We start from the raw sequence: 55690 nt of genomic DNA on the forward strand, positions 1-55690 counted from the left end.
CGACTGCATCCTGGTAGCGCGCGACCGCAGCGGCCAGACCATCGACGCCGTGACCGGTCGCGGCGCCTTGAAGGTAGCCCAACTGGTCAAGCACTTACTGCCAAAACTCGATCCCCAGGCGCTGCTGGTCACCGATGCCAACGCCGCCTATCCCGCCTTTGCCCGCGCCCATGGCGTCGCGCACCAGGCCGTCAACCTCAGTGCCGGCGAGCGCGTCCGCAACGGGGCCGAGGGCGCCATCCATGTGCAAAATGTGAACGCCTATCACCGGCGCTTCAAGGAATGGCTGGCGCGCTTCCATGGCGTGGCGTCGCGCTGGCTCACCAACTATCTGGGCTGGCATTGGGCGCTCGATGGCGGGAGAGTCTCTTCTGTCGTGCAATTGCTGCGTATTGCATTCGGGGTCATCAACAGGTAACGATGACAGCGCCAAACAAGAAAGCGTCCCGGCCCGGCAGGCCGGAACGCTGGCAACGATGTCAGGCCGCGGGACGACCCGGACGCGGCTGCGGCGCCATCGGCGGCACCGTGATCTGTTCGTTCAGGCGCAGGAACTTGAAGCCGGCCAGCGCCTGGCCGCGCTTGCCCGCGCGCGCATTGCGCTCCTGGCGCTCGAGCGTGCGCCCGATATACGATTCGAACGTCTCCTCGCGCACCTGCGGTTCGGCCGAATGCAGGAAGTGGCGCTCGCCGTTCGGCCCCAGCACCACCAGGCCCACGTGCGAGGCCCAGTATTCGCCGTCGCGGGTCGAGATCACGTTGACGAAATCCCCCTCCTGCAACTGGCTGGCGATGGCCGCCACCTGCTCCTTCGGCACATAGGCCTGGCGGCTGGTCTCGACCGGGATCTCGCGCACCGTGTTGTGGCGGGTGGCCAGGAAGCGCGCGCGGTCGACCTTCATGTCGTACGCAGGGCCGCCGGCGCCGGCCAGTTGGGCGCTGACGTCGGTCACCAGCCAGCGGTTGGCCACGTTCCAGTCCATCTCGGTGTAGTGGTTGCGCGTGGCCACGCCGATCACGCCGTCGCGGTAGCGGATCCGCTGCAGCATCCAGAAGAATTCTTCCCACGTGCCGGACAAGGCCATCGCATAGGTATGCTCGGCGAACACCACGCAATCGCTCTGCGCCAGGCTATATAGAGGCAGGCTGTCGTGGATCTCGTAGGGGAACTCGCCCAGCAGGTGCAGCGAGTAGGGCTGGCCGATGTTCTGGCGGCCGATCGCGGCGATGCGCTTCTTCAGGTCCGGCTCGGCGCCCTGCATGTGGGCGATGTACTGGCCGGCCTCGAAAGGCGTCATCTGGTAGACCTGCTTTTGCAGCAGGGCGGACAGCGGCGTCGGTGGCGGCGGCGCGCCCGGGATGGATTTGGTGGCGGGCGCGGTCGCGCACCCGGTCAGGACGGCGCTGGCAAGCAGCAGGCAGGTAAGGCGCATGGCGTTCATCAATGTGGGGAAAAAACGTCAAGCTAATCTGGTGCGCCTGGCTTGGGTAATGAAATTTCTTCGCACATCCATAACCGCAGGAAGGGCGACTTTATGTACATTCCTTCAAGTTATATAGAAGCGAACACAAGTGATTATTCACAGGTGAAATGAACATGAATACTCGGAGCATGGCAGCCTTCAGTCTGCCTTAAGCAATAACGATAGCACTATTCCCAGGAGAGAGATGATGTTCAAGCAGAAGCCGCTCGCAGCGGCCGTATCGATGGCAGTCTGGAGCCTTGCAGCCCTGCCGGTCATGGCCCAGGACGCACCGGCCGACACCCCGATGCAAACGGTCGAAGTGACCGGTATCCGCGCCTCGATGGCCAAGTCGCTGGCGGTCAAGCGCGATGCCTCGGCCAACGTCGAGGTGATCACCGCCGAAGACGTGGGCAAGATGCCGGACAAGAACCTGGCCGACTCCCTGCAGCGCCTGGCCGGCGTGGCCGTGCGTACCGATTACGACGAGGCCGAGAAGGTCTCGATGCGCGGCACCAACCCGGACATGTCGCTGATCGTCTTCAACGGCCACACCGTCAGCAGCGCCGACTGGTACGTCGCGGACCAGGCCTCGAGCTCGCGTTCGACCAGCCTGTCGCTGATGCCGTCGCACGTGCTGAACCAGGCCGTGGTCTACAAGACCTCGCAGGCCAACATCATCGATGGCGGCCTGGCCGGCACCATCAACGTCTCGACCCGCAAGCCCCTGTCGCAGAAAGAGCGCTTCTCGGGCGTGGTCAGCGTCGGCGCCAGCTACGCCGACCTGCCGGGCCGCTACGCGCCCGACATGAACGGTTCGGTCACCTGGAAGAACGAAGAGGGCACCTTCGGCGTGCTGGCCTCGCTGTTCTCCGAAAAACGCTATGTGCGGCGCGACTCGGTGTCGCGCTTCGCCTACGGCACCAATAGCGGCTGGGACGTAATCAACACCTCGACCATGCTGGGCATCACCGATGCATCGCTGGCCGGCACCGGCCTCAAGGCCTCGGACCTGAACGGCGTGCGCCTGCCGGGTTCGATGAGCTCGGAATTCGTGGAATCGGTGCGCGACCGCAAGGGCGGCATGCTGTCGCTGCAGTTCAAGCCGAACCGCGACCTGGACGTCAGCCTCACGGGCTTTCACTCGTCGATGGACGCCGACAACCATGGCCGCCTGACCTCGAGTGCGATCTACTCGATGCTGCTTGGTAAAAACCATCCGCTCGGTTCGACCGCTGCCGCCGCCGTCAACACCAACTCCAACGGCCAGCGCGTCTACGCCCAGATCCGCAACCCGATGATCGTCGACGAGACCACTGTCTATGGCCACCCGCTGAAAGTGCTGAAGTCGGCCGACATCATGTATGCGGACGGCACCAGCCCGCAATACGTCGGCAACTCGGAAGGCTTCTTCCGTGAAGGCGCCAAGGCCGAAAGTTCATTCCTGGACCTCGACGCCAAGTACCGCGTCAACGACGACCTGACGGTCAAGACCCTGCTGTCGGCCACGCGTGGCGTCGGCTCCACCGAGCTCGATCAGGGCCTGACCCTGGCGCGTTACGGCACCGGCATCTCGTATGCCCTGGGCGGCCTGCACGATGCGCCGTATGTCCAGTACCACGGCGCCGGCGCCAACCAGCCGGGCCTGAACGCCGACGGCAGCGGCTACCGCGTGGTCGATCGCGCCGCCTCGGGCGTGCGCACCGTCGACAAGGAATGGAGCGCCCAGTTCGACGCCGAATACCGCGTCGACCGCGGCATCTTCCAGTCGCTGGAAAGCGGTGTGCGCTTCTCGGACCACGAGCGCACCAGCGGCCGCCGCGGCCCGGCCTTCCGCGCCAACCTGACCGTGCCCGGTACCGGCGCGCTGGTCGGCAATCCGGCCACCCCGACCACCGGCTGGCAGCCGTATCCGGGTGATTTCGGCGATGGCCTGGGTGGCAACGGCTGGGACAATACCGGCTTCACCTATACCAAGGACGGCACCATCGACTACATCTCGGGCGCCACCAAGGAAACCTCGGAAGCGTGGGAACGCCGGGTCAGCTCCGAGATCGACATGAAGGAGCGCCAGAGCGCCGCCTACATGATGGCCAACCTGGAGGGCGAACGCTGGTCGGGCAACCTCGGCCTGCGTTTCACGCGCACCGAAGTCAAGGCCAATATCGCGACCCCGATCCCGACCGGCGCCTGCGACCGTTCGGCGCCGGGCCAGCCGGCCACCGTCTGCGCCGGCTATCCGGGCGCAATCACCGATGCCGGCGACGCCACCCCGATCCCGGACGGCCAGCCGTTCGATCCGAAGGCCGGCACCATGTATTACAAGACGCCGACCAAGCGCACCTTCGACAACTGGCTGCCAAGCTTCAACCTGCGCTATGAGCTGAACCGCGACATGATCGCGCGCTTCGGCGCCAGCCGCACCATCGGCCGCCAGAACTACAATCTGCTGGGCAGCGGCTTCGTCGGCCCGACCTGCGACGCCAACGGCTGCCGCGTGACGGGTCCGAATCCAGACCTGCGCCCGCTCACTTCGGACAATATCGACATCGCCTGGTCGTGGTACTTCGCGCCGCGCTCGCTGGTTGGCGTGTCGGTGTTCCATTCGAAGATCGACGGCTACGTGAAGACCGGCGCCACCGGCTCGTCGACGGTCGACCTGGTCGACCCGCGCGACAACACGGTCAAGGCCTTCGCGATCAACAGCTCCTCGCAGCAGGGCGCCAAGATCCACGGCATCGAAGTGCAGTACGAGCAGCCGTTCGGCAGCACGAACTTCGGCTTCACCTCGAACGTCAGCCGCGCCAAGACCCGCGTCGACGATGGCCGTCCGATGGTCGGCGCGTCTGAATGGGCCGGCAACCTGGGCCTGTACTACGAGGACGACAAGATCTCGTCGCGCCTGGTGGCCAACTACCGCGGCGAGTACGTGAACAGCACCACCGCGCCGTCGCCGACCGCCAACAGCCAGGGCCTGTCGGTGATCAACGGTATCGCGATGCCGACTGCACCGACCTATGCCGACGCCGTGACCACGCTGGCCTTCTCGGCCAGCTACAACCTGGCCAAGAACCTGGTGCTGACGTTCGACGCGACCAACCTGACCAACGCCAAGCGCGCCCAGTATCGCTACAGCGAAGAAGAGCAGCAGAAGCTGGACGTCAGCGGCCGCCAGTACTATCTGAACCTGAAGTACAAGTTCTGATCCGGCCGGGCTTCACCAGCCACCGTCGTCCCCGTGCAGGCGGGGACCCAGGTTCTGCGCAGTCCACTTGCTTCACCGTGGGTGGCTGCGCTGGCACAATTGGGTCCCCGCCTTCGCGGGGACGACGATTTTTGCCGGTGGCAGGAACGACGTTTTTCGGCAGGCGAAAGAGGAGAGCTGCAAGCCTGCTCATCTGTATTGACGCGCGAAGTGTGCGTCACCTAACGGTGCAATGGCGCAGGTTTCGATAAGATGCAGCTGTCTGAGTGAGGAACGCGCGATTCGATTCGCTGCCATCCGAAACCTCAACAGGTTAGCCGGTCGCCTCGAGGATCGGCACCAATTTCAGGGCCGCGCCCACAGCAGTCAGGCGCGGCCCATAACGGAAGCGGAGGTTGCCATGTACGATGTCAAGCATCCAACCAAGCACCTGGTGCGCGCCTATCTCGAACGTCGCTCGCGCGACCCGAAACCGCCGCCGACCCCGGAAGAAATCCGGCGCCAGCTTGGCTGGGGCATGCTGATGCCGGCCGACCTCAAGATGGGCACCAACCGCTCCTGAGCTTCGCTTCACTCTTTTCGCGCCGACGTCCCGCGAGGACGCGGCGCCCAGCCCACCACAGGAGACATCCATGACCAGCAAGATCGGCAGCAAACACATCGCCCAGCACCGCGGCAAGAAGGAACGCCTCGAGATCAAGCGCACCAATGTGGCGCGCGAAGCGGTGCGCCAGGCCGAAGCCCGCGCCAAGTACCGCAACCAGCCGAAAGGCCAGGCCCAGCGCGAGCAAGCGCAGACGGCTGCCTGATTTACCCCATACGCTGCACAAAGCCCGCCTGCGAAGCGGGCTTTTTTACGTCCATCCTGCCCGATCTTCTCCATTCGCCGCCTTCCAGCCGCCATTCACCGAATAGCGCTTTCGCGATTGCCTTCCCGTTTGCTATCGTGTATCCAGTTCGATAACGAGAGGAGTCACGCAATGGAGTCCGAAGATGCCTATCGCTGGCGCAAGCAGGTGCTGTGGGGCCTGCTCCTGATCGTCGTCGGCGCGGTGGTGCTGCTCGACCGCCTGCACTATATCGATGCCCAGGATTACTGGCATTACGCCCCCTTGCTGCTGGTCGTGGTCGGCATCGGCCAGACCATCGGCTACCCGAGCCCGAAGGAATTCGGCAACGGGCTGTGGACCGTGTTCACCGGCCTGTGGCTGTTTGCCGTGCTGGAGAATGCTTTTGGCCTCACCTTTCGCAACAGCTGGCCGCTGTTCATCCTGATGTGGGGCGTTAAGCTGGTGCTGGATCCATTCATCGCGCGCCGCTTCGCCAACAATCAACGGAGCCGCCATGAAAAATGATCCGCATGCAAAAGGCGTGACCAGCCAGGTCGTGCTCGGCCTGCTCGTGATCGGGATGGGGCTGCTGTTCCTGCTCGATAACCTGGGCCTGGTCGACATGCACCGCGCCTTCTCGTTCTGGCCGATGTTGTTCGTCATCGTCGGCACCGTCAAGCTGTGCGACACCCGCACCCAGGGCGGCACCCTGCTCGGGGCCGGGCTGGTCGGCGTCGGCATCCTGTTGATGCTGGACCGGATGGACATCATCGACTTCAGCTGGCGCACCATCTGGCCGCTGGTCCTGATCGGCCTCGGCGGCTTCCTGGTGGCGAAGGCGCTGCGCGGCAAGCGCGCGCTGGAACACGGGGTGGCGATGGTCGACGGCGCGCCGGTGGACGTGGGCATGGGCGAGGTGCTGGACATCACCGCCATCCTGGGCGGCTACGAGCGCCGCGTCACGAGCCAGAACTTCCGCGGCGGCGAAATCACGGCGGTGATGGGTGGCTGCGAACTCGATATGCGCGGGGCCTCGATCCAGGGCGAGGCGGTGGTCAATGTGTTCGCCTTCTGGGGCGGCGTGACCATCAAGTGCCCGCCCGACTGGGCCATCGTCCTGCATGGCACGCCGATCCTGGGCGGCTTCGAGGAAAAGACCATCGCGCCGCCGGACAATAGCAAGCGGCTGGTCATCCGCGGCTACGCGATCATGGGTGGCGTGGAAATCCGCAACTGATGGGCGGCGGATTCTGGGCGCGGCGCAGCGCCGCGCTATACCTGGCGGCCTGGCTGATGCTGGGACTGATGCTGGCCGGGCTGCTGTCCGCCACCGGCGGCTCCGGCCTGGCGGCCAGCCTGCTGTTCGCGCTGCCGCTGGTGCTGGTCTATGCCGCCGTGTGCGGCTTCTCGGCCTATTACCTGTGCCGCGCCTATCCGCTCGGGCGCAAGTCGACGCCGGCGGTGCTGGGCGTGTTCTTTCTCACCGCCGTATGCGCGGCCCTGCTGTGGTGCGCCGCGGCGTCCGGCTGGGCCGCGTGGTGGCAGTGGCTGGCGCCGCAGGGGCAAGGGCAGGCCGTCGCAATGTCGCGCCCCCTGACGGCGGTGATGTTCGGTGTCGGCGTACTGCTGTACGGGATGACCGCCTGCGCCCATTACCTGGCGCTCGAGTTCGAACGCGCGCGCGGCCTGGAGCGGCGCGAGCTGGAACTGAAGCTCCTGGCCCAGGACGCCGAACTGCGCATGCTGCGCACCCAGGTCGATCCGCACTTCCTGTTCAACAGCCTCAATTCGATCAGCGCCCTGACCGCGATCGACGCCGGCGCGGCGCGCGACATGACCTTGCAGCTGGCGGGCTTCTTTCGCCAGACGCTGGGACTGGAGGCGCACCGCAAGGTGACGGTGGCCCAGGAAGTGGAACTGGTCGAGCGTTTCGTGGCCATCGAACAGGTGCGCTTCGGGCCGCGCCTGGGAACGGAGCGCCATGTGGACAAACAGGCCGAGGCTTGCCTGCTGCCGCCCATGATCCTGCAGCCGCTGGTCGAGAACGCGGTCAAGCACGGCATCGGCCAGCTGCTCGATGGCGGCATGGTGCGCGTGCACGTCGAGCGGGCCGGTTCGCAGCTCAGGCTGCGGGTGGAGAACGACGTCGATCCGGATGGCTCCGGTGGGGCCGCGGGCGGCGGCATCGGCCTGGCCAATGTGCGGGCGCGCCTGCTGGCGGAGTACGGCACCCAAGCAAGCGTACATGCGGCGCGCGTGGAGAATATTTTCAGGGTGGAGCTGGTGCTGCCCGCCGACACTGGAGAGTAAGGGATGCGAACCCTGATCGTGGACGACGAACACCTGGCGCGAGCGCTGCTGCGCGAATACCTGGCGGCGCATCCCGACGTCGAGATCGTGGGCGAATGCGCCAACGGTTTCGAGGCGGTGAAGGCGATTGCCGAGCACGATCCCGACCTGGTCTTCCTGGACATCCAGATGCCCAAGCTGGACGGCTTCGAAGTGGTGGAGCTGGCCGGCGCCAAGCCGCACTATATCTTCGCCACCGCCTACGACCGGTTCGCGCTGCGCGCCTTCGAGGTGCATGCGCTCGACTACCTGCTCAAGCCATTCTCGCGCGAGCGCCTGGCCGAGGCATTGAATCAGGCGCGCCTGCGTTCCCCGCAGCCGACCCGGATCGAGGCCGTGGTGAAGGAGGCGCAGGCACGCCAGCAGCCGCTCGAACGGATACTGATCAGGGATGGCGCCCGCGTGCACGTGGTTGCCGCCAACAGCATCGACTACATCGAGGCCCAGGACGACTATGTGCGGATATGCGCCGACGGCAAGGCTTACCTGAAGCACCAGCGCCTGTCCGAACTCGAAGCGCAGCTCGATGGCGCCATGTTCGTGCGCATTCACCGCTCCTATATCGTCAATGTCGGCGCGGTCGAGCGCATCGAGCCAGTCAGCAAGGACAATTATTGCGCCGTGCTCAGGGACGGCGTCAAGCTGCCGATCAGCCGCAGCGGCTACCAGAAGATACGCGAACTACTGGCGTAAGTTCTACTGTGACCCGAGCTCCCACCAAGCCGGCATCAAGGTCCTGATGCCCGGCTGGGCAAAGCGGTCGTCGATCAGCCACACGACGCCGCGATCCTGCTCGGTGCGGATCACGCGGCCGGCCGCCTGCACCACCTTCTGGATGCCGGGATACAGATAGGTGTAGTCGTAGCCGGCGCCGAACAGCGCCTGCATCCGCTCGCGCAGCTGCTCGTTGACGGGATTGACCTGGGGCAGTCCGAGGGTGGCGACGAAGGCGCCGATCAGGCGCTCGCCCGGCAGGTCGACCCCTTCGCCGAAGGCGCCGCCCAGCACCGCAAAGCCCACCCCTGAACCGCCAACGGCGAAGCGGTCGATGAAGCCCTGGCGATCGTGCTCGCTCATGCGGCGCTCCTGGCGCCAGGCCGGGATGGTCGGGTCCAGCCGCTCCAGCGCGTTCGCCACCTTGTCGAGATAGTCGAAGCTGCTGAAGAAGGCCAGGTAGTTGCCGGGACGGTCGCGGTACTGGCGCGCGATCAGTTCGGCGATCGGCTGGACCGAGGCCGCGCGCACCTGGTAGCGGGTCGAGATGCCGCGCGCGATGTGGACCTCGAGCTGGCTTGCCTTGAACGGCGATTCGACTTCGACCCAGGCCGTGTCTTCCGGCATGCCGAGGGTATCGAGGCAGTAGTGCCAGGGCCCGAGCGTGGCCGAGAACAGGGTACTCGAATGCGTGGCGGAAAAGCGCGGGCCGAGGAAGGGCGCCGGCACCACGTTGCGGATGCAGATCGTCGAGTCGCGCAGGGTGGGGCGATCGGCGTCCCGGCTCAGGTCGCACAGCGAGTGCGGCCCGAACGATTCGGCCAGGCGCACGAAGCCCATGGCGTCGAAATAGAAGCGCTGCAGGTCGGGGTCGAGCGGGCCGGGGAAGGCCGCAAGGTGTTCGTTGATGGCGCTGCCCATCTCCTGCAATGCATCCACCAGCTTCGATGGAATCTTCTCGAGCAGCTGGTAGGGCGCCGGCGCCGTCTTGTCGACCGCGGTCCAGGCCCGGCCCACGCGCTCCAGCGCCTTCTTGATGCCCGGCGGCGCGCCGGCGCGGGCCAGGCGCAGCAGCTCGCGATCGAGTTCGGTGCTGTACATCGAGCGCGCACGGCCGACCAGGTTATGGGCCTCGTCGACCAGCAGGCTGGTTTTCCAGCCGTTGTTCAGCGCCAGCGCGTACAGCATGGCGCTGCCGTCGAAATAATAGTTATAGTCGCCGACGATCATGTCGGACCAGCGCGCCATCTCGCTGCCCAGGTAATAGGGACAGACCTCGTGCGCCAGGGCGACTTCGCGCAGCGCCTCGCGGTCCAGTACGAGCACCTCGGCCGCGGCCGCGCGGGCGGCCGGAAGGCGGTCGTAGAAGCCGCGCGCCAGCGGGCAGGATTCGCCATGGCACTGCTTGTCGGGATGCTCGCAGGCCTTGTCGCGGGCGGTGAGTTCAAGCACCCGTAAGGGCGCCTGGCTGGCGCCGCACAGGGTCGCGGCGCCGTCCAGCGCCAGGCGTCGCCCGGGCGTCTTCGCGGCGAGGAAGAACACCTTGTCGAGCTTCTCGCGCGGCATGGCCTTGAGTACCGGGAACAGGCTGCCCACGGTCTTGCCGATGCCGGTCGGCGCTTGCGCCAGTAGGCAGCGCCCGCCCGTATTGGCGCGGTAGATGCTTTCGGCCAGCTGGCGCTGGCCGGGACGGAAGTCGGCATGCGGGAACGACAGCCCGGTCAATGCGGCATCGCGCGCCGCGCGGTGCGCCGCTTCACTGGCTGCCCAACCCGAGAAGCGTTGGCACAGACCGTCGAAATGCGCGCGCAGCCAGGCGCTGTCGCGCGTTTCGCGCAGCACGGTTTCGACGCCGCTGGCGATGTCGTAGTAGACCAGGGCCAGCTTGACCGATTCCATGCCCTGTTCCTGGCACATCAGGTGGCCGTAGACGCGCAGCTGGGCCCAGTGCAGGTGGCGGTGGTTGTCGGGAATGGCGTCGGCCCGGCCGCGGTGGGTCTTGACCTCTTCGATCAGGTTTTCATTGGCGTCGTAGCCGTCGGCGCGGCCGCGCACGTGCAAGTCGTTCCACTGGCCGGACAGCGCGACCTCGCTGCGGTAGCCGTCGCCGCGGCGGCCGGCCACGACGGCGTGGCCGGCAATGCCTTCCTGGGCGCTGGGGGAGGGGGTGAAGCGCAGGTCGAGGTCACCCTGTTTGGCGGTGAACTCGCACAGGGAGCGTACGGCGATGGTGTAGCTCACGTAATCCTAAGCCGCCATCTCGAGCCACTGCAGGTAGCACACCGCCACCGGCATCTCATGCACCGCGCAGTAGTCGATCCAGCGCAGCTGGTTGTCCTGCAGGCGGTCGCCCGGGCCCTTCACCTCGATCATCAGGTAGCGGGCCTCAAGCGGCCAGAACTGGATCAGGTCGGGGAAGCCCGTGCGGTTTTCCTTGACGTCGGCCAGGATGCGTTCGCACCACTTGCGCAGGTGGGCGGGCGGGATGCAGGCCAGGGCCAGTTCGATGAGCTCGGGCGTGACGCCGTCCCAGTGCACGAAGGGCGATTGCAGGCCGGCTTTTTCTTGATACGTGAGCCGGATCGTGTCGCGGTAGCTGCCGCTGTCCAGCTCCGCCAGGCAGGCGGCGAACTCCGCGCGACGGCGCTGGTGGAAGTCGGCGCTGTGCAGGTCGGCCGGGCCGCGGTGGAAGGGGTGGAAGAAGGCGCCCGGGATGGCGGCGAACACGGCGCGCCAGCACAGCAGGCCGAACAGGGTATTGGCCAGTGCGTTCTCGACGTAGAACACGGGGGCATCGGCCCCGTGCAGGTGGCCGCGCACGGCGCCCTCGACCCAGCGTTCGCCATTCGGCGGCGCCAGGCACAGCTCGATGCGTTCGACCTGGGTTTTGCCGCGCGGGGCCAGGCGCGCGTGGCCGAGGCGGCGGGCCAGGCGCGGCGCGATGCGGGCCAGGTGCTGGCGCTCGGCATCGTTCTCGGGCGCGGACTGCGCTTGAAGCAACAGGGCATGCGCCTGCTCGAAGCGCTCGTGTTTTTCGAGCACGCGGATCGCTCGCGCCCGCGCGCCGGGAAAGCGGCAGCGCGCGTAGGCGGCGAAGGCGCCGTCCCAGTTCTTCAGCTTTTCGTAGTGCTGGCCGATCTGGAACGTCAGTTTTTCGCGCCGGCCCTCGAGCCAGTCATTGTCGAAAGCGTGCACGGGCAGGTCGCGCACGACGTCGTCCACGTCTTCGCCGGCGGCGAAGCGCTCGCGGCAGGCATGCAGTTGCAGGTAGTGGTCGACGTCGGCGCGCTGGCGAAAGCCGCGCGAGGCGGGCGAGATGTCCACGCTTTCGTAGCGGAACAGGCCCAGGTCGGACAGCACGAAATCGGTCCAGCCCTGGTGCAGGTTGCCGAAGAAGACCAGGCGCAGGCGGTCGCACAGCGGCTTGACCAGGATGCGCCAGGCGATGTCGGGACAGGCCGGATGCCAGCCGGAGAAGCGCCGCGCCTCGGGAAACACGGGGCGCAGGGCGTCCAGCTGTTCTTCCTTGCGCGCCGTCTTGCGCGGCAACTGGGCGCCGAAGGCGTCAAGGAGCTCGGGCTTGGACAGCAGCTCGAACAGCTCGTCGAGCGTGAGTTCGGGGTCGGGCTCGATCCAGCCGGTGCCGAGCAGGTGTTGCGCGGCCTCGACCGGGCAGCCGATCTCGGCATAGCTCAGTTTGCTGGCCCGGAACAGATTGCCCTTACGCATGACCATGCGCACGAACAGGGCGCGCGCATTGTGCGGCAAGCAGGGAAACCCGGCCAGGAAGGCATGTTCGCCGTCGTCCAGCAAGTCGCCATAGCGTTCGCCGATCCAGTCGAGGACCCGCTGGAAGTTATCCAGATAATAAAACTCGTTTTCCAACACCCTGATCATGAGCAAACGCCTAACCTGTGCTTATATACAGTATAGCGTTTTCCGGCGCTGGCCGCCCGGCTGGTGCGGCCTATTTGCCACGCTTAACGTGCCGGAGGGGCAGGGGCTTCGTCTTCCGTCGGAGCGGCATGACCGTTGGCATGGTAGATCACGGCCGAGATCAGGGCGACGTCGCTGTCGTCCTGGGACTCGCCGGTGCGCGCGGGATTGACCGTCCGGACAGGACGTGTGGCCTGGCGTGATGCTTGGGCCCGGGGGCGGGTTGGCGCGGCGGCGCGTGCTTCCGGACGGCGCGGCAGCGGGGCCGCCTTGACGGGCGCCGGCGCGGCCTTGGGCGGGGCCGCAGGCACGGTGGCCGGCTCGAGCAGGCGCAGCGGGGGAACGGGCGCAGGCGCCGCCGCCAGCACCGGCTCCGGCGCAGGCGCAGCGTCGACGATCACCGCCGTCTCGACCGGCGCAGGGGCCATCTCCGCGATCGGGGCGGGCGCCGCCTCGGGCCGCGCCACCTCGAGCGGCGCAGGACCGGCGCCGGCCGCCAGCCAGGCCAGCGTCGCCGTCAAACCCACTGCGACCGTCACCGCCGCGCCATACCAGGCCAGGCGCCCGCCATTGCCAGTGCCCGCGCGGCGCGCCGGCTCGCGCTCGAGCTTGGCGAGGATGCTGTCTTCACGGCCGCCGCGGCGCGACGACGACATCAGGTTGGGACGCATATGCGCATGCATGCGGTTGTCTTGATTTTCGTCTGATGGACGCACGACATTACTCCTAAGATTGGCTTCTGCTGTTCTGATTAGAAACAATCCTGGGGAGTCCGATGCTGATCTTTATCGCCCTTCTGTACGTTTGTCTCGCTTCAGGCCTGGCTTGGCTTGTTCTTTTTCCAAGTGGACGCGCATGGATGTCGCGCGGAATGCATGTCGTGCGCGGTCTGGCCGGCCGCGCAGGGGCCTGGGGCCATGCCGGCACGCGCGCCGCCGGCGCCATGCGCGACAGCGTGACCTTGTCGCTGCGCGAGCGGGTGGTGCAGGGCGTGCGCCGCCATCAGGTGCTGCTGGCCATCGGCGCGCCTGCGGTGTTGATTCCATCGCTGCTGGCGCTGGCCCTGAGCAATCCGGCCATGCTGCCGGTGTACGAGGGCAGCACCGCCTTGCCCGACGAGCAGGTGGCGGCGCTGCTGGCCGGCGAGCAGCTGGTGCCGCCGGTGGCGCTGCCGCCGGGCGTATTTACCACGGCCGAGGTCGAGCTGGTGCGGCCGATGCTGGTTGGCGCCAGCCGCAACTGGGGCTTGCTGCATCCCGACTTCAGCCAGCGCCTGCTGCTGGCGTTCAAGATCATGAAGGAACAGCATGGCTACGAGATGGCGCTGCTCGAAGGCTACCGCAGTCCGGCGCGCCAGGATGAGCTGGCTGCAAGCGGCGGCCACGTGACCAATGCGCGCGCCTTCCAGAGCTGGCACCAGTACGGCCTGGCGGCCGACTGCGCCTTCCTGCGCAACGGCAAGCTGGTGATTTCGGAAAGAGATCCGTGGGCGATGCGCGGCTACCAGCTGTATGGCCAGGTGGCCGAATCGCTGGGCCTGACCTGGGGCGGGCGCTGGAAGATGATGGATTTCGGCCACATCGAATTGCGCATGCGCGGCGTGATGGGGCGCTGAACCGGTGCCTGCGGGCTGTTGCGCAATTTTTCGGATTTTGGCCGCATTGCGCAGAGTCAAGCAGCGTGCCGTATGCCCGTGCGACCATTTCCTGTGAGATTTTTCTACAAGAGACCCCCGCCATGGCACGACTCTGGAAGTACCTAGCCGACAGCCGCGTGCTGGTCGCGATCGGTGTCGCCGCGCTGGCGGCCATTCTGGTAATCGGCGCCGGCCTGCTCGGCCTCGGCATCGTGTGGGCCGCCATCGGCGCCCTGGCGCTGCTGGCCGGCTGGGGCATCTGGTGGATGCTGCGCCGCGCCTGGCGTGCACACCGTGCGCGCAAGCTGGCGGGCGCCATTGCCGGCGCAGCCGCCACCGACGAAGGCGGCAAGGACGAAGTCGCGGTGCTGCGCAAGAACCTGCTGGAGGCGGTCGGCACCATCAAGACCTCCAGGCTGGGCCTGACCCGCGGCGCCGCGGCCCTGTACGAACTGCCGTGGTATATGATCATCGGGAACCCGGCGGCCGGCAAGAGCAGCGCCATCGTGCACTCGGGGCTGAGCTTCCCGATCCCCGGCAACAAGGCGCTGCAGGGCGTGGGCGGCACCCGCAACTGCGACTGGTTCTTCACCACCGACGGCATCCTGCTTGATACGGCGGGGCGCTACTCGGTGCAGGACGACGACCGTGTCGAATGGTTCGGCTTCCTGGATCTGCTCAAGCGACACCGCCAGCGCGCGCCGATCAACGGCATCCTGATCGCGGTCAGCGTCGCCGAGCTGATGGCCGGCCCGGCCACCGCCTCGCACGAACTGGCCAAGAACCTGCGCACCCGGGTGCAGGAGCTGACCGAGCGCCTGGGCGTGCACGCGCCGGTGTACGTAGTCTTCACCAAGGCCGACCTGGTCGCCGGCTTCGTCGACTTCTTCCACGACAGCGAACAGGCCGAGCGCGAACGGATCTGGGGCGCGACCCTGCGCTATAACCGGCGCGCCGCGCCGCAGGACGTGTTGGCCTTCTTCGACGAGCACTTCGACGAACTGGTCGACGGCCTGAAGGAAATGAGCCTGGCCGGCATGGGCGCCAACCGCAGCACGATGCTGCGTTCCGGCGTGTTCACCTTCCCGCTGGAATTCGCCGCGCTGCGCACGCCGCTGCGCGCCTTCCTGGCCACGCTGTTCGAAGACAATGCCTATCAGTTCAAGCCGGTGTTCCGCGGCTTTTACTTCACCAGCGCGCTGCAGGAAGGCAGCGTGCAAGACCTGTCGAGCCGGCGCGTGGCCAGCCGCTTCGACCTGGCGCTGCTGGAGCGGAAGGGTGGGGAGGCTTCTGGCGAGCCGGCAGGTTCGCAGTCTGGGTATTTTCTGCTGGAGCTGTTCCGCAAGGTGATCTTCGCCGACCGCGAACTGGTCAAGCGCTACACGAATCCATCCGCGGCGCGCTGGAAACTGGGCGCCTTCTTCGCCGCCACGATCCTGCTGGGCTGCGCGATGGGCGGCTGGTCGTGGTCGTATATGGGCAATCGCCAGCTGGTCGCCAATGTGCAGTCGGATCTCGACAAGGTGATGAAGCTGCAGGCCGGCCGCATCGACCTGCAGTCGCGCCTGGAGGCGCTCGACATCCTGCAGGACCGCATCGAGCAGATCGAACGCTACGCCGACGACAAGCCGTGGGCGCTGGGCTTCGGCCTGTACCAGGGCGAGGTCCTGGCGCGCAAGCTGCGCGACGAGTACTTCGCCGGGGTGCGCGCGGTGATGGTCGAACCGGTCGCCGGCGCGCTCGAGACCATGCTGACGCAGGTGAACAACAAGGCCGCCGGACTTGAGCCGGTGGGCCAGGTGGCCGCGCCCGCATCTGTCTCCGCCACCGCGCCCAGGCTTGGCCAGCCCTACCAGGACGCGTCGCCCACGGATGTCGGCGACGCCTACAACGCGCTCAAGACCTATCTCATGCTGGGCAATAAATCGTACGCCGAGCCGGGCCACCTGAACGACCAGCTCACACGCTACTGGCGCGGCTGGCTGGAAACGAACCGCGGCAGCATGCCGCGCGAGCAGATGATCCGCAGCGCCGAGCGCCTGATGACCTTCCACCTGGCCCACATCGACGACCCGGCCTGGCCGCAGATTTCCAATAAACTGGGCCTGCTCGACACCACCCGCGAACACCTGCGCCGGGTGGTGCGCGGCACGCCGGCGCGCGAGCGCGTGTATGCCGACATCAAGACCCGCGCCGCCACCCGCTTCCCGGCGGTGACGGTGGCGCGCATCGTCGGCGAGCAGGATGCGGCGCTGGTGGCCGGCAGCCATGCCATCGGCGGCGCCTTCACCCGCGCGGCCTGGGACAAGTTCGTGCTGGGCGCGATCCGGGATGCCTCGAACAAGGAACTGAACACGGTCGACTGGGTGCTCAAGACGGCCGCGCGCGACGACCTGACCCTGGAAGGCAGCCCGGAACAGATCCAGAAGGCGCTGATCGACCTGTACAAGGCCGACTATGCGCGCGAATGGTCGAAGTTCGTGCAGGGCGTGGCGATCGCCGACCTGCGCGGCTTCGACGCCAGCGTGCAAGCCATGAACCGCCTGGGCGACCCGCAATCCTCGCCGATTGCCAAGCTGCTGAGCACGATCTACGAAGAGACGGCCTGGGACAATCCGGGCGGCCTGCGCGCGCCCATTGGCAAGACCGAGCGCGGCGCGATCGAGTGGTTCAAGCAGGTGGTCTTGCGGCGCGCGCCGTCCGACGCGCGCACCCTGGCCGACACCGTCGATCCGGCCCAGCTGCTGGCCCAGCAACAGCAGGGCGCGGGGCCCATCGGCCGCGAGTTCGCCGGCGTGGCGCGCCTGGTCGGCGCCAGGGAGAAGGAGGCGTCCCTGATGACCGGCTACCTCGACGCGCTCTCTCGCCTGCGCACGCGGCTGAACGCGCTCAAGAACCAGGGCGACCCGGGCCCCGGCGCCAAGCAGTTCATGCAGCAGACGCTGGAGGGCAGCGGCTCGGAGCTGGCCGACGCGCTGCGCTACGTCGACGAACAGATGCTGACCGGGATGAGCGACAGCCAGAAACAGGCGCTGCGCCCGCTGCTGGTGCGCCCGCTGACCCAGACCTTCGCCATGATCGTGCTGCCGTCCGAGGCCGAGATCAACAAGACCTGGCAGGCGCAGGTGGTCGAGCCGTTTACCCGCACGCTCGCCACCAAGTACCCGTTCGCCCAGGAGTCCAGCGTCGAGGCGACGCCGGGTGAGATTGGCCAGGTGTTCGGCCCCGAGGGCGCGGTGGCCAAGTTCGTGGGCACGGCGATGGGGCCGCTGGTGGTGCGGCGCGGCGACGTGCTGGCGGCGCGCACCTGGGCCGACATCGGCATCGCGCTGGCGCCGCAGGCGGTGGCCGCCTTCCCGGGCTGGGTGGCGCCGCTGTCGAACAACGGCGTGGCGGCCAGCGGGGCGGCCCAGACCGTGTTCCAGGTGCTGCCCCTGAGCGCGCCCGGCACGCTCGAATACACGCTCGAGATCGACGGCCAGCAGCTGCGCTACCGGAACACGCCCCCAAGCTGGAGCAATATGGTCCATCCAGGACCGCAGGGTGTCTCGGGAGCGCGGGTCTCGGCCGTCACCTTCGATGGGCGCACGGTGGAGCTGTTCAACCAGCCGGGCCAGTTCGGGCTGCAACGCCTGTTCGAGGCGGCCCAGCGCACGCGCAAGGACGGCGGCGTGTTCGAACTGCGCTGGAGCGCGCAGAATGTGTCGGTGGCGGTCGACCTGAAGATCGTCAGCAGCCCGCAGTCCACCGGGGGCGGCCAGAGCCAGGCCCAGGGCTTCCGCGGCCTGCGCCTGCCGCCGGCGATCGTCGGGCGCCATGATGTCCAGAACGCAGCGCCGGCGCTGGCCAGCGCGGGAGCCCAATGATGCGTGCGGACCGCATCGGCTACTTCGGCAAGGTCCCGGCGCGCGCCGATTTCGTCAAGCTGGCCCATGACCCGGCCGCGATCGGCATGCTCGACGCCTGGCTGGCGCAGGTGATGACCTTGCTGCCGTCGGATGCGCGCTGGCGCTTTCACTACGATGCGATGGCGCCGGTGAGCTTCGCCCTGGTCGGCCCGGCGCGTCACCACGCGGTGGCCGGCCACCTGCTGGCCAGCCACGACCAGTCGGGACGGCGCTTCCCTTTTCTTGCCACCCGCACGCTGGCGGTCAGCGACCCCGCCGCCTTCGTCGCCCGTTGCCCGCTGGCCTTCGCGCCGCTGTGGGTATTCCTGGAAGAGATCTGCCCCAAGGTGCTGGGCGAGGGCGATCCCGCCGCCTACCTGCAGGCGATCGCCGACAGCGCGATCGGGCTCGGGGACGAGGCGGCATTGGCGCGCTGGATGGAGCACGGCACGATCGCCTCGCTCGATTCATTGCTGGACCGCTGCGGGGTGGCTCGCTTGGTGCTGGCGCTGGGATTGCTGCTGCAGCCGGTGATGCACAGCCAGCCGGCCGAGCTGCACAAAAGCCTGGTGCTGCCGCTGCCGCACAACCCGTCGGCGCGCTATCCGGTGGCCGCCTTCTGGCTCGAACTGATCACGCCTTTTTTGCGCCGCGCGCAATTCGACCTGGCGCTGTTCATCACGCGCCAGGAAGAACGGCCGGTGCTGGTGGTGGGTTTTTGCGCGGCGCTGGCGGAAACCCTGCGCGCCGTGATCGACCCGCTGGTGGGCGCCGAGCTGCAGGTGCGGTTGCTGGACACGGACTGGATCGACGAGCAGCTGCAGTTCGACGCCGACGTGCGCCAGCTGTCGAGCCACCTGGCCCAGCCCGACCTGCCGCTGTCGCTGGCGCGCGACCTGTTCATGAAGACCTTCATTGGAGCCTGACGTGAAACTCCGCACTCTGACCCTGTTGCTTGGATTGATCGGCGCCTTTCCCTTGGCCGCGCAGACGCCGCCCGGCGCGGCTGAGGCCCCGGTCGTTGTCAGCGGCATGGTCGCCGACGAAGCCGCCAAGGCCGCGCTGCTCGAGCGCCTGCGCGGCGTGTACGGGGCGCAGCGGGTGGTCGACCAGCTGTCGGTCGGCACCGTGTCGACGCCGGCCAACTGGAACAATTACGTGGGCAGCCTGATCGGACCGAGCCTGCGCCTGGTGAAGGGCGGCCAGCTGAAAGTCGAGGGCAACAGCGTCAGCCTGCGCGGCGACGTGGCCAGCGAAGCCCAGCGCCAGCAGATCGCCGGCGAGATCGCGGCCCGGCTCAATCCGACCTATACGGTCAATAACGGCCTGCGGGTGACCGTGTCGCAGCAGGGCGTGCTGGATGCGGCGCTGGCCGACCGCATCATCGAATTCGAGTCGGGCAAGGCGACCCTGACCCCTGCCGGCACCGAGGTGCTGGACGGGATGACGGCGGCCCTGAAAAAGCTCAATGGCGTGAAGGTCGAGGTGATCGGCCACACCGACAACGCCGGCTCGCGCGCCGGCAACCTGTCGCTGAGCCAGGCGCGCGCCGAGGCGGTCAAGTCCTATGTGGTGAGCCAGGGGATCGCCGAAGAGTCGATCGCGGTGTCGGGCGAAGGCCCGGACCGGCCGGTGGCCGACAACCGCACGCCGGAGGGCAAGGCGCGTAACCGGCGGATCGAGTTCAAGGTGATTCAGTAAGATCTGGCCCGCTCACATGGCCCGTCGTTCCCGCGAAGGCGGGAACCCAAGCTCCTTTGCGTAGCCCAAACCGCGATTCAGGCCCGCACGCAGACTTGGGTACCCGCCTTCGCGGGTACGACGTGCTGAGGCTAACGTTAAAAGCTGATCAAGGCAGCGTGATGGTCACATGCGCCGCCTTCGGCGGCAGCTTGACCAGGTCGTTGTAGTGCGCCAGCGCGAACTCGGACTCGTTGCCCAGCACCGTGCGAAAGCCGACGTAGGCGCCCAGCCCGGCCAGCGTGAACACCGACGCCAGCACCCACAGCGACAGGTCGCTGCGTAGCCGGTTGACCACCTGGTCTGGCCGTTCGGCGTGCGGCGCGAAGCCGCGCGTGCGGCCGCGCATGCGGGCGATCTCGTCGCCCAGGCGCGCCACCAGGTAGTCCAGCTTGTCCTTGCCGTCCAGCGCATAGCGGCCCTGGAAACCCAGCAGCAGGCACATATGGAAGACCTCCAGCGCCTCGACCTGCTGCGCGCCCTTGGCCCGCAAGTCTTCCAGCCGGTGGAAGAAATGCTCGCCGGCGAGCTGGTCGCCGAATACGCGCAGCTGCAACGGACGGGTTTCCCAGGCCTCGCGCACCTCGTAGCTCGAGCGCAGGATGATTTCGTCCACCGCCGAGCAATAGGCGTACTTGGCCGCCGTCACGTCTTCGGCCGCGATGCCGAGCGCCTTGGCGCTGCGGTCGACGTCGGCCAGGAAGGCGGTCATATTGTCGGCGAAGGCGCCCTTGTCCTGGGGGCCGCAGCCGTTCTTGAGCAGGAACAGGGCGTGGAAACCCTCGTACATGATGTCCACCAGCCGCTGGCGGCGGTTGGCGAGTTTTCCATCCTCGCCTCTGGGCGCGGCGCGGCGCTCGACGAAGGCGCTCATGCCGACACCGCGATCAGTTCGAGGCGCAGTTCGCGCACGCCGCTCGGCACGTACACCGAGATCGCCTGGGCCTTGAGCATTGCCTCGTACAGCGCGCAGCGGCCTTCGAGCACGAAATAATAAGTGTCGGGCCGCACCGGGATCGCGCTCGGCACCTGGGGCGCATGCACCAGCTTCACGCCGGGCAGCGCCGACAGCACGAATTTGTCGACGTCTTCGGGGGCCCCGACCTTGAACTGCAGCGGCACCGCCTCGACCAGGCGCAGCGCCGGCATGTCGGCCGCCACCGCCAGGTACAAGGTGGTCTGGGCGTTGATGCGGCCCGAGTCGAGCGCTCCGTGGTAGTAGGATGCGCGGTCCTTGTGCAGGGCGATGGTGAAGTAGCGCGACGAGATGACGGTGTCCAGCAGGTCGCGGATGATACCGTCCAGGCGCGCGAACTGCGGGCCGGGATCGGCGTGGACGTAGGAGGGCAGGTCCTCGAGCCGGTAGCTACGCGAATAGGTCATCAGTCCTCCGGCCAGTTCAAGCATGGCGCCGTACAGGCGCTCGGGATGCAGCTCGCGGTGGTGCAGGTAGTGGGCCAGCGCCGCATAGCCGGCGCTGGCCGTGTGCAGCAGCCAGAACGAGGACACGTCGCCGCCGCGGATCTCGACCACGTTGCGGCTCGGCTCGCGCAGGTCGCCATACAGCGCGTTGACCTTGGCCAGCAGCTTTTCCATCAGGCGCGCCAGGCCGATGTAGAGGCCGGCGCCAGGCATCGTCACGGCGTCGATCGACAGGCTGGGCGGAATGAAGCCGGGATCGATCTCGAAGCCGCCGGTGGCCACGCGCCGCAGGCGCAGCAGCGCAAAGCTTTCGTAGGCTTCCAGCGGCTCGCTGTCGGCCACCAGGCGCAGCGCCTTGCGCAGGTAAGTGATGGGGGCGTCGGCCGCCTGGGTATACAAGTCCTGGGTCTCGCGATCGATGCGCCCGAAGCGCACGTCGATGGTCTCCAGGGCGTCCAGGCCGTTGGCGCAGTTGTCGCCGTGCGTGCGCAGCGCCGGCAGGGCGGCGTGGTAGGTGACCGTCTGCTGCGCCGGCGGCAGGTCGCCCAGGCGCACCTGCGGCGGCAGCACGTCGTCGCCCGGTGCGCGCACCACTTCGCCGTCGGGGAATAGCAGCGACAGCTCGTCGATGCGCAGGATGTCGCTGCGCAGCGCGTCGAGATCGACCGCCAGCTTGCGCACGCCCCAGCAATACGGGTGCAAGGCGCAGGCGGTCTGGTTCAGGCGCCCCTCGTGGTAGCGGTCCTGCTGCTGGAAATGCTGGGGCCGCAGGAACAATCCCTCGCCCCATAAGACCTTGGATGGCATCACGATCGCCTCCTCGCCGTTCAGAAAGGACTAGCTTGCAGGAAAGTCATAAACGATTATTGACAGCGCACAGAGCCGAGCGCCGCAGCGCCGCCTTTCCCCACTGAGCCGACGCTCATCGCGCAGGCGTGTAGCCCGACGTTCAGGCCGTCCCGCTCGGCGTCGAGGCTGCTGACTGCAGTGCGCCAGCGGCCGGAGGCCGGGGTGTGGAACAGGGCCACGATGCCGACGTGGCCGGCTTCGCGCGCGACTTTTTCCGTCACCTCGTAGCGCTGGCCCGGCACCAGCATGATCTCGCGCACCTCGACCAGGTCGGCGCCCAGGCTCTCGCGCTCCAGGCGCGGGTCGAGGAAGGTGGCGTAGGGCGCGCCCTCGAAGGCGTCCTTCTGGCGCAGCTTGTACAGGCGTACCGCCAGCGCCAGCGGCTGGCCGCGCGCGTCCACGTTCAGGCGCGTGGCGGCGTGCAGCTTGAGCGGCACGTTGCGCGGCGGTTTTTGCGACTCGGGCAGTTCGGCCGGCTTGCGCAGGCCGGCCGCTTCCAGGGCCACGCTGGCCAGCGGCGCCAGCGCGGCGCCGCCGCAGCCGGCAAGCGCCGCCACCAGCGCGGTTGCCGCCGTCAGCAGGCTGACCCGGTTGAGCTTCCTCATCAACGATCTCCTCGCAATTGTCTTAAGGCACCAGGCTTGGATTGAAACCCATCCGCACCAGGCCGCGCTGACACCGCGCAAACGCAAGCGATATCCAACGGTCCATTGCTGAACTCGCTTTTCATTGACAGTGCACAACTTCTCGGAAAGGGCGATGCGAATAATGGGGGCTTGTTCACCCACTGGAGAGACGAACATGTTCCGCAAACGCCTGTTACCCCTGCTGGTCGGGGTCGCCGCCCTGGCCGGGTGCGCCACCGACGGCACGGGCACGACCGCCAAGCGCGCCGCCGTGTCCGAAAACATCTATGCCGAAGCCGATGCCGCCCTCGCGGCCGGGCAGAGCGACAAGGCCGTCAGCCTGCTCAAGGCGGCCAGCGTGGCGCATCCGGTCGACAAGAAACCCTGGGTGCGCATGGCCCAGATCCGCTTCGACGCCACCCAGTACGGCGACGCCATCAGCAGTGCGCAGGAAGCGCTGGCGCGCGATCCCGACGACACGCTGGCCTACAGCATCCTGGCCGTCAGCGGCCTGCGCGTGGCCAGCAAGGCGCTGGCCGACCTGACGCGCAAGAACAATCTGCAGGGTTCGGTGCGCAGCGAAGCGCAAGACCTGGCCAAGCTGCTGCGCACCAGTCTGGGCGAGGAGGTGCTGGTCACGACCCGTCCGCCTGTGCGTCCGGCGTCGACCCGCAAGACCCCGGGCCAGCCGGCGGTGGCGGCGCCGCAGCGTCCTGCGGCCGGCAGCGCCAGTCCGTTCGACGTTTTGAAGTAATCCCATCTTCCCCCACTGGAGTCGACATGGCCAAGAGCGAAAGCGTACAAAAACGCTTGCAGAAGGTGCGCGCGCCGCGCGTGCAGATGACCTATGACGTCGAGATCGGCGACGCGATCGAGAACAAGGAGCTGCCCTTCGTGGTCGGCGTGGTCGGCGACTTCGGCCTCGATCCCAAGGCCGAGAAGAAGCGCCTCAAGGACCGCAAGTTCGTCAATGTCGACGCCGGCAATTTCGACGAGGTGCTGGGCGCCGTCGCGCCCGTCGCCACCTTCAAGGTCGAGAACCACCTGTCGCCGGAAGGCGGCCAGTTCGGGGTGCAGCTGCAGTTTCGCGAGATGGATGACTTCCGGCCCGAGTCGGTGGTGCGCCAGGTGGCGCCGCTGGCCGGGCTGCTCGAAGCGCGCACCAAGCTGGCCGACCTGCGCAACAAGCTGGCCGGGAACGACAAGCTCGAAGACATCCTGACCGAGGTGCTGGGCAATACCGAAAAACTCGACAGCCTGCGCAAACCAGGCAAAGGGGAGTGAGATGGCGGCGGTATTCGAATCCACCCAAGCGACAGCGGCGGCGCCGGAACTGGACGCCTCGCTGCTCGACCAGATCGTCGAAGAAAGCCGCGTGGCGGCATCGAGCAGCGAGCACGCACGTGCGCGCGACCTGATCTCGGAGCTGGTGACCCAGGTGATGCAGGGGACGATGGTGATCTCGTCCAATCTGTCGGCGACCATCGACGCGCGCCTGGCGGAACTGGACCGCATGATCTCCGACCAGCTCTCGGCAATCATGCACGCGCCCGAGTTCCAGAAGCTCGAGCGCAGCTGGACCGGCCTGAACTACCTGGTCAGGAACAGCACCACGAGCGCGAACCTGCAGATCCGCATGCTCAATGCCAGCAAGCGCGAACTGGTCAAGGACTTCCAGTCGGCCATGGAGTTTGACCAGAGCACGATGTTCAAGAAGATCTACGAAGAAGAATTCGGCACCTTCGGCGGCGCGCCCTACGGCACCCTGATCGGCGACTTCGAGATCTCGCGCCAGCCCGAGGACATCTACTTCCTCGAGCAGATGTCGCACGTGGCCGCGGCCAGCCATGCGCCCTTCATCACCTCGAGCAGCCCCGAGCTGTTCGGCGTCGAAGGCTTCGGCGACCTGGGTAGACCGCGCGACCTGGCCAAGGTGTTCGACACCGTCGAATACGCCAAGTGGAAGGCGTTCAGGGAGTCGGAGGATTCGCGCTACGTCGGCCTGTGCCTGCCGCGCTTTTTGGGACGGTTGCCATACCACCCGCTTGATGGCATGACGACCGAAGGCTTCAACTATGTCGAGGACGTGGACGGCAGCGACCACTCCAGATACCTGTGGTGCAACGCGGCCTATGCCTTCGGCGCCCGCCTGACGCGCGCCTTCGAGGATTATGGCTGGTGCGCGGCGATCCGCGGAGTCGAGGGAGGCGGCCTGGTGGAAAACCTGCCGACCCACACCTTCAAGACCGACGAGGGCGAAGTGGCGCTGAAATGCCCGACCGAGGTCGCGATCACCGACCGCCGCGAGAAGGAGCTGTCGGACCTTGGTTTCATCTCGCTGGTGCATTGCAAGAACACCTCGTACGCGGCCTTCTTTGGCGCCCAGTCGGCCCAGAAGGCACGCAAGTACAACAACGAGGCGGCCAATGCCAATGCCGTGCTGTCGTCGCAGCTGCAGTATATCTTCGCCGTCTCGCGCATCGCCCACTACATGAAGTCCATGATGCGCGACAAGATCGGCAGCTTCGCCGCCGCCTCCAACGTCGAGGATTACCTGAACCGCTGGCTGACCCAGTACGTCCTGCTCGACGATAACGCGAGCCAGGACCAGAAGGCGCAGTTCCCGCTGCGCGAGGCCAGCGTGCAGGTGTCCGAAGTGCCGGGCCGCCCCGGCGTGTACCGCGCCGTGTCCTTCCTGCGCCCGCACTTCCAGCTCGATGAACTCTCTGTTTCGCTCCGTTTGGTCGCGGAGCTGCCGCAGTCGACCAAAAGCTAGAACCCTTATTAACTTACTTGGAGTAGAACATGGCAATTGACGTGTACCTGCAGATCGACGGGATCAAGGGCGAATCGATGGACGACAAGCACAAGGACTGGATCGAGTGCACCTCGGTGGCGTGGGGCGTGAGCCAGCCGCGTTCGGCCACCGCGTCCACTGGCGGCGGCCACACGGCCGAACGCTGCGAACACCAGGAGATCGCACTGACCAAGTTGGCCGACCTGGCGTCACCGATCCTGCTGCAGACCTGCTCGGCCGGCAAGACGATCCCGAAAGCCAAGCTGGAGTTCATGCGCGCCGACGGCCAGGGCGAGCGCATCAAGTATTTCGAGATCGAGCTCGAGAACGTCCTGATCGGCGGCATCAAGCCCAGCGTCGCCGAAGGCAGCATCATCCAGGAATCGGTCGGCCTGAAGTTCTCGAAGATCAAGTGGAAGTATACCCAGCAGAAGGTCACCGGCGGCGCCGGCGGCAACACCTCAGGCGGCTGGGACCTGGCGGCCAACAAGGTCGTCTGAGCGGCGTTCGCCGTTCTTGTGCGCGCGGCGGCTGCGCGTTTTCCATCAGCCCGCCGCGCATCCAATATTCCCCGGGAGGCACCATGAAAGGCTTCACACCGGGCTTGCTCGACCGCCTGATGGTCGACGAGGGCGCGGCCGGCGCCGCGCTGGGCGTCGAGCAGCTCAAGGACAGCGTCGCGCGCGACCTGGAAGCCCTGCTCAATACCCGCATCGCGCTGGACGTCGCCCACCTCGAAGGCTATCCCGCGGCGCGCACCTCGATCCTGCACTACGGCCTGATCGACTTCGCCGGTTTCTGCCTGACCAGCAGCGTCGACCGCGCCGCCGTCTGCGCCAGCATCGAGGATGCGATCGCCACCCACGAGCCGCGCCTGCTCGATGCGCGCGCCGTGCTCGAACCCGAGGCGGGCGACGTCAACCGCCTGCATTTCGCGATCCACGCACGTCTCGCCGTCGACGGCCTGCTCGAACCGGTCAACTTCAATGCGGTGCTGCAGCCGTCGTCGCTGCACTACGAGATCAACCGCACCGCCCGGCCGCCCAGGGGCTGACCGGCGGCGCCACCACGCCATTACAATAAGGGAGCCACGATGGACATCAACCTCAAGACGCTCATCTCCAAGCTGAACGACACCACCCGCGCCGCCGCCACCCGCGCCGCCAGCATCTGCATGGGGCTGGGCCAATACGAGGTCGACGTCGAGCACCTGTTCCTGGGCCTGATCGAGCAGCCGGGCAGCGACCTGGCCGCGATCGCGCGCCAGTGCGACATCAGCCTGACCGGCCTGGAAGCCGACCTGCGGCGCGAAGTGGGGCGCTTCGCCACCGGCAGCGCACGCACGCCGGTGTTCTCGCGCCATTTGCCGCTGCTGTTCGAGCATGCCTGGCTGATCGCGTCTCTGGGCACGGGCCAGCCGAACCGGATCCGCAGCAGCCACCTGCTGCTGGCGCTCTTGACCGAGCCGTCGCTGGCCCAGCTGGCGCAGCGCGCATCAAAGCTGTTCGCGCGCTTCCCGCTCGACCGCCTGAAACACGACCTGGAACGTTTGACGCGAGGCTCGCTTGAATCGCCCGCGCTCGACGCGGAGGAAGTGGTGGACGCCGGCCCGGACGCAGCGTCCGACCTGACCCAGGCCGCCGCCCGAGCCACGCCGGCCCTGGACCAGTACACCACCTGCCTGACTGCGCGCGCGCGCGACGGCAAGGTCGACCCGGTGATCGGGCGCGACATGGAAATCCGCCAGGCGATCGACATCCTCATGCGGCGGCGCCAGAACAACCCGATCCTTACCGGCGAGGCCGGCGTCGGCAAGACCGCCGTGGTCGAGGGCCTGGCGCTGCGCATCGCCCAGGGCGACGTGCCGGATGTGCTGAAGGGCGTCGAGATCCACACGCTCGACATGGGCCTGCTGCAGGCCGGGGCCAGCGTGAAAGGCGAGTTCGAGAACCGCCTCAAGAACGTCATCGATGAAGTGAAAAAGAGCCCGCACGCCATCATCCTGTTCATCGACGAGGCCCATACGATGATCGGCGCCGGCGGCACTGCCGGCCAGAACGACGCGGCCAACCTGCTCAAACCCGCGCTGGCGCGCGGCGAGCTGCGCACGATCGCGGCCACGACCTGGGGCGAGTACAAGAAGTACTTCGAGAAGGACGCCGCGCTGGCGCGCCGCTTCCAGGTGATCAAGGTCGAGGAGCCGGACGAAGACACGGCGTCGGCCATGCTGCGCGCCATGGCGCCGCTGATGGAACAGCATTTCGGCGTGCGGGTCTACGACGATGCGATTACCGAAGCGGTGCGCCTGTCGCACCGCTACATCAGCGGCCGCCAGCTGCCGGACAAGGCGATCAGCGTGCTGGACACCGCCTGCGCCAAGGTGGCGCTGGGTCAGAGCGCCACGCCGGCGCTGCTGGAAGACTGCGTGCGCCGCATCGAACGGCTGGACGCTCGCATCAGTGCGTTGACCCGCGACGCCAGCGCCGGCGCCGACCATGCCGAGGTGCTGGCGGCGCTGGGCCAGCAGCGCGGCAGCGCCGCCGCCGAGCAGGAGATGTTGCAGCGCAGGTGGGAAGAAGAGCAGGCGCTGGCCGGCCAGATCGGCAAGTTGCGCGCCGAACTGGAAGCCTCTGGCAGCCGGAGCGAGAACAGCGGCGCGAAGGATTTGCGCGCGCTGAACGAAGCCCTGCGCGCGCTGCAGGGCGAAGCCCCGCTGGTGCCGGTGCAGGTCGACGGCCACACGGTGGCCGAGATCGTCGCCGCCTGGACCGGCATCCCGCTGGGCCGCATGGTCAAGGACGAGATCCGCACCGTGGTCAACCTGAAATCGATGCTGGACGAGCGCATCCTGGGCCAGGGCCATGCGAGTGACGTGGTGGCCCAGCGCGTGCGCACCGCGCGCGCCAACCTGGACGACCCGAACAAGCCGAAGGGCGTGTTCCTGTTCGTCGGCACCTCGGGCGTGGGCAAGACCGAGACCGCGCTGGCGCTGGCCGACATCCTGTACGGCGGCGAGCGCAAGCTCATCACGATCAATATGAGCGAATACCAGGAAGCGCACAGCGTCTCCGGCCTGAAGGGCTCGCCGCCGGGCTATGTCGGTTATGGCGAGGGCGGGGTGCTGACCGAGGCGGTGCGGCGCAATCCCTATAGCGTGGTGCTGCTCGACGAGGCCGAGAAGGCGCATCCCGACGTGCTCGAGATGTTCTTCCAGGTGTTCGACAAGGGCGTGATGGACGACGCCGAAGGACGCCAGATCGACTTTCGCAACACGATCATCATCCTGACCTCGAACGCCGGCTCGAGCCAGCTGATGGCCGCATGCCTGAATAAGCCGGCGAGCGAGCTGCCCACGCCCGAACAGCTGTCCGAACTGCTGCGGCCCACGCTCATGAAACACTTCAAGCCGGCCTTCCTGGGCCGCCTGGCGGTGGTGCCGTTCTACCCGATCGGCGACGAGGTGCTGGCCAATATCATCCGCCTCAAGCTGGCCCGTATCGGCGCGCGCGTGCTGGACAACCACAAGGCGGCATTCGAGTACGACGAGGCGCTGGTGGAGGCCGTGTTGAAACGTTGTACCGAGGTCGATTCCGGCGCCCGTAACGTCGACAACGTCCTGAACGGCACCTTGCTGCCGGAGATCGCCGACAGCGTGCTGGCGCGCATGGCCGATGGCGGCGGTATCGCCCGCGTGAAGGTCGGCGCGACGAAGGCCGGCAAGTTCAAGTACCTGATCGAAGCAACACAGTCCTGAGGAGGGCGCGATGATGGACATCGATGCATTGCTGGCGCCGATCGCGCCGGAGAATCCCTGCGGCGCCGACCTGGCGTTTTCACTCGAGGTCGACGAGATCGCGCGCGCGCGCCTGGCCGACGATCCTTCGCTGGAGCAGGGCGCATGGGTGACGGCGCTCAAGGAAGCCGACTGGAAGCTGGTCGGCAAGCGCTGCACCGGCTTGCTGCAGACCCGCAGCAAGGACTTGCAACTGGCCGTGTGGCTGGCCGAAGCGAATGCGAAGACCGGCGGCATGCGCGGCCTGGCCGAAGGCCTGGGGCTGGTGGCGGCGCTGTGCGAGCGCTACTGGGAAGGGCTGCACCCGCAGGCCGATGAGGATGGCTTCGAGCGCCGCATCGGCAACCTGTCCTGGCTGGCGGGGCGCATTGCGCCGCTGGTCAAGACGATGCCGCTGGCCGAGAACGGCGTGCTGACGCTGCAGGCCTGGGAAGTCGCGCGCGCGAAGGGGCCGGAAGCGGTGGCCGAGCTGGACACGGCGCGTGCGCGCAGCAAGGGCGCCTTCGTGCAGGCGCTGCTGGCCGATTGCGAAGCCTGCCTGGCGGCCTTGCAGGAACTGGAGCGGGTAGTCGACGGCCAGCTCGGCGCCGATGGGCCGGGCTATAGCGTCGGGCGGGCCGCGCTGGGCGACGTGGTCGACTTGATCAAGCCGGTGGCGATGGCGGGAGCGGCGTCGACGCCGACCGAGGCGGCAGCCGGCGGCAGCGTCACAGCACTCGCGCTGCCGCTGAGGGTCGACGGGCAGGTGGCGCACCGCGACCAGGCACTGGCCCAGCTGCGCCAGGTGGCCGAATTCTTTCGCCGCACCGAGCCGCACAGCCCGGTGGCCTACCTTGCCGAAAAGGCCGCGCGCTGGGGCGAACAGCCGCTGCACGCCTGGCTGCGTTCGGTGATCAAGGATGACGCCTCGCTGGCGCGGCTGGAAGACTTGCTTGGGATCGAACATCCGGCGCCGTGACGCCGGATGTGCACGGGGGCGGGTTACTCGGACTTCTGCGCCTTGCCGGCGCCCGGCGTCACGATCGAGCTGGCCCGCTCGAACTGGGCTTCGACGGTCTGCACCGCCTGGCGGGTGGCGTTGGTTACCTGCTCATAGCCCTTGAAGGCATTCTCGATCGCGGCCTTGATGATCTCGACCGCGTTCTCAGAACCCGGCTTGACGTTCTGGGTGACGTCGTAGATCAGCGCCGACAGCGTGTTCTTCGTTTCCGCCACGTGGGCATCGGCGGCGCCGCGGAACTCATCGTGCATCTCGTCGATGATGGACTTGAGCTGGGTCGCGTACTCGGTGGCGTTGGTGACGCCGGCGGCCGGCTGCATGCGTGCGGCCAGGGTGTCGAAGGCGGCTTTCGGATTGCCGGCCTTGGTGGCTTCGGCCATGCTGCGGCCGGCGGCCATCGTGCTGTCGACCGAGCTTTTCGCCGCGTTCAGGTTGAGGGCGACGACCTGCTCGACGCCTTTGACGGTCTTGCCGGCAAGGGCGTTGAAGGTCTGCATCTGCAGGTCGAACAGGGTTTTTGTGGCGTTTGCGAACTGCTCCGGGCTGGTAAACATAGGTGTCTCCTCAGTGGATGCTCTGTTATGTAATGAAGTTTGGCGGCGATGTTTGTCAAAACGCCGCCTCTTCCACTTTCATTATTTAACAACAATGAGTTTTTCGCAACGCATGTCCCGATAGGGACCGTTTGATTTTTCCCAGCCTTCACCCAGCGGGGTTTGGGAACAGGCCAGTTCGCCGGTGAGCTTGCTGCGCCACTGGTAATAGGGCGCCGGCCCGGCCAGGGCCGAGGACAGGATGAGGACGAGTGCCAGCCCGAGGGCCGCGGGTCGGATAATCTGCATGGGGCTATGCTCGGACGTTCTCGACTGCAAGTCAAGCGCCGCTTGAGCTTCCCATAGTGGGAAGGTGTATGCTTGGGTCGGGAAAAGGTCGGGAAAAGGTCGGGAAACAACGGGAGAATGACCATGCAGTCCACAAGCCTGAACATCGGCGACGCCGCCCGCGCTTCGGGCGTGACGGCGAAAATGATTCGCCATTACGAATCGATCGGCCTGGTGAAAGCGCCGCGCCGGACCGAAGCCGGATATCGCCTGTACAGCGAACAGGACGTGCGGGTGCTGCAATTCATCCACCGCGGTCGCGCACTCGGGTTTTCGCTGGGCCAGATCAGGGAATTGCTGGCGCTGTGGGAAGATAAACACCGGGCCAGCGCCGACGTGCGCGCGATGGCGCTGGCGCATATCGCCGAGCTGGATCGCAAGATCGCGGAAATGGCAGCGATGCGCAGGACGCTGGAAAGCCTCGCGACATCCTGTCATGGCGATGCTCGATCGGATTGTCCGATCCTGGACGATCTGGCGACGCAATAGATAGCAGGGCGTACAACGCAAAACGCCGTAGTCCTCATGAGAAGGCTACGGCGTTTTGCGGGACGAGAAGTCCGGAAAAACAAGGTAGATTTTGGTGCCCACGGAGGGACTCGAACCCCCACACCTCGCGGCACATGGACCTGAACCATGCGCGTCTACCAATTCCGCCACGTGGGCACTGATACAACCGTATAACGATACTGCTTTTACAAGCAGGTAGATTTTGGTGCCCACGGAGGGACTCGAACCCCCACACCTCGCGGCACATGGACCTGAACCATGCGCGTCTACCAATTCCGCCACGTGGGCACTGAAACAACCTTACAACCAGAAAACGTTGGTGCCCACGGAGGGACTCGAACCCCCACACCTCGCGGCACATGGACCTGAACCATGCGCGTCTACCAATTCCGCCACGTGGGCGTTTTCTGTACTACAAACAACCTGTCAATTTGTTGGTGCCCACGGAGGGACTCGAACCCCCACACCTCGCGGCACATGGACCTGAACCATGCGCGTCTACCAATTCCGCCACGTGGGCACTGCAAACCAACTCTGCTACAATAGCAGGCTTTGTCATTTTCCGCTAGATCAACATTTCTAGATCATTACGCAAAACACACCGCTTACCACTGCTGCTTTCTTCGCTTCGTCGTTGCCGCCGTTGCTGAAGAGAGCGAGATTATAGCGGATGATTTTCAATAGTCAAAGACCCACGATGAAGTTCTGATCGGGGCAATGAATATATTCCAGGAACATCCCGCAGCACGCCACGTTAGGCGAATCGGATGGACCTCCGTTACACTACGCCTGTCAAGGTGTCAATCAAGCTGGCTGCCGCCTATCCATTCATGCGCGGCGCTATTACTGACCAAGAGAAAAAAGAAACGATTTGAAGCAACCTACTCATACCATTCCAAGCCGCGAGGAAATCCTCGCAGTCTTCCGTGACGCCACCGACCCGCTCGATGCGGCCGGCCTGGCACGTGCCCTCGAGGTCAAGCCCGCCGCCCAGGAAGTCCTGGGCCGCCGCCTGAACGCCATGGAGCGGGACGGCCAGATCCGCTCCGACCGTAGCGGCACTTATATGCTGGCCGACCATTCCGCCTTCGTGGCCGGCAAGGTCGCCGCGCATCGGGACGGATTTGGATTCGTGATCCCGGACGAACCAGGCCCCGACCTGTTCCTGTCCGACCGCGAGATGCAGAAAGTGCTGCACGGCGACCGCGTGATGGCGCGCGTGACCGGCACCGATCGCCGCGGCCGTCCAGAAGGCTCGATCGTCGAAGTCGTCGAGCGCGCCAACACCCACATCATCGGGCGCCTGCTCAATGAAGGCGGTGTGTGGATCGTCTCGCCCGAAGACCAGCGCATCGCCCAGGACGTCCTGGTATCCGGTTCGCCGGGCAAGGCGCGCGCCGGGCAGGTGGTCAGCGTCGAGTTGCTCGAGCAGCCGGGACGCTTCCAGAAGCCGACCGGCCGCATCGTCGAAGTGCTCGGCGAACTGGACGACCCTGGTATGGAAATCGAGATCGCCGTGCGCAAGTTCGGCGTGCCGCACGTGTTCTCGCCGCCGGCACTGAAACAGGCCGCGCGCCTGCCAAACGAAGTGATCGATGCCGACCTGGCCGACCGCGTCGATCTGCGCGATGTGCCGCTGGTGACTATCGATGGCGAAGACGCGCGCGACTTCGACGATGCGGTCTACTGCGAGCCGGTCAAGATCGGCGCTACCCGCGGTTATCGCCTGCTGGTCGCGATCGCCGACGTCAGCCATTACGTGAAGCCGAACGACGCGCTCGATGCCGACGCCATCGAGCGCAGCACCTCGGTGTATTTCCCGCGCCGCGTGATCCCGATGCTGCCCGAGAAGCTGTCCAACGGGCTCTGTTCGCTGAACCCGCATGTGGACCGCTGCACCCTTGTGTGCGATATGGTGGTCACCGAGGACGGCGAAGTCACCGCCTACCAGTTCTACCCGGCCGTGATGCACTCGGCGGCGCGCCTGACCTATAACCAGGTGGCCGACATCCTGGCCGACACCGACGGCCAGGAAGCGCAACAGCGTCCGGGCATCGTGCCGCACCTGCTGAACCTGAACGGGGCCTTCCGCTCGCTGCTCAAGGCGCGCCAGGAGCGCGGCGCGATCGATTTCGAAACCACCGAAACCTATATCGTTTGCAATCCGCTGGGCAAGATCGAGAAGATCATCCCGCGTACCCGCAACGACGCGCACCGCCTGATCGAGGAGTGCATGCTGGCCGCAAACGTGTGCGCCGCCGACTTCCTGCTGCGCCACAAGCACCCGGGCACCTTCCGCGTGCACGCGACGCCGACCGAAGAGAAGCTGAACCAGTTGCGCACCTTCCTCAAGCAGGTGGGCCTGAACCTGGGCGGCGGCAACAAGCCGGCCGCGCGCGACTACGCCGCGGTGATGCAGCAAATCCGCGAGCGTCCCGACGCGACCCTGCTGCAGACCATGCTGCTGCGTTCGATGCAGCAGGCCGTCTACAGCCCGGACAACGTCGGCCACTTCGGCCTGGCATACGAGGCCTACGCCCACTTCACCAGCCCGATTCGCCGCTATCCCGACCTGCTGACCCACCGCGCGATCAAGGCGATCCTGCTGGGCAAGCGCTACGAGCCGAAGGGTATCGAGCTGGGCAAGCTGAATTCGACCCAGTCGAATTCGGCGCGCAAGCAGGCGGCCAAGGACAAGGCCGACGGCAAGCCGCAGAAGAGCGAAAAAGACCTGACGATCTGGGACGCCCTCGGCGTGCACTGTTCGGCCAACGAGCGCCGCGCCGATGAAGCTTCGCGCGACGTCGAGAACTGGCTCAAGTGCTTCTTCATGCAAGACAAGATCGGCGAAGAGTTCACCGGCACGGTCGCCGGCGTCACCACCTTCGGCATCTTCGTGCAGCTCGACGAGCTGTTCGTCGAAGGCCTGGTGCACATCACCGAGCTGGGCGCCGATTACTTCCAGTACGACGAGGCGCGCCATGAACTGCGCGGCGAGCGTACCGGCCAGCGCTACCAGCTGACCGACCGGGTCACCGTGCGCGTGGCGCGGGTCGACCTGGAGTCGCGCAAGATCGACCTGACGCTGGCCTCTGCGCCGGCGGCGCTTGAGGCGGGCGAGGGCGCTGGCCGCAACAAGGGCGGGCGCAATGAAGGTCGCGGTAATGAAGGCCGCAACGAAGGTCGCAACGGCGGCAAGAAATCACGTGGCGGACGTGGTCGTGGACCGAAGCCATCCGCACCGGCCATCGTCCAGGCGGCAGCAGCCGTGCCGACGCCGCTCGAGCGTGCGCGCCAGGTGGCGCAGGATGCGATGGAAGTGCCGGCGAAGGCGCCGAAGTCGCGCAAGGCCCGGGCAAAAGCCAAGGCCCTGGAGCGTGCCAATGCAGCGGCAGCGGCGCCGGTAGTGGAAGTACCGGTAGCTCAGGCTCCAGTGGTTCAGGCTCCGGTAGTCAAGGCTCCGGTAGTCGAAGCTCCGGTAGTCAAAGCTCCGGTAGTCAAAGCTCCGGTAGTGAAAGCTCCGGTAGTGAAAGCTCCGGTAGTGAAAGCGCCGGCACCTGCCCCAGCGCCGGTCGTCCAGGCCAAGGTCGAAGCACCGGTAGCGGCAACGCCACCAGCCCGCAAGCCGCGCGCCGCCAAGGCCGCCGCCGTTCCCGCGCCGGCACCTGCAGCAGCGCCGGTCGAAGCGGCTCCAGTCAAGACGCGCGCCAAAAAAGCAGTTGCCAAGCCGGCGCCTGTGGCGGAAGTCGTCGTGGCCGCTCCTGCCAAGAAGGCTGTAGCGAAGAAAGCCGTTGCGAAGAAAGTCGTCGCCACCAAAGCCGTAGCGACCGAGCCGGTCGCGAATAAGGTCGTCGCAACGAAAGCCGTCGCAACGAAGGCAGTCGCCAAGAAGGCCGCCGCGCCACGCAAGGCGGCCGCCAAGGCTGTCGCCGCGCCAGTGGCTGCGCCAGCCGCCAAGAAAGCGGCCAAGACCGCATCCAAAACCAGCAAGAAAAAAGCACCTGAAAGCGATTGAGAAGTAGCAAATGAAAAATAAAATGATTTTCGGCTTCCACGCCGTGACCTCGCGCCTGCGTCATGAGGCGCAGTCGGTGGAAGAGATCTTTGTCGATGCCGAGCGCAATGACGGCCGCATGAAAGACCTGATCGCCAATGCCAAGGCAGCCGGCGTACGCGTGATGCCGGTCGATGCCGCGCGCCTCGACAAGATCACCGGCACCCGCCGCCACCAGGGCGTAATCGCCTTCGCCAGCCAGCTGGCGCTGGCGCGCAGCCTGGACGAGCTGCTCGACGCCATCGAGGGTCCGCCGCTGCTGCTGATCCTGGACGGCATCACCGATCCGCACAACCTGGGCGCCTGCCTGCGCGTGGCCGACGGCGTCGGCGCGCATGCGGTCATCGTGCCGAAGGACCGCGCGGTCGGCCTGAACGCCACCGCTGCCAAGGTCGCCAGTGGCGCCGCCGAGACGGTGCCCTACATCACCGTCACCAATCTGGCGCGTACCATGCGCGAGCTGAAGGAACGCGACATCCTGCTCATCGGCACCTCGGACGACGCCGACCGTGGCCTGTACCAGGCCGATTTCACCGGTCCGGCCGCCCTGGTCATGGGCTCGGAAGGCGAGGGCATGCGCCGCCTGACGCGCGAAACCTGCGACGTGCTGGTCAATATCCCGATGTTCGGTTCGGTGGAAAGCCTGAACGTGTCGGTCGCCTCGGGCGTCTGCCTGTACGAAGCGCGCCGCCAGCGCATCGCGCGCGAAGGCTGATCGGCCAGCGTGCTACTTGGGTTCCCGCACTGCGCGGGAGCGACGGGTTTGAGCAGGTGGCCGGAATCGTGTTGCTGATGTTCCCGAGCGCCAATTAACGTCGTTCCCGCGCAGGCGGGAGCCCAAGTCATTCGCTCTGCCGCAAGCCATCCACACCCCACAGTTTTACCTCTCCCACAAGCATTCCACCCCCGGATCGGCTACCATGAAAGTCGTTCCCTCCGAAGCACCACCATGTTTTTCTCACGACTACGCGAAGACATTCGCAACATCATCGAGCGCGATCCCGCCGCCCGCAACGGCTGGGAAGTGCTGACCTGCTATCCGGGCCTGCACGCCATCGTCGCCCACCGCTGGGCCCACGCCTGCTGGCGCATGGGCCTGAAATGGCTCGGCCGCTTCATCGCCCACCTGGCCCGCATCGTCACCGGCATCGAGATCCATCCCGGCGCCGCGATCGGCCGCCGGGTGTTCATCGACCACGGCTTCGGCGTGGTGATCGGCGAGACCGCCGTGATCGGCGACGACTGCACCATCTACCAGGGCGTCACGCTGGGCGGCACCACGCTGGTGGCCGGCACCAAGCGCCATCCGACGCTCGAGCGCGGCGTGATCGTCGGCGCCGGCGCCCAGGTGCTGGGCGCCTTCACGGTCGGCGAGTACGCCAAGATCGGTTCCAACGCGGTGGTGGTCAAGCAGGTAGCAGCCGGCGCCACGGCGGTCGGCAACCCGGCCCACATCATCCAGAAAGAAGACCAGTCGCGCAGCGCGCGCATGTTCGCCGCCTATGGCGTCACGCCCAACGGCGACGACCCGCTGTCGAAAGCCCTGCGCGGCCTGATCGACCACGCCGCGCGCCAGGACGAGCAGATCGAACGCCTCACCGACACCATGCGCGCCGCCGGCCTGTGCTGCCCGCCGGTGCAGGAGGGTGATAAACTCGACTCGGAACAACTGAACCGCCTGGTAGATTAAGTAGATTAAGGAATCGCATGACAAACGAAGCGACTGGCGGCATCGACGCCGCAGCCGTGCTGGACCCGGTCGAACTGCGCGTGCTGGCCGTGCTGGCCGAGAAAGAAGCGCTAACCCCTGATAACTATCCGATGTCGCTCAACGCGATCGTGAACGGATGCAATCAATTGTCGAGCCGCGATCCGGTGATGCAGCTGTCCGACGACATCGTCCTGGATACCCTGCAGCGCCTCACCGAACGCAAACTCGTCAACGCCATCTCGCAGGCCGGCGCCCGCGTCGTGAAGTACGAACACCGCATGCGCATCAAGTGGACGCTGGAGCAGGACAAGCTGGCCGTGCTCACCATCCTGATGCTGCGCGGCCTGCAGACCGCCGGCGAAATCCGCACCCGCAGCGGCCGCCTGCACGAGTTCAAGAGCGTGCAGGACGTCGAGACGGCGCTGCAGTTCCTGATCGATAAATACCCGCCGCTGGTAGTCAAGCTCGATCGCGCGCCGGGCACCAAGGAATCGCGCTACGGCCAGCTGCTGGGCGGCGAGATCACCATCGTCGCCGGCAGCGAGCAGACCTCGTCGGCGTCCAGTGGCCAGACCCAGGGCGGCCGCATCGCCCAGCTCGAAGAAGAAGTCGCGTCGCTGCGCGCCGAGATGGAAGAGCTCAAGGCGCAGTTCGAGGCGTTTCGTCAGCAGTTCCAGTAATACCGGTGTCTGCTGGCGCGAATTCGAACTGGATCAACGCGTCGTCGCTCCACCTCGAGTCATACAGGGGAACGCTGTAGCTTTTACCGCTGAACTCGATATTCCCGCTGCGCGCACCGTCTTCCAGGTAGGCCTTGCCGATGGTGTGCGCGGCGCGGTACGTGAAGCGGGCTTTTTTATCCTTCATGAAGCCGCACCAGTCGTTGCTGAGCAGCAGGCTGTTGATGGTTAGGGTCCACATCAGTCCGATTTCTTCCTTGGCCATCGCGACCCGTACCTGGCATTCCAGCCGCAGGTCGCCCAGCCTGCGCACATGTTCCGGCAGCCCCGGCGTGCGTACGCTCGGCTCGATACGGTAGTCGCGGCGCTTCTGGTTGAGTACCAGCTCGCTATTGGCGTCCAGGGCCGGCTCGCTGCGCGGCATCAGGATTTCGCCTTCGGCGTCGAGCAACAAAGGCAGCATGAAGCCCTCGTCGCCCTCGAGCCGCGCCACCGGCGCCAGTCCGGTGTCGGCCTGGCGCCGGCGTTCGACCCGGAAGCGGAGCGCGTCGACGCCCGGCGCCAGGCGCCGGTGCTTCTCGAACGCGTCCATCCCTGCCACGATCACCTTGTACTTGCGTGCTTCGGCATCGCGGATCGCATTCACGTGGACGGTGTCGGGGTTGCCCGGCGCGCTGGTCTGGCCCGCGCCGGCCGCGCCCGGCGCGCAACAAGCGAGCGCGGCGCCGATCGTCATCAGGAGGATGACGCGCATCGCATCAACCCTCGTCGCGCCAGCGGCGCAGGCGGATCGCGCCGTAGATCATCGCGCAACCTGCGGCGGCGGCGATCCATACCGCGGGCGAGGTCAGCGTGCCGTAGGACAGTCCAATCAGCATCGGTCCGTCGAGGCCGGCATTCTGTTCGGCCAGCGCCCTGCCATTGACTTCGCCGAACCAGATGCCTGGCATCAGGCCGCCCAGGATGCGCGCCACCACCTCTTCGCCGAACCACTTGACGTTCAGGCTCAGGCCCGAGAAGCGACCGACCAGGAAATCGAACCAGGCCAGCAGGGCCAGCGCGATGACCGGCACGCCCACCGCCCACAGGAACACCTTGGAGCGGGCCCAGCTCGACACCAGCAGCAGCCAGCCTACGGTCGGCAGCGCCCACACGATGTACAGCGGCAAAAAGCTCAGCAGGTAGAGCGGCGACAGGTAGAAGTTGGCGTTGGCCAGCACCGGGGCGATCAGGTTGACGCCCTTGACCGCGCTGGCCAGCAGGCCAAGCACCAGCAGCACGAGCGACGTGGCGATGCCGATCGCCACCGTCAGCAGCGGCGCCACCACCAGCGCGACCGCCGCCTTCGACAGCACGGTCTCCTGGTCCGACATCGGCAGCGATTTCCAGAACAGGATGCTGCGGTCGCGCCGTTCGTCGTGCAGGGCCGCCAGGCAGTAGAAGAACACCACCACCGGCAGCACCAGGAACAGCGGCGCCGTGATCGCCAGGTAGCTCGAGGCCGCGATCGCCGCCGCCTTGGCATACATTTCTGGCGGCACGCCTTCGATCGTGATCACCTGCTGGCCGTTGGCCTGGAAGTGAAGAGCGCCGGTGGTGGCCAGCGCGTACAGGAAGCCGCCGCCGAGCAGCAGCACCAGCGCCGCCGCCACCGCCAGCGGCGCATAGACGAAGGCGCCCTTGTGTTCCCACAGCTCGCGCCGGATCAGCCATTTCATCGTGCTCATGTGCGTATTCATGCGTAGCTTCCTTTCATGGTGGCGACGAACAGGTCGGCCACGCTCGGGTGGCGCACTTCGCCGAGGGCTTCGAGCTGGCTGCGCGACAGGCCGCCCGCGCGCTGGGTATCGAACAGCATCACCGACTTGCCGAACATGGCGCGCTGGTCGAGCGGCTGCAGGGCCCGGGCCGCAGCAGCCTTTTCGTTCGGCACCATCACCTCGACGTAGCGCTGGCCGATTTCTTCCATCGACGCCGCGAGCGCGATCTTGCCGTCGCGGATGAACAGCAGGTCGGTCAGGATGTGCTCGACCTCTTCCACCTGGTGGGTGGTGATGACGATGGTTTTTTGTTCGTCAAAGTAGTCCTCCAGCAGGTGCTGGTAGAACTGCTTGCGGTAGAGGATGTCGAGCCCGAGCGTCGGCTCGTCCAGCACCAGCAGGCGGGCGTCGATCGCCATCACCAGCGCCAGGTGCAGCTGCACGACCATGCCCTTCGACATTTCCTTGACCTTCATGCCCGGTTTGAGCTTGGTGTTGGCGATGTAGCGCTCGGCCTTGCTGCGGTCGAAGCGTGGATGCACGCCCTCGACGAAGTCGACCGCATCCTTTACCCGCAGCCAGCGCGGCAGGATGGCGACGTCGGCGATGAAGCACACGTCCTTCATCAAGGCGTCGCGCTGGGTGCGTGGATCGAGGCCCAGCACCGACAGCTCGCCCTCGAACGGGATCAGACCCAGGGCGGCTTTCAAGGTAGTGGTCTTGCCCGAGCCATTGGGGCCGATCAGGCCGACGATGCGGCCGGCCGGGATCTCGAAGTCGATGCCGTCGATGGCCACCTGCTTGCCATAGCGCTTGGTCAGGCCGCGTGCGGACAGGACCGCGCCCGAGGCCGGGTTCGAAGCTGTGTTGTGGACCGCGTCTTGAACGGTGTTCATGCCGCACCTCCTTGCACATTGCCGCTGTCGCGCAGCAGCTGTTCGACATCCAGCCCCAGGCGGCGGATGCGCTCGACCATGGCCGGCCATTCGTCGCGGATGAAGCGTTCGCGCTCGCTTGCCAGCAGTTTTTCGCTTGCTCCTTCGGTGACGTACATGCCAATTCCCCTTCGCTTTTCCACCAGGCTCTCGTCGACGAGCTCCTGGTATGCCTTCGATACCGTGATCGGGTTGAGTTGATACTCGGCGGCGATCGAGCGCACCGAGGGCAGGGCGTCGCCGGCTTTCAATACGCCGTCGAGCATCATGCCGACCACCCGCTCCTTGAGCTGGCGGTAGATCGGGGTGCTATCGTTCCAGTCGGCGCTCATCGATGGCCTCCCTTGCTGTGCCTTGCGGTGCGATGCTCATATAGCCTCCATGGTGAGGTATTGCTGTGGTGATGTAGTTGACTATAACACCTTCCGCGCAAATGTAAACAGGCATACGCATGCGTCGTGTTGTTTACAGGACTGCGATCGTGTCGCGCTTCTCGACCAGGAAGTCGAGCAGGGCGCGTAGCGCGGGCGGCATGTGCTCGCGCGCCGGCGTGTACAGGTGGAAGCCGGCCTGGGTGTGGTTCCAGTCGGTGAGCACCCGGACCAGGCGGCGGTCGAGCAGATGCTGGCGGATCGAGAGGTCGCCGATCTGGATCAGTCCGAGTCCCTGGAGGGCCATATTCGTCATGCTCGCGCAGTCGTTGGTGGTGAGGTTGCCGCTGACGCACTGGGTGAAGTGGCGGCCTTCGGCGGGGTCCTGGAAGTCCCAGTCGTGCAGGGCGCCGCTGCTCGGATAGCGGTAATTGATACAGTTATGCCCAGCCAGTTCGGCGGGCGTCGACGGCACGCCGTGGCGTTCGAAATAGGCCGGCGCGCCGGCCACCGCCATCGACAGGACAGGGCTGACCGGCACCGCCACCACGTTTTCCGCCAGGCTGCGTCCAAGGCGGATGCCGGCGTCGCAGCCGTCGGCGATGATGTTCGACAGGCCGTCGGCCATGACCAGTTCGAGTCTGACGCCGGGATGGCGCGCCTGGAACTCGTGCAGGTGCGGCTCGATCAGCGCCCGGGCCGCCAGGCGCGAGGTATTGATCCGCACCAGGCCGCTCGCCGCGCCGCCACCGGCGTCCAGTCCGTGGAGCGCATGTGCAATCTGGCGCAAGGCCGGTTGCAGGCTGTCCAGCAGTTGCTGGCCAGCCTCGGTCAGCGACATATCGCGCGTGGTGCGGTAAAGAAGCCGCGTGCCGAGTTCCTTTTCCAGGGCCTTGAGATTCTGCGACAGGGCGGCGCGCGACACGCCCATCTCGTCGGCCGCGCGCGTGAAACTGCGGTGGTGGGCGATGCGGGCGAACCAGGCGAGCGAGGGGAGCAGGGACGGATTCATCCCATCAGTGTAAATCACAACTTGACAGTCATGTGCTGATTATGGGCTTCCGCGTTTGCAATCGGACTCTTACCATGGCCGCTCTCATCACAGACTGGAGCGACAATATGACGAACAAACCTCTGCGGGTCGGCATCATCGGGGCCGACGCCAAGGCGAGCTGGGCCGGCGCCTCCCACATTCCCGCCATCGCCTCGCAGCCGGGTCTGGTGCTGGCGGCGGTGGCCACGCGGCATGAGGACAGCGCGCGGGCCGCGGCCGAAACCTTCGGGGCCGGGCGCTGGTACGCCGATCCCTACCGCCTCATCGCGGATGACACGATCGATATCGTGACCGTCGCCGTCAAGGTGCCGGCGCACCGCGAACTGGTGCTGGCCGCCCTGCGCGCCGGCAAGGCGGTCTACTGCGAGGCGCCGCTCGGCGCCAGCCTGGCCGAGACCGAAGAGATGGCGGCGGCGGCCGGCCAGCTGCATACGGCGATCGGCCTGCAGGGACGCCTGAACCCGTCGGTGCGCCGTGCCACCGAACTGGTCGCATCGGGCAAGCTCGGGCGCCTGCTGTCGGCGAACGTGCGCGCGACCACCTTCGGCTTCGGTCCACAATCGATGGCCGCCTACGATTACTTCAACAAATCGGCCTCCGGTGCGAGTTTCCTGACGATTACGACGGCCCACGTGCTGGACGTGGTCGAGGCGGTGCTGGGCGATATCGTCGAGGTCGATGCGCGCACCGCCTTGCTGTGGCCGGAGATCGAGCTGGTCGATACCGGCACAGTCTCGGTGCGCGAGATCCAGGACCATGTCGACCTGATCGCCCGCACCGCGCGCGGCGCCTCGGTGTCGGTGCAAGTCCTGGCGGGCGTGGCTCCGCCGGAAGCAGGGTTCAACCTCGAGCTCCGGGGCACGCATGGCACGCTCAGCTTATCGGGCACCCACCTGGCCGGCGTCCAGGTCGGCGACCTGGCATTGTCGGCCAGTGTGGAGTTCGCGGCGCCGGATGCGCCGGTCGCCTCCGGCGTCGGTCCGGCCGCCGCCGACTTCTGGGCGGGCGCGGCGATCAATGTCGGCGAAGTCTATGCCAGCCTGGCGCGCGATATCGCCTGCGGCAGCTACGCCACCCCGGGCTTCGCGCATGCGCTGCATAACAGCCGGCTGATCGCGGCGGTCGAGCGTGCTGCCAGGAGCGGTGAGCGGCAGCGGGCACTCGCCTGAATCGGCGGCTTGCTACAATCGGCCATTCCATCACCCATGGCGATAGCGCCGATTCCCATGCGAACTCTCCCCATCCGCTTGCATCCACTGGATGACTTGCGTGAAGCAATTGCCTCGGTGTTGAAGGAGCACGGCGTCGAGGCCGCTTTTGTGCTGTCGGGCATCGGCAGCCTGGGCGAGGCGCGGATCCGCTATGCGGGCGTGAGCGAGGCGACGCTGCTGCGCGGCGACCTGGAAATCCTGACCTTGTCGGGCTCCGTCGCGCCGAGCGGCGTGCACCTGCATATGACGGTGTCGGACGCGCAAGGAAAAGTGATCGGCGGGCATGTGGCGCCTGGCTGCACGATCCGCACCACGGCCGAGATCCTGCTGGCGCTGCTGCCCGACTACCGTTTCAGCCGCGAGCCGGATCCGCAATCCGGCTGGGACGAGCTGGTGGTGCGCACGCTCACGCCGCCTGGAAAGGCGAGAGTTCCTTCAGGTCGTGGCTGACAATGCTGCCGTCCGCATGCAGCGCGAACCAGCCGCCGCGCACCGGCTCGGCGTCGAGCTCCCAGTCGGGCAGCACGTAGCGCAAACGGTCGCCGTGTTCGTGCACGGCCGGGCGGTGGGTATGGCCGTGGATGATGACGTCGGCGCCGGTATCAAGGAACACGGCGTCGATCGCAGCGGGCGTGACGTCCACGGTCTCGTACGATTTGTCGGTATGGGCGTCGCGCGAACCCTGGCGCAGGCCGGCGATGATGGCCTTGCGCTGGGCCAGCGGCATGCCGAGGAAATTGGCCTGCCAGGCAGGTTGGCGCACCTGGGCGCGAAACGCCATGTAGGCGGTGTCGAGCGTGCACTGGGCGTCGCCGTGCAGCAGGGCCACGGTGCGTGGGCCGGCCTCGATCACATGCGGGTCTTGCAGTAGTTGCAGGCCGGCGGCCCGGGCGAAGCCGTCGCCGACCAGGAAGTCGCGGTTGCCGGCCATCCAGTAGACGGCGGTGCCGGCGTCACTGACTGCGCGGATCGCTGCGGCGACCTGCGCATTGAACGGGTCGGCGAGGTCGTCGTCGCCGGCCCAGTATTCGAAGATGTCGCCGAGCAGGTAGAGCCGCTCGGCTGCTACCCCACGCTCGCTCATGAAGGCCTGGAAGGCCTCCAGCGTGCGCGGGTGCGAGACCTGCAGGTGCAGGTCGGAGATGAACAGCGCGAACGGGCGCGCAATCAGCGTCATCGGATTGACTGGTGCTGGTGCGCGCCGCCCATTACAGCACTTCGATCTTTTCGATGATGACGGCGTCGACCGGCACGTCCGAGTGCATGCCGCTGCGGCTGGTCTTGACGCCGTTGATCGCGTCGACCACTTCCTTGCCTTCGGTCACGGTGCCGAACACGGCGTAGCCCCAGCCGTCCTGGCCCGGGTAGTCGAGGAAGGCGTTGTTCTTGGTGTTGATGAAGAACTGGGCCGATGCCGAGTGCGGAGCCGAGGTGCGGGCCATGGCCAGCGTGTACTTGTCGTTCTTCAGGCCGTTCTTGGCTTCGTTCTCGACGGTCGCGTCGGCCGGCTTTTGCTTCATGCCTGGCTCGAAACCGCCACCCTGGATCATGAAGTCCTTGATCACGCGGTGGAAGATGGTGTTGGCGAAGTGGCCTTTACCCACGTAGTCGAGGAAGTTGGCAACGGTCTTCGGTGCTTTTTCGGCGTCCAGCTCGGCGGTGATATTGCCCTGGTTGGTGGTGATGAGGATAGTCGTCATGGTTTGTCCTGTTCTATGGGTTGTTGTTTGCTCTGTATTGCAAGTGCGGCAAAATCGTTATTTTACTAGCTTGTCGCCCTTGAGCAGGGTGACGTTCGTAATCTTGATAGGCACGACGGGCACGTTCTGCATGCCGCGCACGTCGTCGACGAGCACGCCCTTGATCTTGTCGACCACCTCCTGGCCCTTCACGACCTTGCCGAAAACGGTATAACCCGAGCCCTTGACGAAGGGATGGTCGATGCCGGAATTGTCGGCGACGTTGATGAACCACTGCGAGGTCGCGCTGTCTGGATTGTCCTCGCGCGCCATCGAGATGGTATAGGGCTGGTTCGACAGGCCGTTGCTCGATTCGTTCTTCACCGGTTTGAGGGTCTTGCGGCCCTCGAACTTCTCGTTCATGCCGCCGCCCTGGATCATGAAGCCGTCGATCACGCGGTGGAAGATCGTGCCTTTATAGAAGCCCGATTTGGCGTAGGCGGCGAAGTTGGCGACGGTTTTTGGGGCTTTTTCCTGGTCCAGCTGGACGACGATCTCGCCCATCGTGGTCTTGATCGCATACTGCGGACCGACCATGGCCGGGGCCTCGGCGGCCTCGGGCGCGGCCGCCTGCTCGGCGGCTTCCTGGGCCAACCCGGGGGCCGAGAACAGCAGGCCGCAGGCCAGCGCGGCGGTGGCGCCCGCCGTGCGGGCGAGCAGGGAACGGCGGGTGATCGATGACGACATCTGGCTTCCTCTGATGGACCTCGCGCAAGGCGCTGTCAAGGGTTTTCCCCAAAAATAAAGCTGGACCGTAGGCGGCCAGCCGGGATTTTATCAATGCTATACTTTACGAAAAGGCGTTCGCAGAGCAACGTCCCATTCTATCAAATAAGAACAACACCGAGGAGCCAGGCGAACCTGACGCCGCACCCGTCCAGGGCGCACCAGCATTGCTGTTGCTGCGCCGGGGGTTGCGGCCTGTACTGCGCCCGGCGCTCCTCTTCCGTTACGGAATTCAATGAGCCAACTCAAGATTTACAACACGCTAGCGCGTGACAAGCAGGTATTCGTTCCCAAGGTCACCGGTAAAGTCGGCATGTATGTGTGCGGCATGACCATCTACGATTACTGCCACGTCGGCCACGCGCGAATGATGATGGCTTTCGACGTCGTGTACCGCTGGCTGGTGGCGTCCGGCTACGACGTCAACTACGTGCGCAACATCACCGATATCGACGACAAGATCATCAAGCGCGCGGTCGAGAATGGCGAGACCATCGGTGCGCTGACCTCGCGTTTCGAAAAATACATGGACGAAGACACGGCCGCGCTGGGCATCCTGCCGCCGACCGTCGTGCCGCGCGCGACCGAATACGTGCCGCACATGCTGTCGATTATCGACAAGCTCGAGCAAAAAGGCCTGGCCTATAAAACCGAAGAGGGCGACGTCAACTACGCCGTGCGCGGTTTCGAGGGCTACGGCAAGCTGTCCGGCAAGTCACTGGACGACCTGCGCGCCGGCGAGCGCGTCGACGTCAATACCGGCAAGCGCGATCCGCTCGACTTCGTGCTGTGGAAGGCCGCCAAGGAATCCGAGCCGGCCGAGGCCAAATGGGATTCGCAGTGGGGTCGTGGCCGTCCGGGCTGGCACATCGAGTGCTCGGCCATGTCCTGCGCCACGCTCGGCGAACACTTCGACATCCACGGCGGCGGCGCCGACCTGCAGTTCCCGCACCACGAGAACGAGATCGCGCAATCCGAAGGCGCCTTCGGCGGCCCGATGGTCAACTACTGGATCCACAACGGCTTCGTGCGCGTCGATAACGAGAAGATGTCCAAGTCGCTGGGCAATTTCTTCACCATCCGCGAGGTGCTCGAAAAGTTCGATGCCGAAGTGGTGCGCTTCTTCATCCTGCGCGCCCACTATCGCAGCCCGCTGAATTACTCGGACGTGCACATCGACGACGCCAAGGGCGCGCTCACCCGGCTGTACACGGCGCTGAACGATATTGACCTGGGCGATGGCGAGCTCGCCGTCAATTGGGACGAAGCGCACGCCAAGCGCTTCCGCGACGCGATGGACGACGATTTCAATACCCCGCTGGCGGTGGCCGAACTGTTCGACCTGGCGAGCGAAGTCAATCGCAGCAAGTCGGTCGAGGTGGCTCGTCAATTGAAGGCGCTGGCCGCCGTGCTGGGCCTGCTCGAGCGTGCGCCGCAAGCCTTCCTGCAGGCCGGCACGCCGGGCAGCAGTGGGCTCGATGAAGCGGCGATCCTGGACGCGATCGCGCGCCGCGCGGCCGCCAAGGCCGCCCGCGACTTCGCCCAGGCCGACGCAATCCGCAAGGAACTCACGGCAGCCGGCATCGTCCTGGAAGACAAGGCCGACGGAACGACCTGGCGCCGCGCATAATGGCAGCGAACAAGGACAAGGCCGGCGGCGCCGCGGCAGGCGCCAGCGTGCAGTCCGCGGCGCCTGAGTCGGCGCCGGTGCACGACGCGCTGGCGGTGCCGATCTACTGGGCCGAGGCCAAGCGCGAGCTGATGCAGCGCGACCGCATCATGAACAAGCTGATCCCCCAGTTCGGCGACCTGCACCTGCGCGGCCAGCCCGATCCGTTCATCACGCTGGCCCGTTCGATCGTCGGCCAGCAGGTGACGCCGAAGGCGGCCGACCTGGCTTGGGGTAAATTGCTTGCCGTCTGTCCCAAACTGGCGCCGAGCCAGGTGATCAAGCTGGGTGCGGTGGAGCTGTCAGGCTGCGGCCTGTCCAAGCGCAAGACCGAATACATCCTCGACCTGGCCGACCATTTCAAGGCCAAGCGGGTGCATGCCGACCTGTGGTCGGAAATGGATGACGAAGCCGTCATCGCCGAGCTGGTCCAGATCCGCGGAATCACGCGCTGGACAGCCGAGATGTTTTTGATATTTAATCTGCTGCGGCCGAACGTCCTGCCACTGGACGACCCCGGCCTGATCCAGGGCATTAGCCAAAACTATTTCTCGGGCGAACCGGTCTCGCGCAGCGATGCGCGCGAGGTCTCCGCCAACTGGGAACCCTGGCGCACGGTTGCTACTTGGTATTTGTGGCGCAGCCTGGACCCCGTTTTACCCGCCAACTGAGCAATTCCGACGTTCGATACGCTGTCGGCTTACGGTAGAATAGCGCCCTGATCGGCCGCGCATAACGGAGTGCGGCCAAGACATTACCCCGGAGGTACAATGACTAAAACAACTTTCCTCAATTTTGAGCAGCCGATTGCCGAGCTCGATTCCAAGATTGAAGAGCTGCGTTTCGTACAAGACGATTCTGCTGTCGACATCTCCGAAGAGATCGATCGCCTGGACAAGAAGAGCCAGCAGCTCACCAAGGACATCTATGCCAAGCTGACTCCGTGGCAAGTGTCGCAGATCGCGCGTCACCCGCAGCGTCCTTACACGATGGACTATGTGAACGCGATCTTCACCGATTTCCATGAGCTGCACGGCGACCGCACCTTCGCCGACGACCAGTCGATCATCGGCGGCCTGGCCCGCTTCAACGGCCAGCCATGCATGGTGATCGGTCACCAGAAGGGCCGCGACACCAAAGAGCGCGCGATGCGCAACTTCGGCATGCCGAAACCCGAAGGCTACCGCAAGGCGATGCGCCTGATGAAGCTGGCCGAGAAGTTCGGCCTGCCGATCTTCACCTTCGTGGATACCCCAGGTGCTTTCCCCGGCATCGACGCCGAAGAGCGCGGCCAGTCGGAAGCCATCGGCCACAACCTGTACGTCATGGCCGAACTGAAAGTGCCGCTGATCGCCACCATCATCGGCGAAGGCGGTTCGGGCGGCGCGCTGGCGATCGCCGTCGGCGACGCCGTGCTGATGCTGCAGTACTCGACCTATTCCGTGATCTCGCCGGAAGGCTGCGCCTCGATCCTGTGGAAGACCTCGGAGCGCGCGGCCGACGCCGCCGAAGCCTTGGGCCTGACCGCGCACCGCCTGAAGGCGATGGGCCTGGTCGACAAGATCGTCAGCGAACCGCTGGGCGGCGCCCATCGCGATCCGGCCCAGATGGCGCAATTGCTCAAGCGCGCACTGGCCGATTCGCTGCGCCAGTTCCAGGGCATGAAGACCAAGGACTTGCAGGAAGCCCGTCACGCGAAGCTGATGAGCTATGGCAAGTTCAAGGAAACGCTGCCGCGCGAGGAGTAATCCTCTGAGCCGTTCCAAACGCGGGGCCAACCCGGCCGGGCTGGTCCCGGCAACGTTTGCGCAGGCCATGCTCGGCCTGCGCGACAAATACTCTCTCCAATCCATGGCAGTTGCCTGTAGCGGCGGCCTCGATTCGATGGTCTTGCTGCGGCTTGCCCACGACTGGTGCGCACAGCAGGGCGTACGGCTGCATGCCTTCCACGTTCATCACGGACTGAGCCAGCATGCCGACGATTGGGTGGCGCATTGCGAGCACAGCGCTGGCGAGCTCGGCATCGGCTTCGACCATCGCCGCGTGACGATCCCGCACGACGGTTCCGGCGTCGAGGCCGCGGCACGCAAGCTGCGCTACGCCGCGCTGGGCGAGATGTGCCGCGCGCATGACGTTAAATTGCTGCTCACCGCCCACCACCTCGACGACCAGGCCGAGACCGTGCTGCTGCAATTGCTGCGCGGTTCGGGCGCTGCCGGGCTGTCGGGCATGGATGCGGACAATCTCGCGCCGGGCCTCTTGGGTGTGCCCGACCTGGCGCTGGCGCGGCCGCTGCTGTCGCAGCCGCGCGCGGCGCTGGAGGCGTTCGCGCGCGAGCACGCGCTGGTCTGGGTCGAGGACGAGTCGAACCAGGATCCGCGCTACACCCGCAATGCGCTGCGCCACCAGGTGATGCCGGCGCTGGCGACCAACTTCCCCGGCTTCCAGGCCCGACTGGCGCGCGGCGCGGCCCATGTGGCATCGGCCCAGCGCCTGCTCGACGAGCTGGCGGCCCAGGACCTGGCGGCTTGCCAGGATGGCGACGCCATCGACCTGGCCTATCTTGGTGGCTTGAGCGCGGACCGCATCGACAACTTCATGCGTAATCTGTTCTCGGTGCGCGGGTTGGCGATGCCGTCGACCGCCTGGCTGAACGAGATGGTGTCGCAGCTGTTCTCGGCGCGCGAGGACGCGCAACTGAAGGTTACGCATCCGGACTGCCATATCCGCCGTCATCGCGGCAAGCTGATCCTGACGCCGCACCTGCCGGACCTGGCCGGCATGCGCGATCCGGACGATATCGGCGTGCTCGACAGGGAAGGGCAAACCTTCCGCTGGCAGGGCGAGGCCTCGATCGCCTTCCCGGACTACGGCGGGGTGCTGCACTTCGAGCGGGCCGAGCAGGGATTCGACGCAGCCTGGCTGCGCGCGCAGACGCTGACGATCGACTTTCGCAAGGGCGGGGAACGGTTGAAACTCGCGGCCAACCGGCCATCGCGTGGCCTGAAGGCGCATTACCAGGCGCTGGGTGTGCCGGCCTGGGAGCGCGAGCGCTTGCCGACCGTCAGCCGCAACCTCGACCTGCTGTTCGCGGCGGGCATCGGCATGGACTGCCGGCACTGGTCGACAAGCGCTCAGGAGCTGATCGGGCTGCGCTGGGAAGTGAGCTGACGCGGGATTGTATAGGCAAGTGTATTTCGAAAACGCATTAAGTTATTTTCTTTCCATATAGCTTTTTCGGCCTTGAAGCCTTGTGATGCCGCGTTGCAGCATGCTACATTTAGGGTCCTCTTTTCTCTTTACACAAGCTGGAACCCTTCCTGATATGGCTTTAATTGTCCACAAATATGGCGGGACGTCGATGGGCTCGACGGACCGTATCAAGAATGTCGCGGCCCGGGTGGCCAAGTGGCATGACGCAGGTCACCAAATCGTCGTTGTGCCGTCCGCAATGTCGGGCGAGACCAACCGCCTGATTGGTTTGGCCAAGGAAATCATGCCGCAACCCGATCCGCGCGAACTGGACATGATCGCCTCGACCGGCGAGCAGGTGTCGGTTGGCCTCCTGGCCATGGCGCTGCTGGCCATCGGCAAGGATGCGGTGTCCTACACCGGCTGGCAGGTGGGCATCCGCACCGACTCCTCGTTCACCAAGGCGCGCATCCAGTCGATCGACGACAGCCGCGTGCTGCGCGATGTCGCGGCCGGCAAGATCGTCATCATCACCGGTTTCCAGGGCGTGGACGAAGAAGGCAATATCTCGACCCTGGGCCGCGGCGGCTCGGATACTTCTGCAGTGGCGATTGCGGCCGCGCTGAAGGCCGAGGAATGCCTGATCTACACTGACGTCGACGGCGTCTACACGACCGACCCGCGCGTGGTGGACGAGGCGCGCCGCCTGTCGAAGATCACGTTCGAGGAAATGCTCGAACTGGCCTCGCTGGGTTCGAAAGTGCTGCAGACTCGCTCGGTCGAGTTCGCCGGTAACTACCAGGTGCCGACGCGCGTGCTGTCGTCGCTGACCGATCCCCTGATGCCGCTGGAAGAAGAAGCCCAGTCCGGCACCCTGATTTCGTTTGAGGAAGAAAGCAATATGGAACAAGCCGTCATCTCCGGCATCGCGTTCAATCGCGACGAAGCAAAGATCACCGTCCTGGGCGTGCCGGACAAGCCGGGCGTGGCGTATCACATCCTGGGACCGATCGCCGACGCCAATATTGAAGTCGACATGATCATCCAGAACCAGTCGGTGGACGGCAAGACCGACTTCACCTTCACCGTGCCGCGCAACGACTACGTGCGCGCGATGGGCGTGCTGGAGAGCCAGCAGGAAGCGCTGGGCGCAACTAAGGTGCTGGGCGACGCCAAGGTGTCGAAGGTGTCGGCGGTGGGCGTGGGCATGCGCAGCCACGTCGGCGTCGCATCGCAGATGTTCCGTACCCTGTCGGAAGAGGGTATCAATATCCAGATGATCTCGACCTCGGAGATCAAGATCTCGGTGCTGATCGATGAGAAGTACATGGAACTGGCCGTCCGTGCGCTGCACAAGGCTTTTAACCTGGAGCAAGGTTAACAAATTTCAAAATTTTTGGGCGTGCGTTCTTGACGCGATGAGGTCCAGCCCTTAAGATGCTTGCACTCAGCGCTGACCGAAACCGGTTGGTTCTGATTGGAGACGTGGCCGAGTGGCCGAAGGCACATCCCTGCTAAGGATGCATATGGCTTATACCCGTATCGTGGGTTCGAATCCCACCGTCTCCGCCAGATAAGCGGCTGCTGAGATTCAGCAGTCCCCTGAAACCCCCGGATCTCTCATGAGGCCCGGGGGTTTTTTGTCTTTAGACGTCCTCATACGTCCAGCTGCGTCCAAGTTTTTGAGGGTCATCAACAGGGTATACCGCAAGGACCGTGCAACTTCTACCCTTAAAACTGGCCGAACCGTCATGCTAGCTATGACCGCGTACCAGCCGGAGGGAATCTGAATGCCGAAGCTCGCAAAACCGCTCAGCGACGCCCAGATAAAGCGGGCGAAGGCCGCAACGAAGCCCATCAAGCTCTTCGACGGCCATGGCCTGTATCTTGAGGTGCATCCGACTGGTGGAAAGTTCTGGAGGTTCCGCTATCGCCAGGCGAACGGGAAGGAAACCGTCATAGGATTCGGCCCATATCCCGAGGTGACCTTGGCCGATGCGCGGGACAAACGAACCGAAGCGCGCCGTGTTTTGCTCGATGGCCAGGATCCTATGCAGCAGCGCGAACAGTTGCGCCGTGCGGGAATGCAGGCGAGCGAGAACACGTTTCGCAAGCTCGCAACCGAATGGCATGGCGTGAAGCTGAAGGGATGGTCTGCAGCGTACGGCCAGAATGTCTTGCACAGGCTTGAAATGGATGTCTTCCCGGACATCGGACGGCTTCCTGTCGATGCGGTTACACATCGAGATCTCATCAATGTGTTTCGTAAGATCGAGGCGCGAGGTGCGCATGAGATCGCCAAGCGCAACAAGGCGGTATGCGCGCAAATATTCAGCTATGCAATCCAGTCAGGCGCCGCGACAAGAAATCCCGTAACCGATATGAGGGACGCGCGTGGCAAGTGCCTTCGGCGGACTCGCGGTAGCCGCGTTCGGCATCGCTTGGGGCGCCGTGCAAACCGCCATGCGTCCGGCGTCGCCACCGGAAGTGTTGGTGGTAGACAAGGCAGGCGGTGTCGTCCAGCCGTTGATCTCCCTGGCTGACTTCCAGCTAGCGCCGGAAGAGGCGACCATTCGCCGCAACATCGACACGCTCGTATCCGCATGCGAGGGATATAGCTACGAGCTGGCGGACGTGCACTACTACCACTGCGCAGCCTTTTTCAGTCCGCAGCTCCAGGCTGACTGGGCCCGCAAATGGGACAAGTCAAACCCCGAGTCGCCTCCCAATAAATACAGGAGGGAGCGCAAGGTACGTGCCAAGGTCGGCGCCATCACGGTCCTGCGCAATGGAACCGGAGCCGCGATCGGCGCCCGAGCCAGCTTCACGCGGACAGAGACCCTGAACGGCCTGGACGACGGTGCACCGACCACGTGGGTGGCGAATCTCTCGTTTCGCTGGGTGAACCAGCCGACGAACGAGCGGGACCGCCGCGTTAATGACCTAGGAATGGAAGTCACTGACTATTCCTCCGACCGCGACCTGACGTCCAACAAGCCGGTTATGCCATCTGCTCCATCCCGCCACGCTTCCAGCGCACCGCAGGCATCGCAGATGGCCTTGGTCGCGCCTGCCGACGCGCGAGGAGCGACACCATGAAAAAGGCCTTCATGACAGCGGTGGTCGCGCTCGCGCTGGCAACGAATGCTGGTGGCGCACAGCTACCCGAGGCGGGAAACAAGGATGCGCGCATCCGGTTCGCGACCTACGATCCCTATGACGTGGTAACCATCCACACCCGTGTTGGCCTCCTCACCCAGATCGTCCTGGACCAGGATGAGGAAATCGTGGACATGACCGGCGGCGACGTCGAGGGATGGGGCGTGGCCACGAAGCAGGCGCGCAACGGGGTATTCCTCAAGCCAGCCGCCGAGCTGGCGGATGCGAACCTGCATGTGGTGACGAACAAGCGCAGCTACAGCTTCGACCTCAAGATGGCCAGGAAGTCGAAGGGCGAGATCGGCTTCATGACCGTGTATTTCCGCTATCCGGAAGCCGAGAAGCCGAAACAGGCTGCGGCCAGTGAAACGGACCAGGTCCGTCGCCTACTGGATGCAGCCATTCCGGCCGGGAACCGGCGCTACACGGTGCAAGGATCGAGCGACCTGGCGCCGATCGAGGCGTGGGACGATGGCCGCACGACGTTTCTGCGCTTTCGCGCGCGGTCCACGATCCCGGCGATCTACGAGGCCAGCGAGGAGGGTACCCCCGCCAGGATTGAGAACATCAACGTCGAGGACGATGTCGTCCAGGTGCAGGGTATTCGCCGCAAGCTGGTGCTGCAGAGCGGGAAGCGAGTCACCTGCGTGTTCAACGAGAGCTTCGATCCTGATGCTGCGCGGCCTGCCACCAACACGGCGTCGCCGCAGGTCAAGCGCACTCTAAAAGGAGCTGGAAAATGAATTTCTTCAAGTCGTTGTTCAAGCCCCGGAATTCGGAACCAGATCCTGACGAGGAGGGCGCCATCGAGGACGAGCGGGAATTTGGCTCGGTCAACAAGGGGCTTGCGAGGCAGAACAGGATTATCAACTGGCTCGGCGCCGTCGGCGCCTGCGCACTAGCTGCCTTTTTCCTTTACAAGTACTACGCCGGCGTTTACGAGGATCGGCAGCAATCCAAACTGGCGTCGAAAGACTTGACGCGCACAGTTGCTACTACATCGCTGCCGCCACTTACCATGCCTGATCCACGAATGGAGCAATCGCCTGTAGCAAGCGGGGCTGCAGAAGTGCCCCCGCCTCCGATGCAGGCACCAAGCGTACCGACGGCGGGGCCTCCTGCATCTGGCCAAGCACCTGTGAAGAGCCTGAGCCAACTGGCGCGAGAACGCCGGCTCATGCGCGAAGTGCGATTCAGCCTTGACGGTAGCCTCGCTCGATCGGCAGCAGCAGAAGAGAGGGGAAGTCACGCTGCAATCGTCAGCGGCGGCGAGACCGTCGAGGAAAGGCGCAGCACTCCTACAATTGGTGCAGCGGCCCAGGACACGATACCCAAGACAGGTATGGAGATGGCTCGCGCCTACCTGCTTCCCGATCCAACGCTGATGATGACGCGCGGGAAGCTCATCCGCTGCACCGTGCTGCCCGCCTTCGACACCACGCTGACCGGACCGGTTACCTGCGTCACTGGGGAGGATGCGACTGGCGCCGACAACAAGGTCTCACTGATGGATCGCGGGACAGTCTGCTTTGGCCAGCAAGGTGGCGGCATCACCCATGGGCAGCGGAGGATAGGCATTATCTGGCAACGCTGCGAGACGCCGCAGCATGCGCTCGTGCCGTTCAATTCGGATGCGACTGATCCCCTCGGGCGCCCCGGCATTCCTGGAACCGTCGATAACCATTTCTGGGACAGGTTCGGCGGCGCTATTGCACTGAGCCTGATCACCGATGTCGGACCATACCTGATAGCGACTCGCCAGCGTGGTGACAACAATACGACGGTTTCATT

The 55690-nt window shown here is 65.7% G+C and carries 50 protein-coding genes, 5 tRNA genes and 2 pseudogenes (1 of these 57 cut by a window edge); 36 read left to right on the forward strand and 21 right to left on the reverse strand.

The window, feature by feature from the left end; translation table 11 throughout:
• Positions 1-418, forward strand: a 418-nt coding sequence (locus SOM61_RS22005; protein ID WP_320476059.1) for an IS1595 family transposase, incomplete at its 5' end; no start/stop codon positions are given.
• Between the two features lie 61 nt (positions 419-479).
• On the opposite strand, the gene SOM61_RS22010 is transcribed toward SOM61_RS22005, so the two are convergent.
• Positions 480-1433, reverse strand: a complete 954-nt coding sequence (locus tag SOM61_RS22010) for an N-acetylmuramoyl-L-alanine amidase-like domain-containing protein (protein WP_320476060.1) — start codon at positions 1431-1433, stop codon at positions 480-482.
• A gap of 235 nt (positions 1434-1668) precedes the next feature.
• On the opposite strand from SOM61_RS22010, the gene SOM61_RS22015 reads away from it, so the two are divergent.
• The 7 genes from SOM61_RS22015 (at position 1669) to SOM61_RS22045 (ending at position 8540) form a co-directional block, all read left to right on the forward strand.
• Positions 1669-4668, forward strand: coding sequence for a TonB-dependent receptor (locus tag SOM61_RS22015; RefSeq protein WP_320476061.1), 3000 nt, complete (start codon positions 1669-1671; stop codon positions 4666-4668).
• Between the two features lie 400 nt (positions 4669-5068).
• Positions 5069-5230 carry a hypothetical protein gene (locus SOM61_RS22020; protein WP_320476062.1) on the forward strand — a complete coding sequence of 54 codons (162 nt, stop codon included), beginning with the start codon at positions 5069-5071 and terminating at the stop codon, positions 5228-5230.
• Positions 5231-5300: 70 nt separating this feature from the next.
• Positions 5301-5477 carry a hypothetical protein gene (locus SOM61_RS22025; RefSeq protein WP_320476063.1) on the forward strand — a complete coding sequence of 59 codons (177 nt, stop codon included), beginning with the start codon at positions 5301-5303 and terminating at the stop codon, positions 5475-5477.
• Between the two features lie 171 nt (positions 5478-5648).
• Positions 5649-6023 carry a LiaF transmembrane domain-containing protein gene (locus SOM61_RS22030; protein ID WP_320476064.1) on the forward strand — a complete coding sequence of 125 codons (375 nt, stop codon included), beginning with the start codon at positions 5649-5651 and terminating at the stop codon, positions 6021-6023.
• The gene (locus SOM61_RS22035) at positions 6013-6735 is read left to right on the forward strand and encodes a LiaI-LiaF-like domain-containing protein (RefSeq protein ID WP_320476065.1); all 723 of its coding nucleotides are present in this window, start codon (positions 6013-6015) and stop codon (positions 6733-6735) included. The genes SOM61_RS22030 and SOM61_RS22035 overlap by 11 nt, the downstream gene beginning before the upstream one ends.
• On the forward strand, positions 6735-7808 hold the full coding sequence (locus SOM61_RS22040; protein ID WP_320476066.1) for a sensor histidine kinase: 1074 nt from the start codon (positions 6735-6737) through the stop codon (positions 7806-7808). The genes SOM61_RS22035 and SOM61_RS22040 overlap by 1 nt, the downstream gene beginning before the upstream one ends.
• 3 nt (positions 7809-7811) lie before the next feature.
• Positions 7812-8540, forward strand: a complete 729-nt coding sequence (locus SOM61_RS22045; protein ID WP_320476067.1) for a LytR/AlgR family response regulator transcription factor — start codon at positions 7812-7814, stop codon at positions 8538-8540.
• 3 nt (positions 8541-8543) lie between these two features.
• On the opposite strand, the gene SOM61_RS22050 is transcribed toward SOM61_RS22045, so the two are convergent.
• From SOM61_RS22050 to SOM61_RS22060, 3 genes are all read right to left on the reverse strand, one after another.
• Positions 8544-10802: an ATP-dependent DNA helicase gene (locus SOM61_RS22050; protein WP_320476068.1), complete on the reverse strand. Its 2259-nt coding sequence runs from the start codon at positions 10800-10802 to the stop codon at positions 8544-8546.
• 6 nt (positions 10803-10808) lie between these two features.
• Complete coding sequence (locus SOM61_RS22055) at positions 10809-12458, reverse strand: VRR-NUC domain-containing protein (RefSeq protein ID WP_320476069.1); 1650 nt, start codon at positions 12456-12458, stop codon at positions 10809-10811.
• Positions 12459-12541: 83 nt separating this feature from the next.
• A complete protein-coding gene (locus SOM61_RS22060) occupies positions 12542-13213 on the reverse strand; it encodes a hypothetical protein (protein ID WP_320476070.1) in 672 nt (223 codons plus the stop codon).
• Positions 13214-13272: 59 nt separating this feature from the next.
• On the opposite strand from SOM61_RS22060, the gene SOM61_RS22065 reads away from it, so the two are divergent.
• The 4 genes from SOM61_RS22065 to SOM61_RS22080 all read left to right on the forward strand — a co-directional run bounded on the left by SOM61_RS22065 (position 13273) and on the right by SOM61_RS22080 (position 19721).
• Positions 13273-14112: a M15 family metallopeptidase gene (locus SOM61_RS22065; protein ID WP_320476071.1), complete on the forward strand. Its 840-nt coding sequence runs from the start codon at positions 13273-13275 to the stop codon at positions 14110-14112.
• A gap of 122 nt (positions 14113-14234) precedes the next feature.
• Positions 14235-17999: a type VI secretion system membrane subunit TssM gene (gene tssM, locus SOM61_RS22070; RefSeq protein ID WP_320476072.1), complete on the forward strand. Its 3765-nt coding sequence runs from the start codon at positions 14235-14237 to the stop codon at positions 17997-17999.
• Positions 17996-18946 carry a type VI secretion system-associated protein TagF gene (gene tagF / locus SOM61_RS22075; protein ID WP_320476073.1) on the forward strand — a complete coding sequence of 317 codons (951 nt, stop codon included), beginning with the start codon at positions 17996-17998 and terminating at the stop codon, positions 18944-18946. The genes tssM and tagF overlap by 4 nt, the downstream gene beginning before the upstream one ends.
• 1 nt (position 18947) lies before the next feature.
• Positions 18948-19721 carry an OmpA family protein gene (locus SOM61_RS22080; protein WP_320476074.1) on the forward strand — a complete coding sequence of 258 codons (774 nt, stop codon included), beginning with the start codon at positions 18948-18950 and terminating at the stop codon, positions 19719-19721.
• A 148-nt stretch (positions 19722-19869) separates the two neighbouring features.
• Here SOM61_RS22080 and icmH read toward each other — a convergent pair whose 3' ends face one another.
• Genes icmH through tssJ form a run of 3 tightly spaced genes read right to left on the reverse strand, consistent with a single transcriptional unit; the run spans position 19870 to position 22636 of the window.
• Positions 19870-20634, reverse strand: a complete 765-nt coding sequence (gene icmH / locus SOM61_RS22085; protein WP_320476075.1) for a type IVB secretion system protein IcmH/DotU — start codon at positions 20632-20634, stop codon at positions 19870-19872.
• Positions 20631-21989, reverse strand: a complete 1359-nt coding sequence (gene tssK, locus SOM61_RS22090; RefSeq protein ID WP_320476179.1) for a type VI secretion system baseplate subunit TssK — start codon at positions 21987-21989, stop codon at positions 20631-20633. The genes icmH and tssK overlap by 4 nt, the downstream gene beginning before the upstream one ends.
• A gap of 56 nt (positions 21990-22045) precedes the next feature.
• Complete coding sequence (gene tssJ / locus SOM61_RS22095; protein ID WP_320476076.1) at positions 22046-22636, reverse strand: type VI secretion system lipoprotein TssJ; 591 nt, start codon at positions 22634-22636, stop codon at positions 22046-22048.
• 196 nt (positions 22637-22832) lie between these two features.
• On the opposite strand from tssJ, the gene SOM61_RS22100 reads away from it, so the two are divergent.
• The 7 genes from SOM61_RS22100 (at position 22833) to tssA (ending at position 30205) form a co-directional block, all read left to right on the forward strand.
• Positions 22833-23411, forward strand: a complete 579-nt coding sequence (locus tag SOM61_RS22100; RefSeq protein WP_320476077.1) for a tetratricopeptide repeat protein — start codon at positions 22833-22835, stop codon at positions 23409-23411.
• A gap of 26 nt (positions 23412-23437) precedes the next feature.
• The gene (gene tssB / locus SOM61_RS22105; protein WP_320476078.1) at positions 23438-23941 is read left to right on the forward strand and encodes a type VI secretion system contractile sheath small subunit; all 504 of its coding nucleotides are present in this window, start codon (positions 23438-23440) and stop codon (positions 23939-23941) included.
• A gap of 1 nt (position 23942) precedes the next feature.
• Positions 23943-25433: a type VI secretion system contractile sheath large subunit gene (tssC, locus tag SOM61_RS22110; RefSeq protein WP_320476079.1), complete on the forward strand. Its 1491-nt coding sequence runs from the start codon at positions 23943-23945 to the stop codon at positions 25431-25433.
• A gap of 29 nt (positions 25434-25462) precedes the next feature.
• Positions 25463-25954 (forward strand): Hcp family type VI secretion system effector, encoded by a 492-nt coding sequence (locus tag SOM61_RS22115; protein ID WP_123067557.1) that lies wholly within the window; start codon positions 25463-25465, stop codon positions 25952-25954.
• Between the two features lie 83 nt (positions 25955-26037).
• Positions 26038-26508, forward strand: coding sequence for a type VI secretion system baseplate subunit TssE (tssE, locus tag SOM61_RS22120; protein ID WP_320476080.1), 471 nt, complete (start codon positions 26038-26040; stop codon positions 26506-26508).
• A 39-nt stretch (positions 26509-26547) separates the two neighbouring features.
• A complete protein-coding gene (gene tssH / locus SOM61_RS22125; RefSeq protein ID WP_320476081.1) occupies positions 26548-29208 on the forward strand; it encodes a type VI secretion system ATPase TssH in 2661 nt (886 codons plus the stop codon).
• 10 nt (positions 29209-29218) lie between these two features.
• A complete protein-coding gene (tssA, locus tag SOM61_RS22130) occupies positions 29219-30205 on the forward strand; it encodes a type VI secretion system protein TssA (RefSeq protein ID WP_320476082.1) in 987 nt (328 codons plus the stop codon).
• Positions 30206-30228: 23 nt separating this feature from the next.
• Here tssA and phaP read toward each other — a convergent pair whose 3' ends face one another.
• Entirely contained in the window at positions 30229-30801 is a 573-nt protein-coding gene (gene phaP / locus SOM61_RS22135) for a TIGR01841 family phasin (RefSeq protein WP_320476083.1), read from the reverse strand.
• Positions 30802-30882: 81 nt separating this feature from the next.
• Positions 30883-31089: a hypothetical protein gene (locus SOM61_RS22140; RefSeq protein ID WP_147935086.1), complete on the reverse strand. Its 207-nt coding sequence runs from the start codon at positions 31087-31089 to the stop codon at positions 30883-30885.
• Positions 31090-31227: 138 nt separating this feature from the next.
• On the opposite strand from SOM61_RS22140, the gene cueR reads away from it, so the two are divergent.
• Positions 31228-31617, forward strand: a complete 390-nt coding sequence (gene cueR, locus SOM61_RS22145; protein ID WP_320476180.1) for a Cu(I)-responsive transcriptional regulator — start codon at positions 31228-31230, stop codon at positions 31615-31617.
• A gap of 92 nt (positions 31618-31709) precedes the next feature.
• Here the strand turns inward: cueR and SOM61_RS22150 are convergent.
• The 4 genes from SOM61_RS22150 to SOM61_RS22165 form a co-directional block, all read right to left on the reverse strand.
• Positions 31710-31794: transfer RNA gene (locus tag SOM61_RS22150), tRNA-Leu, on the reverse strand.
• A 47-nt stretch (positions 31795-31841) separates the two neighbouring features.
• A tRNA-Leu gene (locus SOM61_RS22155) sits at positions 31842-31926 on the reverse strand.
• A gap of 29 nt (positions 31927-31955) precedes the next feature.
• A tRNA-Leu gene (locus tag SOM61_RS22160) sits at positions 31956-32040 on the reverse strand.
• 33 nt (positions 32041-32073) lie between these two features.
• Positions 32074-32158, reverse strand: a tRNA-Leu gene (locus SOM61_RS22165).
• Between the two features lie 351 nt (positions 32159-32509).
• On the opposite strand from SOM61_RS22165, the pseudogene rnr reads away from it, so the two are divergent.
• The 4 genes and pseudogenes from rnr to SOM61_RS22185 form a co-directional block, all read left to right on the forward strand.
• A pseudogene (rnr, locus tag SOM61_RS22170) lies at positions 32510-34732 on the forward strand (ribonuclease R); the annotation flags it as partial.
• A 931-nt stretch (positions 34733-35663) separates the two neighbouring features.
• On the forward strand, positions 35664-36407 hold the full coding sequence (gene rlmB / locus SOM61_RS22175) for a 23S rRNA (guanosine(2251)-2'-O)-methyltransferase RlmB (protein ID WP_320476084.1): 744 nt from the start codon (positions 35664-35666) through the stop codon (positions 36405-36407).
• Between the two features lie 234 nt (positions 36408-36641).
• On the forward strand, positions 36642-37382 hold the full coding sequence (gene cysE / locus SOM61_RS22180) for a serine O-acetyltransferase (RefSeq protein ID WP_320476085.1): 741 nt from the start codon (positions 36642-36644) through the stop codon (positions 37380-37382).
• Between the two features lie 17 nt (positions 37383-37399).
• Positions 37400-38083 (forward strand): YceH family protein, encoded by a 684-nt coding sequence (locus SOM61_RS22185; RefSeq protein WP_320476086.1) that lies wholly within the window; start codon positions 37400-37402, stop codon positions 38081-38083.
• On the opposite strand, the gene SOM61_RS22190 is transcribed toward SOM61_RS22185, so the two are convergent.
• From SOM61_RS22190 to SOM61_RS22210, 5 genes are all read right to left on the reverse strand, one after another.
• A complete protein-coding gene (locus tag SOM61_RS22190; protein ID WP_320476087.1) occupies positions 38043-38837 on the reverse strand; it encodes a hypothetical protein in 795 nt (264 codons plus the stop codon). The two genes, SOM61_RS22185 and SOM61_RS22190, sit on opposite strands and share 41 nt — an antisense overlap.
• Positions 38838-38841: 4 nt before the next feature.
• The gene (locus SOM61_RS22195; RefSeq protein ID WP_320476088.1) at positions 38842-39822 is read right to left on the reverse strand and encodes a hypothetical protein; all 981 of its coding nucleotides are present in this window, start codon (positions 39820-39822) and stop codon (positions 38842-38844) included.
• A complete protein-coding gene (locus SOM61_RS22200) occupies positions 39819-40739 on the reverse strand; it encodes an ABC transporter ATP-binding protein (RefSeq protein ID WP_320476089.1) in 921 nt (306 codons plus the stop codon). Before SOM61_RS22200 ends, SOM61_RS22195 begins: the two co-directional genes overlap by 4 nt.
• Positions 40736-41110 carry a GntR family transcriptional regulator gene (locus SOM61_RS22205; RefSeq protein ID WP_320476090.1) on the reverse strand — a complete coding sequence of 125 codons (375 nt, stop codon included), beginning with the start codon at positions 41108-41110 and terminating at the stop codon, positions 40736-40738. The genes SOM61_RS22200 and SOM61_RS22205 overlap by 4 nt, the downstream gene beginning before the upstream one ends.
• Before the next feature lie 133 nt (positions 41111-41243).
• A complete protein-coding gene (locus SOM61_RS22210; RefSeq protein ID WP_320476091.1) occupies positions 41244-42161 on the reverse strand; it encodes a LysR family transcriptional regulator in 918 nt (305 codons plus the stop codon).
• A 107-nt stretch (positions 42162-42268) separates the two neighbouring features.
• On the opposite strand from SOM61_RS22210, the gene SOM61_RS22215 reads away from it, so the two are divergent.
• Together SOM61_RS22215 and SOM61_RS22220 are read left to right on the forward strand one after the other, a co-directional pair.
• Positions 42269-43372 (forward strand): Gfo/Idh/MocA family protein, encoded by a 1104-nt coding sequence (locus SOM61_RS22215; RefSeq protein WP_320476092.1) that lies wholly within the window; start codon positions 42269-42271, stop codon positions 43370-43372.
• A gap of 57 nt (positions 43373-43429) precedes the next feature.
• On the forward strand, positions 43430-43864 hold the full coding sequence (locus SOM61_RS22220; RefSeq protein WP_320476093.1) for a PPC domain-containing DNA-binding protein: 435 nt from the start codon (positions 43430-43432) through the stop codon (positions 43862-43864).
• Here the strand turns inward: SOM61_RS22220 and SOM61_RS22225 are convergent.
• From SOM61_RS22225 to SOM61_RS22235, 3 genes are read right to left on the reverse strand one after another with little or no spacing between them, the layout of a single operon-like run.
• Positions 43821-44591, reverse strand: a complete 771-nt coding sequence (locus SOM61_RS22225; RefSeq protein WP_320476094.1) for a UDP-2,3-diacylglucosamine diphosphatase — start codon at positions 44589-44591, stop codon at positions 43821-43823. The two genes, SOM61_RS22220 and SOM61_RS22225, sit on opposite strands and share 44 nt — an antisense overlap.
• A 31-nt stretch (positions 44592-44622) precedes the next feature.
• The gene (locus SOM61_RS22230) at positions 44623-45114 is read right to left on the reverse strand and encodes a peptidylprolyl isomerase (RefSeq protein ID WP_123072246.1); all 492 of its coding nucleotides are present in this window, start codon (positions 45112-45114) and stop codon (positions 44623-44625) included.
• Positions 45115-45171: 57 nt separating this feature from the next.
• On the reverse strand, positions 45172-45840 hold the full coding sequence (locus SOM61_RS22235; RefSeq protein ID WP_320476095.1) for a peptidylprolyl isomerase: 669 nt from the start codon (positions 45838-45840) through the stop codon (positions 45172-45174).
• Positions 45841-46114: 274 nt separating this feature from the next.
• On the opposite strand from SOM61_RS22235, the gene cysS reads away from it, so the two are divergent.
• The 10 genes and pseudogenes from cysS to SOM61_RS22285 form a co-directional block, all read left to right on the forward strand.
• On the forward strand, positions 46115-47509 hold the full coding sequence (cysS, locus tag SOM61_RS22240) for a cysteine--tRNA ligase (protein WP_320476096.1): 1395 nt from the start codon (positions 46115-46117) through the stop codon (positions 47507-47509).
• Positions 47509-48219 (forward strand): DNA-3-methyladenine glycosylase family protein, encoded by a 711-nt coding sequence (locus SOM61_RS22245; protein ID WP_320476097.1) that lies wholly within the window; start codon positions 47509-47511, stop codon positions 48217-48219. Before cysS ends, SOM61_RS22245 begins: the two co-directional genes overlap by 1 nt.
• Positions 48220-48318: 99 nt before the next feature.
• Positions 48319-49296 carry an acetyl-CoA carboxylase carboxyltransferase subunit alpha gene (locus SOM61_RS22250; protein WP_320476098.1) on the forward strand — a complete coding sequence of 326 codons (978 nt, stop codon included), beginning with the start codon at positions 48319-48321 and terminating at the stop codon, positions 49294-49296.
• 103 nt (positions 49297-49399) lie between these two features.
• Entirely contained in the window at positions 49400-50719 is a 1320-nt protein-coding gene (tilS, locus tag SOM61_RS22255) for a tRNA lysidine(34) synthetase TilS (protein WP_320476099.1), read from the forward strand.
• Positions 50720-50873: 154 nt separating this feature from the next.
• Positions 50874-52121 carry an aspartate kinase gene (locus SOM61_RS22260; RefSeq protein ID WP_320476100.1) on the forward strand — a complete coding sequence of 416 codons (1248 nt, stop codon included), beginning with the start codon at positions 50874-50876 and terminating at the stop codon, positions 52119-52121.
• A 98-nt stretch (positions 52122-52219) separates the two neighbouring features.
• Positions 52220-52312 (forward strand) — tRNA-Ser (locus SOM61_RS22265).
• 218 nt (positions 52313-52530) lie between these two features.
• Positions 52531-53073 (forward strand): annotated as a pseudogene (locus SOM61_RS26500) (tyrosine-type recombinase/integrase); the annotation flags it as partial.
• Between the two features lie 61 nt (positions 53074-53134).
• The gene (locus tag SOM61_RS22275; protein ID WP_320476102.1) at positions 53135-53839 is read left to right on the forward strand and encodes a type IV secretion system protein; all 705 of its coding nucleotides are present in this window, start codon (positions 53135-53137) and stop codon (positions 53837-53839) included.
• Positions 53836-54642 carry a TrbG/VirB9 family P-type conjugative transfer protein gene (locus tag SOM61_RS22280; RefSeq protein ID WP_320476103.1) on the forward strand — a complete coding sequence of 269 codons (807 nt, stop codon included), beginning with the start codon at positions 53836-53838 and terminating at the stop codon, positions 54640-54642. Before SOM61_RS22275 ends, SOM61_RS22280 begins: the two co-directional genes overlap by 4 nt.
• On the forward strand, positions 54639-55690 hold the 5' portion of the coding sequence (locus SOM61_RS22285) for a TrbI/VirB10 family protein (RefSeq protein WP_320476104.1). Its footprint extends 160 nt past the window's final position; the window shows 1052 of its 1212 coding nt (coding positions 1-1052); its start codon is at positions 54639-54641; its stop codon lies beyond the right edge, outside the window. The genes SOM61_RS22280 and SOM61_RS22285 overlap by 4 nt, the downstream gene beginning before the upstream one ends.

This window comes from Massilia sp. CFBP9012, assembly GCF_034045115.1.
Classification (GTDB): Bacteria; Pseudomonadota; Gammaproteobacteria; order Burkholderiales; family Burkholderiaceae_D; genus Telluria.

What these genes read in the sequence shown, in the direction of transcription:
- SOM61_RS22115 (WP_123067557.1), top strand. Translation starts at nt 25,463, where the DNA reads ATGGCAATTGACGTGTACCTGCAGATCGACGGGATCAAGGGCGAATCG.
- SOM61_RS22040 (WP_320476066.1), top strand. Translation starts at nt 6,735, where the DNA reads ATGGGCGGCGGATTCTGGGCGCGGCGCAGCGCCGCGCTATACCTGGCG.
- SOM61_RS22220 (WP_320476093.1), top strand. Translation starts at nt 43,430, where the DNA reads ATGCGAACTCTCCCCATCCGCTTGCATCCACTGGATGACTTGCGTGAA.
- SOM61_RS22140 (WP_147935086.1), bottom strand. Translation starts at nt 31,089, where the DNA reads ATGCAGATTATCCGACCCGCGGCCCTCGGGCTGGCACTCGTCCTCATC.
- tssH (WP_320476081.1), top strand. Translation starts at nt 26,548, where the DNA reads ATGGACATCAACCTCAAGACGCTCATCTCCAAGCTGAACGACACCACC.
- SOM61_RS22045 (WP_320476067.1), top strand. Translation starts at nt 7,812, where the DNA reads ATGCGAACCCTGATCGTGGACGACGAACACCTGGCGCGAGCGCTGCTG.
- SOM61_RS22065 (WP_320476071.1), top strand. Translation starts at nt 13,273, where the DNA reads ATGCTGATCTTTATCGCCCTTCTGTACGTTTGTCTCGCTTCAGGCCTG.
- tagF (WP_320476073.1), top strand. Translation starts at nt 17,996, where the DNA reads ATGATGCGTGCGGACCGCATCGGCTACTTCGGCAAGGTCCCGGCGCGC.
- tilS (WP_320476099.1), top strand. Translation starts at nt 49,400, where the DNA reads ATGGCAGTTGCCTGTAGCGGCGGCCTCGATTCGATGGTCTTGCTGCGG.
- SOM61_RS22025 (WP_320476063.1), top strand. Translation starts at nt 5,301, where the DNA reads ATGACCAGCAAGATCGGCAGCAAACACATCGCCCAGCACCGCGGCAAG.
- icmH (WP_320476075.1), bottom strand. Translation starts at nt 20,634, where the DNA reads ATGAGCGCCTTCGTCGAGCGCCGCGCCGCGCCCAGAGGCGAGGATGGA.
- SOM61_RS22215 (WP_320476092.1), top strand. Translation starts at nt 42,269, where the DNA reads ATGACGAACAAACCTCTGCGGGTCGGCATCATCGGGGCCGACGCCAAG.
- tssK (WP_320476179.1), bottom strand. Translation starts at nt 21,989, where the DNA reads ATGCCATCCAAGGTCTTATGGGGCGAGGGATTGTTCCTGCGGCCCCAG.
- tssC (WP_320476079.1), top strand. Translation starts at nt 23,943, where the DNA reads ATGGCGGCGGTATTCGAATCCACCCAAGCGACAGCGGCGGCGCCGGAA.
- SOM61_RS22015 (WP_320476061.1), top strand. Translation starts at nt 1,669, where the DNA reads ATGATGTTCAAGCAGAAGCCGCTCGCAGCGGCCGTATCGATGGCAGTC.
- SOM61_RS22210 (WP_320476091.1), bottom strand. Translation starts at nt 42,161, where the DNA reads ATGAATCCGTCCCTGCTCCCCTCGCTCGCCTGGTTCGCCCGCATCGCC.
- tssA (WP_320476082.1), top strand. Translation starts at nt 29,219, where the DNA reads ATGATGGACATCGATGCATTGCTGGCGCCGATCGCGCCGGAGAATCCC.
- SOM61_RS22035 (WP_320476065.1), top strand. Translation starts at nt 6,013, where the DNA reads ATGAAAAATGATCCGCATGCAAAAGGCGTGACCAGCCAGGTCGTGCTC.
- SOM61_RS22030 (WP_320476064.1), top strand. Translation starts at nt 5,649, where the DNA reads ATGGAGTCCGAAGATGCCTATCGCTGGCGCAAGCAGGTGCTGTGGGGC.
- tssE (WP_320476080.1), top strand. Translation starts at nt 26,038, where the DNA reads ATGAAAGGCTTCACACCGGGCTTGCTCGACCGCCTGATGGTCGACGAG.
- rlmB (WP_320476084.1), top strand. Translation starts at nt 35,664, where the DNA reads ATGAAAAATAAAATGATTTTCGGCTTCCACGCCGTGACCTCGCGCCTG.
- phaP (WP_320476083.1), bottom strand. Translation starts at nt 30,801, where the DNA reads ATGTTTACCAGCCCGGAGCAGTTCGCAAACGCCACAAAAACCCTGTTC.
- SOM61_RS22010 (WP_320476060.1), bottom strand. Translation starts at nt 1,433, where the DNA reads ATGCGCCTTACCTGCCTGCTGCTTGCCAGCGCCGTCCTGACCGGGTGC.
- SOM61_RS22100 (WP_320476077.1), top strand. Translation starts at nt 22,833, where the DNA reads ATGTTCCGCAAACGCCTGTTACCCCTGCTGGTCGGGGTCGCCGCCCTG.
- cysE (WP_320476085.1), top strand. Translation starts at nt 36,642, where the DNA reads ATGTTTTTCTCACGACTACGCGAAGACATTCGCAACATCATCGAGCGC.
- SOM61_RS22055 (WP_320476069.1), bottom strand. Translation starts at nt 12,458, where the DNA reads ATGATCAGGGTGTTGGAAAACGAGTTTTATTATCTGGATAACTTCCAG.
- SOM61_RS22225 (WP_320476094.1), bottom strand. Translation starts at nt 44,591, where the DNA reads ATGACGCTGATTGCGCGCCCGTTCGCGCTGTTCATCTCCGACCTGCAC.
- tssM (WP_320476072.1), top strand. Translation starts at nt 14,235, where the DNA reads ATGGCACGACTCTGGAAGTACCTAGCCGACAGCCGCGTGCTGGTCGCG.
- SOM61_RS22020 (WP_320476062.1), top strand. Translation starts at nt 5,069, where the DNA reads ATGTACGATGTCAAGCATCCAACCAAGCACCTGGTGCGCGCCTATCTC.
- SOM61_RS22190 (WP_320476087.1), bottom strand. Translation starts at nt 38,837, where the DNA reads ATGCGCGTCATCCTCCTGATGACGATCGGCGCCGCGCTCGCTTGTTGC.
- SOM61_RS22280 (WP_320476103.1), top strand. Translation starts at nt 53,836, where the DNA reads ATGAAAAAGGCCTTCATGACAGCGGTGGTCGCGCTCGCGCTGGCAACG.
- SOM61_RS22250 (WP_320476098.1), top strand. Translation starts at nt 48,319, where the DNA reads ATGACTAAAACAACTTTCCTCAATTTTGAGCAGCCGATTGCCGAGCTC.
- SOM61_RS22195 (WP_320476088.1), bottom strand. Translation starts at nt 39,822, where the DNA reads ATGAATACGCACATGAGCACGATGAAATGGCTGATCCGGCGCGAGCTG.
- SOM61_RS22200 (WP_320476089.1), bottom strand. Translation starts at nt 40,739, where the DNA reads ATGAACACCGTTCAAGACGCGGTCCACAACACAGCTTCGAACCCGGCC.
- SOM61_RS22205 (WP_320476090.1), bottom strand. Translation starts at nt 41,110, where the DNA reads ATGAGCGCCGACTGGAACGATAGCACCCCGATCTACCGCCAGCTCAAG.
- SOM61_RS22230 (WP_123072246.1), bottom strand. Translation starts at nt 45,114, where the DNA reads ATGACGACTATCCTCATCACCACCAACCAGGGCAATATCACCGCCGAG.
- SOM61_RS22235 (WP_320476095.1), bottom strand. Translation starts at nt 45,840, where the DNA reads ATGTCGTCATCGATCACCCGCCGTTCCCTGCTCGCCCGCACGGCGGGC.
- cysS (WP_320476096.1), top strand. Translation starts at nt 46,115, where the DNA reads ATGAGCCAACTCAAGATTTACAACACGCTAGCGCGTGACAAGCAGGTA.
- tssB (WP_320476078.1), top strand. Translation starts at nt 23,438, where the DNA reads ATGGCCAAGAGCGAAAGCGTACAAAAACGCTTGCAGAAGGTGCGCGCG.
- tssJ (WP_320476076.1), bottom strand. Translation starts at nt 22,636, where the DNA reads ATGAGGAAGCTCAACCGGGTCAGCCTGCTGACGGCGGCAACCGCGCTG.
- SOM61_RS22245 (WP_320476097.1), top strand. Translation starts at nt 47,509, where the DNA reads ATGGCAGCGAACAAGGACAAGGCCGGCGGCGCCGCGGCAGGCGCCAGC.
- SOM61_RS22185 (WP_320476086.1), top strand. Translation starts at nt 37,400, where the DNA reads ATGACAAACGAAGCGACTGGCGGCATCGACGCCGCAGCCGTGCTGGAC.
- SOM61_RS22260 (WP_320476100.1), top strand. Translation starts at nt 50,874, where the DNA reads ATGGCTTTAATTGTCCACAAATATGGCGGGACGTCGATGGGCTCGACG.